The 57,671-nt window shown below is 50.0% G+C and carries 51 protein-coding genes and 2 pseudogenes (2 of these 53 running past the window's edge); 49 read left to right on the top strand and 4 right to left on the bottom strand.

The window, feature by feature from the left end:
- On the bottom strand, positions 1-965 hold the 5' portion of the coding sequence (locus HP435_RS21590) for an SgrR family transcriptional regulator (RefSeq protein ID WP_173599567.1). 892 nt of this gene lie to the left of the window's left edge; the window shows 965 of its 1,857 coding nt (coding positions 1-965); its start codon is at positions 963-965; the stop codon falls past the left edge of the window.
- Between the two features lie 130 nt (positions 966-1,095).
- Between HP435_RS21590 and HP435_RS21585 the strand changes: the two genes are divergently transcribed.
- The 3 genes from HP435_RS21585 to HP435_RS21575 all read left to right on the top strand — a co-directional run bounded on the left by HP435_RS21585 (position 1,096) and on the right by HP435_RS21575 (position 4,134).
- The gene (locus HP435_RS21585) at positions 1,096-2,334 is read left to right on the top strand and encodes an MDR family MFS transporter (RefSeq protein WP_122965927.1); all 1,239 of its coding nucleotides are present in this window, start codon (positions 1,096-1,098) and stop codon (positions 2,332-2,334) included.
- Between the two features lie 14 nt (positions 2,335-2,348).
- Complete coding sequence (locus HP435_RS21580; RefSeq protein WP_173599566.1) at positions 2,349-3,131, top strand: isocitrate lyase/PEP mutase family protein; 783 nt, start codon at positions 2,349-2,351, stop codon at positions 3,129-3,131.
- A gap of 88 nt (positions 3,132-3,219) precedes the next feature.
- Positions 3,220-4,134 (top strand): serine/threonine protein kinase, encoded by a 915-nt coding sequence (locus HP435_RS21575; protein ID WP_173599565.1) that lies wholly within the window; start codon positions 3,220-3,222, stop codon positions 4,132-4,134.
- A 4-nt stretch (positions 4,135-4,138) separates the two neighbouring features.
- On the opposite strand, the gene HP435_RS21570 is transcribed toward HP435_RS21575, so the two are convergent.
- The gene (locus tag HP435_RS21570; RefSeq protein ID WP_122965924.1) at positions 4,139-6,199 is read right to left on the bottom strand and encodes a VWA domain-containing protein; all 2,061 of its coding nucleotides are present in this window, start codon (positions 6,197-6,199) and stop codon (positions 4,139-4,141) included.
- 550 nt (positions 6,200-6,749) lie between these two features.
- On the opposite strand from HP435_RS21570, the gene HP435_RS21565 reads away from it, so the two are divergent.
- From HP435_RS21565 to HP435_RS29140, 32 genes and pseudogenes are all read left to right on the top strand, one after another.
- Positions 6,750-8,918 carry a transcriptional regulator gene (locus HP435_RS21565; protein WP_122965923.1) on the top strand — a complete coding sequence of 723 codons (2,169 nt, stop codon included), beginning with the start codon at positions 6,750-6,752 and terminating at the stop codon, positions 8,916-8,918.
- A 154-nt stretch (positions 8,919-9,072) separates the two neighbouring features.
- On the top strand, positions 9,073-9,498 hold the full coding sequence (locus HP435_RS21560; RefSeq protein ID WP_122965922.1) for a membrane-associated protease 1: 426 nt from the start codon (positions 9,073-9,075) through the stop codon (positions 9,496-9,498).
- 153 nt (positions 9,499-9,651) lie between these two features.
- Positions 9,652-10,116, top strand: coding sequence for a DnaJ domain-containing protein (locus tag HP435_RS21555; protein WP_122965921.1), 465 nt, complete (start codon positions 9,652-9,654; stop codon positions 10,114-10,116).
- 228 nt (positions 10,117-10,344) lie between these two features.
- Positions 10,345-10,902 (top strand): FHA domain-containing protein, encoded by a 558-nt coding sequence (locus HP435_RS21550; RefSeq protein WP_122965920.1) that lies wholly within the window; start codon positions 10,345-10,347, stop codon positions 10,900-10,902.
- Between the two features lie 39 nt (positions 10,903-10,941).
- A complete protein-coding gene (locus HP435_RS21545; protein ID WP_122965919.1) occupies positions 10,942-11,475 on the top strand; it encodes an FHA domain-containing protein in 534 nt (177 codons plus the stop codon).
- Between the two features lie 5 nt (positions 11,476-11,480).
- Positions 11,481-12,320 carry a PP2C family protein-serine/threonine phosphatase gene (locus HP435_RS21540; RefSeq protein ID WP_122965918.1) on the top strand — a complete coding sequence of 280 codons (840 nt, stop codon included), beginning with the start codon at positions 11,481-11,483 and terminating at the stop codon, positions 12,318-12,320.
- A gap of 49 nt (positions 12,321-12,369) precedes the next feature.
- Positions 12,370-14,370: a PP2C family protein-serine/threonine phosphatase gene (locus HP435_RS21535; protein ID WP_173599564.1), complete on the top strand. Its 2,001-nt coding sequence runs from the start codon at positions 12,370-12,372 to the stop codon at positions 14,368-14,370.
- Positions 14,370-15,647: a normocyte-binding protein gene (locus HP435_RS21530; RefSeq protein ID WP_122965996.1), complete on the top strand. Its 1,278-nt coding sequence runs from the start codon at positions 14,370-14,372 to the stop codon at positions 15,645-15,647. Before HP435_RS21535 ends, HP435_RS21530 begins: the two co-directional genes overlap by 1 nt.
- Complete coding sequence (locus HP435_RS21525; RefSeq protein ID WP_122965916.1) at positions 15,638-16,333, top strand: iron-dependent peroxidase; 696 nt, start codon at positions 15,638-15,640, stop codon at positions 16,331-16,333. The genes HP435_RS21530 and HP435_RS21525 overlap by 10 nt, the downstream gene beginning before the upstream one ends.
- Before the next feature lie 51 nt (positions 16,334-16,384).
- Positions 16,385-19,039, top strand: coding sequence for an acetate and sugar kinases/Hsc70/actin family protein (locus tag HP435_RS21520; RefSeq protein ID WP_173598226.1), 2,655 nt, complete (start codon positions 16,385-16,387; stop codon positions 19,037-19,039).
- 42 nt (positions 19,040-19,081) lie between these two features.
- A complete protein-coding gene (locus HP435_RS21515; RefSeq protein WP_173599563.1) occupies positions 19,082-19,858 on the top strand; it encodes a DNA and RNA helicase in 777 nt (258 codons plus the stop codon).
- A gap of 49 nt (positions 19,859-19,907) precedes the next feature.
- On the top strand, positions 19,908-21,389 hold the full coding sequence (locus HP435_RS21510) for a contractile injection system protein, VgrG/Pvc8 family (protein WP_173599562.1): 1,482 nt from the start codon (positions 19,908-19,910) through the stop codon (positions 21,387-21,389).
- Between the two features lie 15 nt (positions 21,390-21,404).
- Positions 21,405-22,505 (top strand): pentapeptide repeat-containing protein, encoded by a 1,101-nt coding sequence (locus HP435_RS21505; protein WP_173599561.1) that lies wholly within the window; start codon positions 21,405-21,407, stop codon positions 22,503-22,505.
- 14 nt (positions 22,506-22,519) lie between these two features.
- Positions 22,520-23,035, top strand: coding sequence for a hypothetical protein (locus HP435_RS21500; RefSeq protein ID WP_173598230.1), 516 nt, complete (start codon positions 22,520-22,522; stop codon positions 23,033-23,035).
- Positions 23,032-23,664: a hypothetical protein gene (locus HP435_RS21495; protein ID WP_122965910.1), complete on the top strand. Its 633-nt coding sequence runs from the start codon at positions 23,032-23,034 to the stop codon at positions 23,662-23,664. Before HP435_RS21500 ends, HP435_RS21495 begins: the two co-directional genes overlap by 4 nt.
- A 35-nt stretch (positions 23,665-23,699) precedes the next feature.
- The gene (locus HP435_RS21490; protein ID WP_122965909.1) at positions 23,700-24,071 is read left to right on the top strand and encodes a DUF4280 domain-containing protein; all 372 of its coding nucleotides are present in this window, start codon (positions 23,700-23,702) and stop codon (positions 24,069-24,071) included.
- 150 nt (positions 24,072-24,221) lie between these two features.
- Complete coding sequence (locus tag HP435_RS21485) at positions 24,222-27,221, top strand: late control protein (RefSeq protein WP_229049733.1); 3,000 nt, start codon at positions 24,222-24,224, stop codon at positions 27,219-27,221.
- Positions 27,222-27,245: 24 nt separating this feature from the next.
- On the top strand, positions 27,246-27,833 hold the full coding sequence (locus HP435_RS21480; RefSeq protein WP_229049732.1) for a hypothetical protein: 588 nt from the start codon (positions 27,246-27,248) through the stop codon (positions 27,831-27,833).
- 206 nt (positions 27,834-28,039) lie between these two features.
- Complete coding sequence (locus tag HP435_RS21475) at positions 28,040-28,417, top strand: hypothetical protein (RefSeq protein ID WP_229049731.1); 378 nt, start codon at positions 28,040-28,042, stop codon at positions 28,415-28,417.
- A gap of 90 nt (positions 28,418-28,507) precedes the next feature.
- Positions 28,508-28,630, top strand: coding sequence for a hypothetical protein (locus tag HP435_RS29145; protein WP_255679142.1), 123 nt, complete (start codon positions 28,508-28,510; stop codon positions 28,628-28,630).
- Positions 28,631-28,634: 4 nt separating this feature from the next.
- Complete coding sequence (locus HP435_RS21470; protein ID WP_173600182.1) at positions 28,635-28,799, top strand: hypothetical protein; 165 nt, start codon at positions 28,635-28,637, stop codon at positions 28,797-28,799.
- A 122-nt stretch (positions 28,800-28,921) separates the two neighbouring features.
- Positions 28,922-29,128, top strand: a complete 207-nt coding sequence (locus HP435_RS21465) for a hypothetical protein (protein ID WP_173600183.1) — start codon at positions 28,922-28,924, stop codon at positions 29,126-29,128.
- Between the two features lie 132 nt (positions 29,129-29,260).
- Positions 29,261-29,770: an HGGxSTG domain-containing protein gene (locus HP435_RS21460; RefSeq protein ID WP_173600184.1), complete on the top strand. Its 510-nt coding sequence runs from the start codon at positions 29,261-29,263 to the stop codon at positions 29,768-29,770.
- A gap of 158 nt (positions 29,771-29,928) precedes the next feature.
- Positions 29,929-30,767 (top strand): annotated as a pseudogene (locus HP435_RS21455) (recombinase family protein).
- 30 nt (positions 30,768-30,797) lie between these two features.
- Complete coding sequence (locus HP435_RS21445) at positions 30,798-30,968, top strand: IDEAL domain-containing protein (protein WP_173600185.1); 171 nt, start codon at positions 30,798-30,800, stop codon at positions 30,966-30,968.
- Positions 30,969-31,347: 379 nt separating this feature from the next.
- Complete coding sequence (locus HP435_RS21440) at positions 31,348-32,379, top strand: replication initiation protein (protein ID WP_173600186.1); 1,032 nt, start codon at positions 31,348-31,350, stop codon at positions 32,377-32,379.
- A 136-nt stretch (positions 32,380-32,515) separates the two neighbouring features.
- Entirely contained in the window at positions 32,516-33,751 is a 1,236-nt protein-coding gene (locus HP435_RS21435) for an IS110 family RNA-guided transposase (RefSeq protein WP_173600187.1), read from the top strand.
- Positions 33,752-33,855: 104 nt separating this feature from the next.
- Positions 33,856-34,344, top strand: coding sequence for a deaminase domain-containing protein (locus tag HP435_RS21430; RefSeq protein ID WP_141254300.1), 489 nt, complete (start codon positions 33,856-33,858; stop codon positions 34,342-34,344).
- A gap of 24 nt (positions 34,345-34,368) precedes the next feature.
- The gene (locus tag HP435_RS21425) at positions 34,369-35,049 is read left to right on the top strand and encodes an Imm3 family immunity protein (protein ID WP_122965907.1); all 681 of its coding nucleotides are present in this window, start codon (positions 34,369-34,371) and stop codon (positions 35,047-35,049) included.
- A gap of 134 nt (positions 35,050-35,183) precedes the next feature.
- Entirely contained in the window at positions 35,184-36,767 is a 1,584-nt protein-coding gene (locus HP435_RS21420; protein ID WP_173600188.1) for a hypothetical protein, read from the top strand.
- A 15-nt stretch (positions 36,768-36,782) separates the two neighbouring features.
- Positions 36,783-37,400, top strand: a complete 618-nt coding sequence (locus tag HP435_RS21415; protein WP_173600189.1) for a pentapeptide repeat-containing protein — start codon at positions 36,783-36,785, stop codon at positions 37,398-37,400.
- 596 nt (positions 37,401-37,996) lie between these two features.
- On the top strand, positions 37,997-38,128 hold the full coding sequence (locus HP435_RS29140; protein WP_255679140.1) for a hypothetical protein: 132 nt from the start codon (positions 37,997-37,999) through the stop codon (positions 38,126-38,128).
- Here the strand turns inward: HP435_RS29140 and HP435_RS21410 are convergent.
- Positions 38,125-39,248, bottom strand: a protein-coding gene (locus HP435_RS21410; protein WP_229049837.1) for an IS3 family transposase whose coding sequence is annotated in 2 segments (ribosomal slippage) — positions 38,125-38,999 and positions 38,999-39,248 — 1,125 coding nt in all. Because the reading frame shifts where the segments join, the coding sequence is not laid out codon by codon here. The two genes, HP435_RS29140 and HP435_RS21410, sit on opposite strands and share 4 nt — an antisense overlap.
- A gap of 1,358 nt (positions 39,249-40,606) precedes the next feature.
- Between HP435_RS21410 and HP435_RS21405 the strand changes: the two genes are divergently transcribed.
- The 10 genes and pseudogenes from HP435_RS21405 to HP435_RS21360 all read left to right on the top strand — a co-directional run bounded on the left by HP435_RS21405 (position 40,607) and on the right by HP435_RS21360 (position 48,531).
- Entirely contained in the window at positions 40,607-40,873 is a 267-nt protein-coding gene (locus HP435_RS21405; RefSeq protein WP_173599895.1) for a hypothetical protein, read from the top strand.
- Positions 40,870-41,655: a recombinase family protein gene (locus HP435_RS21400; protein WP_173599896.1), complete on the top strand. Its 786-nt coding sequence runs from the start codon at positions 40,870-40,872 to the stop codon at positions 41,653-41,655. The genes HP435_RS21405 and HP435_RS21400 overlap by 4 nt, the downstream gene beginning before the upstream one ends.
- Before the next feature lie 195 nt (positions 41,656-41,850).
- Positions 41,851-43,089, top strand: coding sequence for an IS110 family RNA-guided transposase (locus HP435_RS21395; protein ID WP_173599897.1), 1,239 nt, complete (start codon positions 41,851-41,853; stop codon positions 43,087-43,089).
- 152 nt (positions 43,090-43,241) lie between these two features.
- Positions 43,242-43,760 carry a deaminase domain-containing protein gene (locus tag HP435_RS21390; RefSeq protein ID WP_173599914.1) on the top strand — a complete coding sequence of 173 codons (519 nt, stop codon included), beginning with the start codon at positions 43,242-43,244 and terminating at the stop codon, positions 43,758-43,760.
- 22 nt (positions 43,761-43,782) lie between these two features.
- A complete protein-coding gene (locus HP435_RS21385) occupies positions 43,783-44,469 on the top strand; it encodes an Imm3 family immunity protein (RefSeq protein WP_122966788.1) in 687 nt (228 codons plus the stop codon).
- Between the two features lie 691 nt (positions 44,470-45,160).
- A complete protein-coding gene (locus tag HP435_RS21380) occupies positions 45,161-45,601 on the top strand; it encodes a helix-turn-helix domain-containing protein (RefSeq protein WP_141254290.1) in 441 nt (146 codons plus the stop codon).
- Between the two features lie 5 nt (positions 45,602-45,606).
- Positions 45,607-45,855 (top strand): annotated as a pseudogene (gene cdiI / locus HP435_RS21375) (ribonuclease toxin immunity protein CdiI); the annotation flags it as partial.
- A 392-nt stretch (positions 45,856-46,247) separates the two neighbouring features.
- Positions 46,248-46,811: a hypothetical protein gene (locus tag HP435_RS21370; protein ID WP_173599898.1), complete on the top strand. Its 564-nt coding sequence runs from the start codon at positions 46,248-46,250 to the stop codon at positions 46,809-46,811.
- A 205-nt stretch (positions 46,812-47,016) separates the two neighbouring features.
- Positions 47,017-47,601, top strand: coding sequence for a hypothetical protein (locus tag HP435_RS21365; RefSeq protein ID WP_173599899.1), 585 nt, complete (start codon positions 47,017-47,019; stop codon positions 47,599-47,601).
- 27 nt (positions 47,602-47,628) lie between these two features.
- Complete coding sequence (locus HP435_RS21360; protein WP_173599900.1) at positions 47,629-48,531, top strand: nucleotidyl transferase AbiEii/AbiGii toxin family protein; 903 nt, start codon at positions 47,629-47,631, stop codon at positions 48,529-48,531.
- A 70-nt stretch (positions 48,532-48,601) separates the two neighbouring features.
- Here HP435_RS21360 and HP435_RS21355 read toward each other — a convergent pair whose 3' ends face one another.
- Complete coding sequence (locus HP435_RS21355) at positions 48,602-49,204, bottom strand: MptD family putative ECF transporter S component (RefSeq protein WP_063227909.1); 603 nt, start codon at positions 49,202-49,204, stop codon at positions 48,602-48,604.
- 522 nt (positions 49,205-49,726) lie between these two features.
- On the opposite strand from HP435_RS21355, the gene HP435_RS21350 reads away from it, so the two are divergent.
- The 4 genes from HP435_RS21350 to HP435_RS21335 all read left to right on the top strand — a co-directional run.
- On the top strand, positions 49,727-50,515 hold the full coding sequence (locus HP435_RS21350; RefSeq protein WP_173596781.1) for a thioesterase II family protein: 789 nt from the start codon (positions 49,727-49,729) through the stop codon (positions 50,513-50,515).
- Positions 50,512-51,291 (top strand): 4'-phosphopantetheinyl transferase family protein, encoded by a 780-nt coding sequence (locus HP435_RS21345; RefSeq protein WP_173599901.1) that lies wholly within the window; start codon positions 50,512-50,514, stop codon positions 51,289-51,291. Before HP435_RS21350 ends, HP435_RS21345 begins: the two co-directional genes overlap by 4 nt.
- Before the next feature lie 322 nt (positions 51,292-51,613).
- Positions 51,614-54,610 (top strand): salicylate synthase, encoded by a 2,997-nt coding sequence (locus HP435_RS21340; RefSeq protein WP_173596782.1) that lies wholly within the window; start codon positions 51,614-51,616, stop codon positions 54,608-54,610.
- Between the two features lie 31 nt (positions 54,611-54,641).
- Positions 54,642-57,671, top strand: the 5' end (the start) of a protein-coding gene (locus HP435_RS21335) for a non-ribosomal peptide synthetase (RefSeq protein ID WP_173599902.1). Its footprint extends 6,051 nt past the window's final position; only the first 3,030 of its 9,081 coding nucleotides appear in the window; its start codon is at positions 54,642-54,644; its stop codon lies beyond the right edge, outside the window.

Here is a 57,671-nt window from a genome sequence, read left to right as displayed (position 1 = left end):
ATTTCCACACGGTCAAGCTGCGGCCTCCCCTGAAAATGTCCCGAAAAAGCTTCCAAAATGCAAATGCCTTCATCCAGACGGACGAGCTGGAACGGGCCAGTCCCGATCGGATTTTTCCCAAACTCGCCTGCCGTCTCCAGAACGATCTCTGCCGGGACGATGCTGGTGGGCGTAGTGGAAAGCATCCGCAGAAACAAGTAGTTCGGCTCCTGCAACAAAATCCGCACCGTTCTGGCATCAACTGCTTCCAGTTGCGCGATATCGCCAAGCATCCAGCTTGCTTCATACTTTTCCGGATGCGAGCGCAGCCGGTCCAGCGAAAAGACAACATCGTGCGCGGTCAGCTCCCGACCGTGGTGAAACACGACATTTTTCTTCAAATAAAACGTCCACTCCTTGTGATCCGCGCTCATTTCCCACGAGTGGGCAATGCTTGGATGGATCGTCCGGCTGTCCGTGTCGAAGTGAACGAGTGTATTGAAAAGCTGGCGGACCAAATGCGCATCGAAGTGATAGTACACCTGCGCGGGGTCCAGTGTGACAATGCTGCGGTAGACCGGGAAGCGCAGCGTGTCCTGATAATGGTTCGACTCGCTCGGCGTGCAATAGCCAAGTTCTGCCGAGAGCCACTCCATGAACTGCTCTTTGACAGCGGGCTTGCCGAAGCGATTCAAAAGCTCCATAGCTTCTGTGACATCGCCTTGCTCCATGCGCTGCTTTCCTTCCGCAAGCAAGATGGCATCGGCATCCGCCAGAAACGTCAGGACGGAGGCATTGCCCCGGCCAAGCCCAGGCTGCCAGTCGATCCAGCCCATTTCCGCCAGCTTGCGGACGATCAGCTTCGCGTTTCGGGGCGTACAGTGCCAAAGTCCGCTCAATTTTTCAATCGTGACGGGGAACGGTTTGGCCGTTTCTTCCTGCTGAAAGAACAGGCGCAGCTCCAAAAAGTAGAGAACGGTAACCATGAAGGCCCCCCTTTGTTTTTGGGAAAAGGTGACAGAGTTTGCTTACACCTTACCCTTTTTCGCTTTTCTCAGATCAATATACTGAAGATAACACGACAGACGAAAAACAGGAATGGGGAGAGCAAACAAGATGAGCAAAAGGTTTCCGTTACCGCGCTTTCATCCCGTGGCATGGGGCGTCATCATCGGCACCTTTTTATCGCGCACAGGATTTTTCATGACGCTGCCTTTTCTCGGGATTTACTTGGGCAAAGGAAAGGGAATCGACCCGGCCGTAGTTGGCGCGATTTTGGCGATGAGCCTTTTGGTGGGCACGGTCAGCAGCTTCGCTGGGGGAGCGTTGTCAGATCGGTTGGGACGCTATCCGGTCATGATCGCCTCTATGGGGCTTTGGAGCTTTGTCCTGGTCGGCTTCACGCTGGCGAGCGAGACGTGGATGTTCTTCCTTTTGAGTGCGCTGAACGGTTTGTGCCGCAATGTATTTGAACCGACGGCGCGTGCCCTGCTCGCTGATTTTACCCCGGACAGCCAGCGCAGGGGTGCTTTCAACGCCAGGTATTTTGCCATCAATCTGGGGGGAGCGATCGGGCCGCTGATTGGGTTGAAGCTCGGCGCAGGCAGTTCGTCCTCCATGCTGCCGTTTCTGATCAGTGCGGTGATTATGGCGCTGTATGCGGTCATCCTGGTCGTGTTCATGATCTTGTTCAAGCAACAACTGCGGGAGCATTCCGATTCGATTCCGATGGGGCAGATGGCGCGGATCGTGTTCACAGACAAAGTGTTTTTGTATCTGTTGCTCGGCAATTTGTTTGTGGCTGGAGCCTATACGCACCTGGATACGACGCTTGCCCAGTACATCGGTCACGACCGGGTCGAGGCTTACTCCTTCCTGTTCGTGATGAACACGTTGTCTGTCCTCGTCTTTCAATATCCGCTTGCCAGGCTGATGAAACGCTATTCTGCCATGACGGCCCTGAAAGTCGGCTGCCTCCTTTTCGGACTCGGCTTGTTCGGGTTCGGACTCTTCACCAATTTGTTCTGGCTGTCGGTGTCGATGGTGGTCTTTACCATCGGGGAAATTTTATGCTTTGTCATCGGTGATGTGCTGATCGGAGAAATCGCTCCCGAGCATATGCGAGGTGCCTATTACGGCGCGAGCGGCTTCGCTTTTCTGGGGCAGAGCGCCACTGCGTGGATCGGCGGTTTGCTGCTTCAGCAATTGGGCTTTGACCAAGGGCCAGTTATTTTCGCGATCTTGATGCTGCTGACCTTTTTGGCCTTGCCGTTTTTCCAGCGCGGTCAAAGACTGTGGGAACAGCGTCAGCAGAAGACGCAAGATTGTGAACAACCTATACAAATCACGATTTGAAAAGAGGGATTAGAATGAATCACATTCAGCAATTTCAAGCGCTTCATCATGCAGACGAGATGTTGTTTTTGGGAAATGCCTGGGATGTCCTTTCGGCACGCACGTTGGAGCAGAGCGGCTTTCGGGCCATCGGGACGACGAGTTGGGGCGTTGCGGCTTCTCTCGGATACAAAGATGGGGAAAACATTGACTTTGCCTTGCATTTGTCCATCATCAAGCTGATCGTGGATCACGTGAACATTCCGGTTTCCGCCGACATTGAGGCGGGCTATGCAGAGACTCACGGGCAAATTGTCGAGAACGTGCTGCGAACGGCTGACCTGGGGGTTGCCGGGATCAACATCGAGGACTCTTTCAAACGAGGGCCGGGGTTAAAAGAGATCGCCGATCAGGCGAAACTTTTGCAGACGATGAGGGCTGCTCTCGACAACCGTGGCTTCGCTGCTTTTTACATCAATACGCGGATCGACACGTATTTCCGGCGAGAGGACCCGTTCGCGGAAACGATTGAGCGCGGACTGGCTTACGTCGAGAGCGGGGCGAGCGGCATTTTCGTTCCGGGGATCGTCGAGGAGGAGCAAATCAGAGCGATTGCCCAAGCGGTGCGTGCGCCGCTGAATGTCCTGTCGCGCCCCACCCTGACGAATGCCGAGCGCTTGGCAGAGTGGGGAGTCAAGCGGCTGAGCATCGGGAATGACTTTTACGACCATGTTGCTGATTTTGCAAAAGCGAGTGCCTCCAAGCTGGCGGCTGACCGTGACACGGCCCTGCTGTATGCAGCGAATCGCCAAGGATAAATCTCCACATATTGCCACCTGCCCCTGGTATTTGGTATCGTTTCCTGAGAACGAGAAAGATGCCAGGGAGGAGTGAACCGAAAGACGGATGGAGCTGAAAAAAGGCACGATTTTGCGGGGAGCCTACCGGATCAAAAAGACCGTCTCCACGAGCGAGCTGTCCCATGTGTATCTCGTTTACCACATGGAGGCCAAAAAGACGAGAATTGTGAAGGAGTTTTTCCCGAGAGCACTGGCGATGCGCGACCTGGATAACCGCAGCGTCATCTGCCGGAAGCCATCGTCAAAAGCGCGATTTCAGACGCTGCTGGAGAGCTTTTGGCAGGAAGCGGCGATTTTGCAGGAGCTGCGCCATGAGCATATCGCTCCTTATGTCGATCACTTTGCAGAAAATGGGACAGGCTATCTGGTCGTGGAGTATTGCAAAGGCAAGACGCTTGACCAGTTTGTGCAAGAGCAAGGGGAGCTGGATGTCGCTGCTTTCGTGCAGACAACCGTGCTCCCGCTCCTGGCAAGCTTGGACTACATCCACAAGCAAGGGATCATCCATCGGGATATCAAGCCGCAAAACATCGTGATGACCGATGAGGGAAAGCCGATGCTGATTGATTTCGGCTCGGCTATTCGCTTTGCAACCGACGCCCCCCGCCAGATCGTGACGACGGAAGGATACTCTCCGCTCGAATTTTATTCCAGCCAGTCCCGACAAGGTGTTTTTTCCGATGTGTACAGCTTGTCGGCTACTCTCTATTTTTGCCTGACCAGGCACCGTCCGGCCGATGTGGCGACGCGAGTGATCGAGGATCGGCTGCCGTCCGTTCGCGAGCTGAATCCGACTGTGCCGCGGCTGATCGCGAATGTCATTGCGTGGGGCATGGCAGTCGAGGCGAAAAAAAGATGCCCCTCACTTCGGGTGCTGGCAGCAGCCGTCCGTGCGGAGCATCTGTTGAGAGCGGGCAAGTCTCGCTTGCAGACCCCCTTTCTCGCAAGCAAAAGCAAATAGTCCGTTATGCCGTTTCCCAGTTCCCAGCTTGGTGGGGGCTGGGTTTGCTTTCTTTGTAGCGCAGTTCAATCTCGGTGACATGATCCTCAAACGTCACGTAAATTTTGTCGTTGTAGTGGAGCACCACTTTTTTATGGCGAGGCAAAATGTCCTTGCCTTTTTGCAGTGTGCACTGGCTGTGGCTGATCATGACCAAAGTCTGGTTTTTCCCTGGCTGGAAGTAAATTTTGTGTGCTTCCGGCAGGTGCTCGTTGACGTCGAGGCTTGAAAACAGCTCGTGGAGCGTGATGCGTTGCTTTTTGCCAAACGCGGCGAGCGGCCAAAACTTCACGGGAATGTCGTTGCCGCTGGCGGTGTGAAGAAAATACCCTTCCAAACGGCCGCTAAAATTCGGTTTCGGGCGCATGAACCAGTAGGCGCCTGCGCCAATTGCGGCAAGAGCGAGAACAATCAGTCCGATTGTGATGTAGCGATCCCAGACAGAATGAACCGTGATGACAAGCGAGCCAGTCACGCTTGCCCCTTCGGAATCGGTAGCCGTGATAGTGATCGCGGAAGTGCCGCTTTTGCTCGGCACGAGCTTCAACCCGGATTCGTGGATGCTTGCCCCAAAATGATCGGCGGGAGTAGGAGAGACGATCGCATAGGTGAGCTTGTCCTGATTGGCATCGGTGAAATAAGCAGCGAGGTCAATTGTCTGCTCGCCGTTTTCCTTTTCGATGGTCAGCTTGTTTTTGGCTACTGCCACGGGCGCGATGTTGGCGATTTCGAATGTTTTGCTTGCCGTCTCGCGGTAAAAGTCCGGGCCGCTCATGAAAATTTTCCACTGGTACTGCCCGGAGTGCGGGAACACATAGTCGGTTGTGAAGACCGTTCCCCCGTTTTTCAGCGGAATTTTTTCGGTTTGCTTTTTCGCGATGTCGGTGACGATCAATTCGGCCTGCATCAAACCGTAGACGTCCCGATCTTCCAGGCGCTGATTGCCCTCCAGCTGGGTCAAATAAGTCGTGAAGGTCGCCGGATTGCCTTTGGAGACAGGATCAGGTGCAACCTGTACATCGGCTTTCAGACTGTAGTTGCCCAGCAAATTGACTTTGACCAGGTCGCCCGGCCGTCCGCGGAATTTGACCAGATAGCTCCCCTTTGTCGGCTGCTCGATTTTCATCAGAGAGTATTTTTTCGATTGGATAAAATGCACATTTTTCGACTGGTAGTAGACTTGTGACTCCAGCAGCGGATGGTTCGACAACAGCACGATGTTCGCTTCCTGCATGCTGGCGTTCGGGATGTTTACCGTGACCTCTTGCAAGCTTCCCGTCGCCGTCATGGCTGCTACCGACACAAGCTGCGACTGGATGTGCTTCGCAAAAATTTGATTGAAAATCTCCGGCAAATCATCTGTGCTTTGCGTGACAAAAGAAGTCCCGCCTGTCGTCTCCGCGATTTTTTTCAGCTGCTCTTTTTGCACAGAGCCATCGCTGTTCAGCCCGATTGTGTAGATCGGGTAGCCCTCCGCTTTCGCTTTTGCCATAACCGACTCCACATCTTTGTTCGATGCCGCGACGCTTCTGCCATTGGCGTTTTGGCGCAGATCGGTTCCCCCATCCGAGAGCAGGATCAAAAACGGCTTTCGCGATTGATCCTTCGCTCTGGCAATCAGTTCTTCCCCTTTTCGCAAGCCAAGCCCCATATCGGAATATCCCGAATAACGCAACCCTTGAATCTTGCTTTTCAACTGCTCGCGCTGTCTGCTCTCCGCCATGCTGGTGAGCGGCTGCGTCTGGACGATTCGATCATTATAGGCGACAAAGCCGATCCGGGTACGACTAGCTTCGCTCATGTCGATAAACATGCCCATGACCTCGGCAGCTGTTTTCCCAGGGTCTGTCTGGTTCATCGAATTGCTCGTATCAATGACAAAAACCGCATCGATTCCTGCTTCACCCGTCCCGGTTGCCCCGCTTGGAAGGGGAGAGAAAAGGAGGAGGAAAGGCAGGAGGATACCGCTAACCACCCATTTGAACGCCAGGGAGAACGGAGGAGGATGTCCAGTTTTTTTGTACATGTTTTCACTCTTTTCCTTAAAAGTTTGCAAATTGTTCACATTTTGCTGCAACAGGACTATTTGCCCATAAATCAACTTCCGGCTAAACGGCGGACACCATTTTGCCGAGGTATATAAAGTGAAATAATAGCCTTTTTTGTAAAAATAAGGTTTATTCTGTCCTTTCTTGTCAGTATTTCGAGTTATGGGCGCATCCGGCGCTGTGCGGGCAGGGCGGCAGAAGTAGGGACAAAGTAAGGTGTGATGCTGGTTTTGTCGGGAAAAGTAGGCGGGAAGACTCCCTGGATTCAGCATAAAGTGCTCAACCAGAAAAAGGAAGATGAGTGGAATAAAATGGGTCTAAATACCAGAAACGGTAATGGTGCACATAGGAAAATTGTCATAATAGAGGGTTTGTTGACAAAATATGGCGAGCGAGTTTAATTTAGAGGCAAGATTTTTGGTTTTATTGGGATTTATGTAATCAACTGTAATTGATTGTGGAAGTAGGACTCATACACTCCTGAGTTAGGACCACGCATTTACGAGAGACAAAAGGAAGGGGTCATTTATGGACATTATTAACCAGACCAACAGAACCATGCTGTTCGAAGAGATCAACCCGGAGAAACTCGACCTCATCACGATTGTAGGCGACGTCAAGGGCATCGACAGTTTGAGCGACGACAAGATCAAGGAAATCAACGAGCATTTGCTTGTGAAAAGCTTCGATGAGTTTTTGGACAAGTTCTCCCCGACTGTCTATTCGTTCTACAACGCCGTAAACCAAAAGGTTATGTACACCTTGAAAAAGCCTGATGGCATTGCGGAAGATGCGATTTCCGAGATCAAGATCGACCAGAGCAATGACTTTTTGAAAATGCTGTTCACACTGATCGATACTAAGCGCAGCCAGGGAATCACGAACGTCGACTTTAAATTCGAGAATCTGCTGGACATGATCTCCCCGAAAAAAGTGATGGACGATATCCGTCAGGTGCGTAAAGAGATTCACTACTTGTACAGCCACTACGAAAAGCTGGACGATGGCGATCCGAAGAAGCTCGATCTCGGCGACAAGCTGAACATCATGTTTGAAGATGCGAGCAAAAACTACAACAACGTCATGGCCATGCTCCCGCTCGCGATTGAAGATATCAAGACCCGTCTGCTTCTCGGCGGGGCGCAAGAGGAGAACCAGTCGGAAGCGATTCAGATCGGGATGCTGACGATCGGGGAAAACGGTGAGCTGAAAATCATCGAAGCGCCGAAAAGCGACAGCCGCGAGCTGATGGTTCTCGACGAGGGCAACGGCAACGGATTGATGAACGTGTTCGAGGATGATTACGAGTCGATTACCGAAACGCCGTCCTCCTATGTCAAAGATTTGGTAGTGCGCACGTTCTGCCCGCTGCCTGCCGTTCATAGCGAGATCGACATTGAGACAGAGGTGCAAAACTACAACACGTACCTCGAATTTTATAAAAACGCGAAGGATGACTTCGTGAAAACAGTCAAGCCGCTGGTCGAGAAAATTCTCGGCGTGAAAATGTTCTTCGATCAGTACGTGACCAAGAACAAAGGCATGCAGCCTGCGATGCTCATCACCAACACCAAGCTGGACATGCTGGTGAAAAGCAGCAACATCCCGCGCCTGGAGACGTATCTCAACACCGTCAACGCGAAAAACGACTTCACCGATACGATCTGGTTCGGAATCGTGCCTTCCATCGACATGGAAGCTGGCGCCAAAGCGAAAGTCACACGCGAGCGCTTCCGCGGCAACGAAAAGGTCGTCAAACAGGACGGCAATACGATGGAGTCGCTGACGATGCTGCTGCAAGTAGTCAAAGACTTCAAGGTCCAAATTTTCTTCAGCTTCAGCACGGGCGAAGAGACGACCTTCAACAGCATGGCGACTGCCGGCATCGACAAGTACATCGACAAGTGCGGCGTGCTTGTGCGCAAGGAGTACAGCGAGTTTGCGATCCCGTGCGTTCCGAACTTTACGATTATTCCGAAGGACAAATCGGGAGTGGTCATCGACAGCCGCATGCTGCAAACCGAAGACGGCGTGAAGCTGTCGCAGGAAAAAGAAGACATCCTGAAGCTGTGGATCGAAGGCGTTTACGTCGGAGCGAGCTACGTAGCGGCAGGGATTGTGGCGGCGTATCAGTGTCCGGAGTATTTGCGCGAAGCATTCAAGGTGGTCAGCCGCGAGTATCCAGGCGTGCGCTTTGACATCGAAGCGGGCGAAAACGGTCTGCGTGCGATTACGACCATGGCCAAGGAAATCTCCGGCTTTACGAACAACATCAAAGATTCGATCAACCGCAAAAACTTTGGCTTTGTCTTCTCTTCGGAAAATGCGCAAATCCAGGGCAAGGATATCAAGCGAATCACGGTGTACAAGGCGCGCAGCCTGGCGATGGCCGAGGATGGCTTCGATTCCATCTACAAAACGCTGGTCAGCACCTACATCGAGCGGATTCTCCGCTTCCAGACGGGCGATTTCAAGCACGACAACATCGTCAAATTTTTCAGCAACAACCCGAGCAGCCAAAAGAGCAAATGGCTCGGCACACGCGGCTTTGTCAACTCCATCATTCAGGATGGCGACGACATGAGCTATATCATCGACGACAAGAGCAATCTGTGCCACATCGATCTGATCTTCAATGGCAATGTGAAAAATCTGGAAGTCACGATCACGAAGGGTACGACTCCTGTCAAAGCTTAGTACCTGATTTCAGTCGGGAGAGCTTTTTATGAAATGGATTCACACATTACGCAGGTGGCTAGAGGTGTGCTTTCCAAAGCGCACCCTTACACATAAGCCTCGAAGCCCATCCGGTCATTCGAGAGCACACATATACGCCAAGGAGGTTTTTTTCATGGGTTTTCGACTCAAAGTAGAAGGTTCCGAAACAATCGAGCTGGGAATGGACAACATCCAGACAGTCAAGTACGACACGGATACTCCAGATGATTCCAACGCTCGTTCCACTGACGTAGGGGCAACACTGCGTCTGACAGGCAAAATCATTACAGCAACGGACGGCGACAGCGCCGATGACACGATGAAGCTGGCTCTGTGGTCTTTGGTTCCAGCGGAAAAAGCAGACTGCTACCGCAAAGTGACACTGGAAGTGATCGCTGCTGACCAGGTCATTCGCAAAATCTACTTCCCGAACGCTTTCGTCGTCGATTACAACGAGACATTCGGCGATACAGAAGGTGTTGGTACATTCAGCATCTTCATCAAACAAAAGAAAGACAAAACCGAGTTCGCGAAAATCGAAGGCGGCTACGCTGTCTAGTCTTTTGCCGCGAAGGACTGGCCAAACGGTCGCATCCAGCGGATCGACCGCAAGCGGTCACAGCTTCTTTTCTTTCAAAAGAGTAAACGAGCCGTACCTTGAAAGCCGTGTTCAAGGTACGGTTTTCCAAAAAGCCAGACAGAGGGTGCTGTGGTGAAAAATTATTACGAGATTTTGGGGCTTGCGAAGACGGCCTCCCAAAACGACATCAAAAAAGCGTACCGACAGTTGGCGAAGCAGCACCATCCCGATGTGAATGCGGGGAGCAAGGAGTCCGAACAGCTTTTCAAAGATATAACAGAGGCGTACCAGACTTTGCAGGACGAGTCTGCGCGGGAAGCCTACGACGCGCGTTACGAAGCGTTTGTCCAGGGAAGAGGACAAGCCCGTGAAAGAAACGGCGCTGAGCAAGCAAGGGCGCAGGGCCAGGCGAAAGCGAACCAGCAGCGAGCGAATCCGGGCGCTTCGATGGAAGATTTGCACAAGACGTTTGAGCAGTTTTTCGGCTTTCATCCGAAAACAGGAGAGGTCAACGAGAAGAGCATGAACCGCGGCAAAAAAAATCCGCTGGATACCACAGATACGTTCGAGCAGTTTTTTCGCATGAAGAAAAAATAAGACGCTGTCAGCCAAGACAGAGCAGCTAACCAAACAGACGGCATACCTAAAAAGGAAAAATCGGGCGACATCCTGACAGCAGGCGAAGAGACCGAAACGATGACAAGGCGGATGGCCGCTCTTTTATGGACATAGAAGCACCGAACCTGCTCCTTTCTTTGGATGGATGTCAGCAAAAAACCATTCTCCCAAAGCTTGGGGCACTTTTTCGTAAGGGGGGTACTCAAGATGGCAAAGAAAAGCAAGGCTTATCAAAAATCTGTCAGGGTAAAGCTGATCGAGCTGTTGATTGCAATTCTTTTGTTTGGCGAACTCATTTATGTTTTCGGCTACACGGACAGCAACGCTCTGAAGATTTTTACGGGAATTGCCTTTGGGCTTTTTTTATTCGGCATGTTTATTGTCACGGTCGGAAGCCCGGACGAGAAGGAGGACAGGAAGGAAACAGGCATTTCCAAGCTCGTGCTGCTGGACGAGGACGGCGAGAGCGTGAAGGAGTGGTTTATCCAGGGAGCGACCTCGCTTTTGATCGGCAAAAACACGAACCAGAACGAAGTCGACATCGACTTGTCTGACGCCGAGTACGCTGCTCTGATCAGCAAACAGCATGCAGTGCTCAACCATGCTTCGGGCAACTGGTTTATCGAGGATGTTCACTCCCGCAACGGCACTGGAATCAAACAGCCGAACAGCCGCGACAAGAACAAGCTGGAAATCGAGCAGCCGCACAAAGTGAAGGCGGGCGACATCATTTACATAGCCAATACACGCTTGCTGCTGAAGTAGACGAGCAGGTGGAGAGACACGAAACGGGGGAAGACTTGAATGAGTTTGACGAGATGCGCAAATGGACACATGTTTAGCACGAGAAAACACGGCAGCACTTGCCCGTATTGCAGCCTGGTGGTAGAGCCTGCGGCAAAGGCGGAGAACCGAATGCCTGCCAGGGGCGGCGACGAAGATGACAAGACCATGCCTTACTTGGGGGAGACAGAAGGCATCGAGCCTGTCACAGGCTGGCTGGTCTGCATCGATGGGCCACAGCAAGGACAAGACTACCGCATCATGGCAGAAAAAAACTTCATCGGACGCTCCGAGGATATGCATATCCGCATCATCGGGGATAACAAAATTTCTCGCAGAAACCATGCCGTCATCGTCTACGATCCGAAAAAGCGCAATTTCTACCTGCTCCCCGGCGATGCCTCCGGTCTGGCTTACCACAATAACGAAGCGGTGTACACGCCAGTCGAGCTGACTGCCTATGACGTCATCCAGCTTGGCGGCAGTACGTTTATTTTCATCCCGCTGTGCGGGGTTCACTTTGAATGGGACAACGCAAGCAAAGGCAAGGAATGATGAGCATGTTTGCACAGGAGATCATTCCTTATCTGGTTGTGTTTGCCGTCATAGCTGTCATCATTTGGTTGTTTCGCGTTCGTGCCGCTTGGATCAGAGAGGAAAAGCATCCGGTCATTCAGATTGGCAATGGACAGACGATTGGCAGAAGAGCAGAGCAGGATGACTATTTTGCCACGACAACGACCTCGCACGGAACGATTGCTGTGCTGGCAGACGGCATCAGCGGCCTTGCCAACGGCAGACTGGCATCGACTTTGGCCGTCCAGACGTTTATTCGCGAGTTCGCCAAGCTGGACCATCCGCGCCACCTCTCTCTTTTCTTTTCCCGAGCCGCTGCGCTTGCCAACGGGGAGATTTTGCAGGCGCTAAAAGGCAGCCGGGGAGGCACTACGCTGGTTGCGGCAGTCATTCACGACGGCATGCTGCATTGGGGCGCGGTCGGGGATAGTGTCCTGACTGTTTTTCGCGGGGGAGAATTTATTCCGATCAATCAAAAGGACATTTACGAATCGGTGTTGGAAGAGCGTTTTCTCGCCGGGGAAATCAGCAAAGACGAAGCGATCAGCCATCCAAAGAAAAAGCAGCTGATCAATTACCTCGGCTACGAAGGCTTTCATAATATCGAGATTGGCCGCGAACCTTTTCCGCTGGAGAAGGGCGACAAGGTGATTCTGATCAGCGACGGCGTCTACGATACGTTGACAGAAGTGGAGCTGGAGAAAATCTTGTTTCAGAACATTTCCTCCCACGATGCTGCCGAGCAAATCATCGATGCCGTCGAGAGCAAGCAAAAAGCCAACCAGGACAACGCGACCATTCTGATTTTGGAAAAAGGTTGGTGAGGGCGAGGGCAGCAGCATCCGGAAGAGAAGGAGGAGCGGGTAGTTAAGGATGAGAAGGGACAACAGTGAATTTGTAACCGGATTTTTGTCCGAGTCAGGCACGCATGTGCGCAACAAGGATTACTTTGCCTACACCGAACTGGATGATATTGCTTGCTGGGTGATCGCCCGCGGCTTGGATACGGATCAGGAAGTGCAGAGCGCCGAGCTTGCGGTCAAAAGCGTCCTGGGACACTTTATGCAAAAGCCGTCTCTCTCCCGCTATCGCATCAGCCGCTACTTGCAGGAAGCGCATCGCGTGCTCCGGCAGGAGAGCCATCGGGTGCGGCTGAAGGCCAGTCTGACGCTGATCGTCACCGACTATGCCCGCGTCGTTTACGGTGTGGCCGGGAACACGAGACTGTATATGTTTCGCAACGGACGGCTGCATTTGCGGAGCAAGGACCAGAGTCTGTCGCAACAGATGGCGGATGGAGAAGAAATCGCAGAGGACGTGCTTGACTGCCACGAGGAGCGCCACAATCTGTTGAATTACTTGGGAACGCCGGATGAATTTCGCCCGTACATTTCCAAAAAGCTGCCGCTGTACGACGGAGACGTCTTGCTTTTGACCACTCCGGGGGTGTGGGAGGGAGTCGGTCCAGCCGAGATGCAGGACGCGCTTGAGGAAGCAAAAGATCCCGAAGCGCTGATCGATACGGTGGAGGATGTCTTGTTGAGCAAACAGCAGCGTGTGGTGAACAACTATACGGCTGCGGCGATTTTTGCCAACAAGATTTTCAAGACCGATCCGCAGAAAAAGTGGCGGATTATCAAGCGGGTCGCGATTATCGTCCTGTTGCTTGCCTTGACAGGAGGCGGCGCCCTTTTGTTCAAGATGAAGGAAGCCGAGAGAATCGCCGATGCTGCGACAGGCATGTTCGAGCACGAGCAGAACGGGGATGCGTTTATCGAAGAAAGCGACTATCCGAAAGCGCTCAAGGAATACAGCGAAGCGCGCAATGCCGCCAACATCGTCAAGGACAAAATCCACGCGGCGCTTCTGAACAAAAAGCAGCGAATCACCCAGCTCATCGTGGACGGGGATACGGCGATGAAGGACGAGCAGTATCAGAAAGCGCTGGAAAAATACGACAAGGCGCTCAAGGAAATGAAAGACCGGGACGATTTCAACGAGCCGGAGATTGCTGCCAAAAAGGAAAAGACCGAATCGTATTTGCTCGTGATGCAGTGGAAGAAGGAAGGCGACATGCTGTTCGAGGCGCAAGACTACGAAGGGGCTGCCGCCTTTTATCAAAAGGCGAGAAAGCTGGCGCTGGAATCGTCCTACCTCACGGGGGAAAAAGAGATTCGGGCGAAGCTGGACGAGGTGGAAGCGAAGAAAACGGGCATCAGCAAAGAGCAGAAAATGCTGTCCGCAGACAAGCTGGAGAAAAAAGGCGACGACAGCTACGCCGCTGGCGATTTTGCGGCGGCCATCGAATCGTACACGATGGCGCAGGAGATGTATCAGGAAATCGGCGTGCTGGAAAAGGTTTTGGCGATGGAGCGCAAAGTGACCAAGGTGGAGGAAAAGCTGAATCCGCCAGCCGCAGTGCCTGTTGTTGCTGCTGAGCAAAGCACGCCGCAGGTTGTGCCATCGGCTGCGCAGCAGCAAGCGGGCAATGCGGGTCAAGTCAGCAACACGACTCCGGCAACAACCCCAGCTTCGGCGGCGCAGCAGCAAGCGGGCAATGCGGGTCAAGCCAGCCCACCGACTTCGGCAACAACTCCACCCCCGGCGGTACAGCAGCAAGGGGGTAATGCGGGGCATGCGGCCACCCCGAGTCCGGTCGCAACTCCCGCCCCGGCGGTACAGCAGCAAGGGGGCAATGCAGGGCATGTCACCACCCCGAGTCCGGCAGCAACTCCACCCCCGGCAGTGCAGCAACAAGCACCCAAACCGGGTCAATCCGCCAGTCCGGCTCCTTCCGCTCGGCCAGTCGAGGGCAAGTCCGCTGCCGAATCACCAGCCAATCCGGCGCAAAAGGAGGCTGTCAAAGCACCATGATGAAAGAGATCGTACTGGACCGTTTGAACAAAATGGAAGATTTGGAACAGCGCCGGATGCTGAAGCAGATGATGAACAGCGTGTTTTTGCATCTGGTCGAATATCAGGAGGACATGCAAAAGAAGCTGGAGCAGCGGGTCTTCTCCGAATTTGAGGACAAGGAAGAGAAGCACGACATTTACGTCACGCTATGTCAGCGGGATGACTTCGATCCGATTCACGACTATTTGTACCCGATGATTCCGGGCGACGAACAAAAAACATGGTTCGATCGCAAGGAGTTGTTTGAGCAACTCGCCCGACAGGAAGAAGCGGTGCTCATGACGATTTTTCTGGAGTGCGAGTACAGCCGTCTCCAATCGCTTGCGCATGGCAAGCGGCATTTTCAGGGGCGTTTGACGACAGCGGAGCATTCGTACCCGATCGAAGTGCGCTTGCAGCCAAACCCGCTGTACGTAAACGAGCTGGAAAAGCTGTACAACATGTTTCAAAAAAACGGCATGCCGTGGAAAACCGTGAACCATCCGTACGCGAACAAGTTTTTCGACGTCATCCTCGTCTCCTGCGAGGGCGAGCTTGGCGAGGACGAGGAGATCGTGGAGGTGTCCGTCCACCTGGAAGAGTGGGAGCCTTACAAAAAGCTGGACGTCATCCCGCTCTGGAACATCGAACGGCTGGCCTTGAAAAATATCGGCTTCCCCGTGCCTGCTACCGATCGGGTGAACTTCGAGCACGTGCTGTCGCTGCGCAAGACAGGGAGCCAGCACGGGTATTTGGTAGACGGCGACGAAGCGTTGATCCGCTATATCAAGCGCACGCCCGAAGAATTGACCATCGTGTCTCCCCAGGAAAAGTCGGGAATTTGGCACGTCTGCAAAATTACCCAGCCTGTCGAGACGCCTACGTCCCGCCTGCACTATGAACTGGTGTCCAACCGCCGCAAGAGCAGCTTTGTCACCAGCTTCGCGCGCAAGCAAGGAATGCCGGTCCGGGCCAAGGGAGAGATCATTCGCATCGTCCACTCCTTCGAAGCAGCGGAGCAGCTGGAGCTTGTGCATGTGGAAATTCGCGAAAAAAGCAAAGGGACGGCCGCTACGTATGAGATGAATCCGTTTATCAGCGACAATGTCCGCGTGGAGCACGATAAAAAAATCATGCATCTCGGCTTTCGCAAGCGCGGAACCGACAGCTTTATTTTAGAGGATATGATGAGCTTTCTCGTGTCCGAGATTCAGATGTATTTCCCGGAATACAAGTGCGAAGGAGAATGGGCGTGAACTACATCTGGGATCTGGTCATCAAGGCCAGGCGCGCCGGAGTTGCCAAAAGAGACATTACGTTCCAAGCGGCGAAGGTGTACTCGCCTTACATGGAGCTGAGCCAGGAAGCGATCAACGCCAAAACCGTGGAGAAGACGGTAGAAGTGAACCCGTTCTATCGCTTTGACGATATTTTCCGCGAGCTGTTTGATGTCAATTACACGGATGAGCCTGAACTGCGTCACGTCTTGTTTGACATCGTCATTCACCTGTTGGCCGATATCGATCTGGTGCAAGGAATGAACAAGCGAGAATACTACATCCGCTTTGTGTTGCGCGATCTCGAAGCGGGACTGTTCGGCAAAAGGACGGCGGATCACATTCGGTTGTTCACCCAGGAAGAACGTGAAATCATTGCGGGCAATTTGTTGCGACTGTATGAGACGGGAGAAGCAGTTTATTTGCTGCGGGACACGATGCGAAAAATTTTTCCCCGCTCGACCATCTACGCAAACTGCGAGGAGAAGGATGAACTGCTTCTGTATGTCGGGCAGGAGGAGACGGCAGCAGCGCGGGCAAGGCTGGAGCTGATCAAGGACATTTTCCTGCCTGTTCGCTTCCAGACAGAAGTGTATTGGCGCAACCACTTTGGCATTCTCGATGTGGAGGAAACCATGCAAATCGACAGCATGGCAATGTACTAGAAGGCACGTGATTTTGCTAGAAAGTCATGTGGGTGTGGGAGGAGCGTTCTCATGAGTAAAATGTCGTACAAGCTTCATATTCAAAAAGGCAGCATGGACGTCCCGCGAAACGAAACCACGTATACGCGAGATGAGCTGATGGAGATGACGACCTTTCAGCTGCGCAATATTTGTTACAAGGAAAAGCTGGTTGGCTCGGTTGTGAACAATCTCGATCGGGAAGGATTGCTGAACACGATCTTGCGGTTTCGCAGCGCGGAGGAGAGCTTGTTTATCGAAGCAGATACAACAGGCGGCTTTGAACGGATCGAAGCGGCTTTGCATGCCTACTTGAATACGCCGCTGCCTGGGGCGGACTCCATCAAAATCCCGGCAAAGATGAGTTTGTATGCCGGGCTGGCTGTAGACAGGCTGGATGGCTATCGGGTGGAGTCGGCCCAAGGCTTGTCCGAGTCGAATGTCCTGCTCGTCAATGACTACATGGAGCTGTGCGGCATTTTTCAGCTGCGCAAAGAGGCAGACAAGCAGGGACGGTACATGCTGTTTTCCCACAAGGACGTCCCGTGGCGCAAAACCGTGAATCAGAGCTACAGCCTGCTCTTTTTTCGCAAGCAAGACTCGGATTATTTGTACAAAGCATACACCGAGGATAAGCCGCTCCCCCCTGTCAACTTGCACTATTACAAAGTGCCTGTAACGGATCTGGAAATCAGGGAGCTGGAAGAGACGGATGCTGTGCTGGCGATTGATTTCGGCACTTCTTCCACGACCGCTGGCGCTTTTTTGGACCACCAGTATGTCAGCGCCCCTTCCAGCAACGATTTGCTGAATGGCCGGATCAAGCTGAATGCGATCAATTACGTCGCGTTTCCAGACACGACCCAGAAAACAGAAGAGTGGATCGAGGTATTGCCGACCGTTGTCCAGGTAGCAGACTGCTCCGTCGCGCAAGACGTGCGCTACCACATCGGCTACGAAGCGCTGCGCCAGATGAAAAAGAACGGATACAGCTCGCATGCGACCGTATTTTTCGGATTGAAGCGCTGGGTGAACAGCTATCACAAGCTGGAAGAAGTGATGGACAGCCAAGGGAATACGGCCATGGTCAAACGTAGCGACATTTTGCGGCAGTACCTGCTGCATGTCATCCAGACGGCGGAGCATCAGTTCAAGTGTCGGTTTCGGCACTTGCATATCACCAGTCCTGTGAAGCTGAAAACGCAGTTCATCGAGATGTTTACGGACATTTTGCCGGAATACCGCATCGAATCGCAGGATGCGCTGGATGAAGGGATGGCGGTGCTGTTCAACACGATCGCGGACCAGATTGACAAAGACAGCTTCCTCGACGGCGAGACGTACCAAGCGCTGGTCATTGACTGCGGCGGAGGAACGACCGACTTGTCATCGTGCCGCTTTCGCATCGAGGATGGCCACATCTCCTATCGCATCGACATTAGCACGACCTACGAAAACGGCGATACGAACTTTGGCGGCAACAACATCACATACCGGATCATGCAGTTCATGAAAATCGTGTTTGCCGACTACTACAGCAAAGGCCGCCACGTAACCGACATCGACCAACTGATCGACATCCCCGGCTCGGAAATATTCCGGCATGTAGATGAGTTTGGCGTCGATGCTGTCTACGAGCAATTCGAACGGCGCTACCGGGAGGCAGAGGCGCTTTTGCCCACCTGCTACAAAGCTTACGAGAACAAAAGCCGCGACGACTATCAGCGCGTCCGCAACAACTTTCACTTTTTATGGGACCTGGCAGACCATATGAAAAAGGAGTTTTTCCGTCAGACGGGCATTTTGCGCAACCGGTTTACAGCCGAAGGAGAGCAGCGTCAGGAGCAGGATTTGAAGCTGACAGCAGTCGAGCGCTGGGTGCTGTCGATACGCGAGGATGGTCGCTTCCGGGATGTGTACGACTTGCCTGACGTCGTCTTCAACAGCAAAGAGATCAACCATTTGATCAAGGCGGACATTTACGAGATTTTGCGGGTGTTCCTCGACGATTTTTATCAGGAAGGAAAGCTCGCGGACTTTTCCATCATCAAGCTGACCGGACAGTCGTGCCGGATTGACGTGTTTCGCGAAGCGTTGAAGGAGTTCGTGCCGGGACGCAGCATCGAATTTCGCCAAAGGTCCGAGGACGCAGGAAAAGTACCCGACCTGAAGCTGTCCTGCCTGCGCGGCGCACTTCGTTATCAGAGCGCGAAAAAAGCGGGATTCATCGAAGCGCAAATCACCAATCACGCGCCTGTCGTTCCTTACTCGGTGACGGCGTTCACGCACAACAGACAGGAGCGGATACTGATTCGCAGTCAGGAAAAGCTGAGCCAGGTGCATGGGGCCATCTCCCGTCCGTACGGAGTGAGCGAGGTGGAGTTTTTCCTCAAGGAAAGCGACGGACTTTTGCGCAAGCGCTATTTGTACACGGACGACAGAAGCGCGTACAAGCCTGTGCTCTACGAAGAAATCCAGGCCAAGTACGCAAGCCACATTCCCCAGGAAGAAACCGACTCGATTCAAAACGGAGAGGTCAAGTTTTTCGTGTTTTCAGGCGGCAGCGAATGGGGATTCCACGTGGTGCCAGTCGCTCGGCAAAACGAGCAGCTACTTCTGGGGAAAAAAGTGTTCTTCGCCTTTGAAAGCGATTTGTCCGAGCTGGACTTTTTCGACGGCATGAAATAGCGAGTCAACCTAATCCATATGAACAAGAAGGGGGGAACAACCTTGTTTTCCCATCTCTCTCCCCAATTTCACAAGGGGCGGATTCTCAAGCGGGAAATGCTCGAAAGCTTGCGGGACTATCCGAGACATCTCGCCGAGCTGCATTTTCTCGCCTACACGGACGGAATTATTTCCGGCATGGACGTTGCGGTCGAGGACGGACAGCTCGTCGTCGGCCGCGGCATCATCAAGCATCAAGGCCGGATTTATTTGCTGGATCGCGAGGAACGGCTCCCGTACGAAGCGACAGGCAAGGAGACGATGCTGAAAATACGTTTCGACGAGCAGGCGACGTTGACCGACTTTTTGGCGTACGAGACGCACTATGTGCTCGATACGAACATGGACATCGGGACGGATGAGCGCGAGCTGGGCCGTTTCAAGCTCAAGGAAGGCGCGAAGCTGCGCTCGGATTACCCGTATTTTCTCGATTTGACAACAGAGTACAACACGTGGAATTTCACGAATGTGGAATATGCAGGCCAGCAATACCCGACACTCGCTCCGGCGATCTTGCGTTATTTTTCGCACGAGCTGTTGAAGACCAAAACGACAAACGCCTTCGACCTCGCTTTTGCCACACAAGGAATCAACGCCGAGCGAGTGGAGCGCGACCTGATTCTTCATTATATAGGCACCCGGTTGGGCTTCGGCTATCGCGCCAGCTCCAATCCGCAGATCGTCAGCTATTTGGGGCGTATTTTGGAAGAGGCGAAGAGCGGCGACAAGCCCAGACAAGAGTGGCGGGCGTCCGGGCGGCAGCGGGTGATTGTGGATTAGCGGAAGCGGGATGGCAACAATCAGGCAGTAGCCAGACGGGAGGGATTCGATGAGCAGCCAGTTTTTCACCTACAAGAACATCCAAGTGATGCCGTATGAACTGACTCATTTGCAAACGTTGAAAGTCGTGAAAAAAATGAACGAGCACGCGCGGCTTTGGTTTACCGGAATCATTTCCGAGGAGCAGAAGGATAGCTATGTGAATCAAACCAATTCGCAAACACCTGTCAAAATCGTTTTGACGGACGGAAAGGGAAAGCCGACAGCCTGGTTTGAGGGCATCGTGCTGCGGGTCAATGTCAAAGCGAGTCGGGGCGTGTATTACTTGTCGGTAGAGGCGGTTTCGTACACGTATTTGCTTGATGTCAAAACGAAGAAGCGCTCCTTCCAAAACCCGGCGATGACGTATGCCAATCTGGTGAAGACGGTACTGTCAGCGTATGGTAAAGCCGATTTTATCGACTCGGTTACCAAAGGTAAAACGCTTGGCACCTTTATCATGCAATACGAGGAGACTGACTGGCAGTTTCTGAAAAGAATGGCTTCGCGCTTCTATACCGGTCTTGTTCCCGCCACGACTTTTCCGCTGCCTAAATTTTTCTTTGGACTGCCAAGCGGCCAGGACAAGGGCAAATTGACGGCTGGCCACTACACCGTCCACAAGCGGGTGGGCGAGTTCCAAAGCGATTCGGAAAATAAGATTCCCGGAATCAACGAGCAAGACTATACGGTGTACGAGGTAGAGAGTGAGCAAGTTCTTGAGGTAGGCAACGAAGTCCAGTTCAAAAACAGGCCGCTTGTGGTCGGGGAAGCTGTCTCAGAAATCAAGGACGGCATTTTGACGCATACGTACAAGCTGTTTCCGCGCAAAGGCATGTACCGCAAGAAGCTGTACAATCATGCGATCATCGGGGCTTCCATCCAGGGACGCGTGCTCCAGATCCAAAATGACAATGTGCGGGCCAAGCTGGACATGGATGACCAGCAAGACCAGAGCACAGCTTACTGGTTTCCGTACTCGACGATTTACACATCCGAAAACCAGACGGGCTGGTACGTCATGCCGGAGGTCAACGATCAAATCCGGATTTATTTTCCCAGCAAGAAGGAAGAGGACGGGATAGCCATCAGCTCGGTTCTGAAGGATATTCCAGACGCCAAACCGGATGCCAAGAAAAAGTCAGGCGGCTCGGGAGGCGGAGCTGCTGCCGCAGGAGGAAGCGGCGGCGGAAACGATCGGATGAAAGATCCGGCGGTCAAGACGTTTCGTACGAAATACGGAAAAGAAATTGTGCTGGCTCCCGATAAAATCGTCATTTCCGCGGGGGAGATGTCGATTACGATCAGCGACAAGCACGGAATATCGATTGTGAGCAACCAAAACGTGAACATTACAGCCGGACAAGACATCAACATGTCTGGAAGCACGATACACATTAATGCGCAAAAGATCGAGCTGACAGGCAAAGGGAACACGATTACGTTGGAAGACAAAATTGAAATGAAAGGCTCGGAAATCAAGATGAACTAGGAGGCTCGTTCAGCCATGAAAAAAGCGGAAGCGCTCCAGCATCTGTACGAGCAGGTCGCTTTGCCTGCGCTGGAAGAATGTGTTGCGGCTTTGGAATCTTTTTTTCTGGAAAACAGGGAGCGGCTCGTAGCGGATTTTGTGGAAGCGATGCGGCAGTTTGCCATCCAGATTAAAGAAAGGCAGGCACGAGGTGTTATGCCAGCTGTCGGATTTATTCACCTTTCGCTGTTGCGCACGTCCGTGTTGGACGGATCAAACCAATATTTGCTCGAAGCTTATACAGACAAATGGTATTGGGATGAGGCGGCTTGCTTTTCCCGCTATGACGCAGGCTGGGCTTTTCAAGAAATCTCCGGACTTCTGCGACTTTTGGAAGAGCGGCGCAAAAGGTACATGGGCGTGCTGGATGCACCGGATGTAGAACGGATGGTGCTCAAGGAGCTGGACTTTTTTGCCCAATTCGTGACAGCTCTTGCCCGCCTCTCCCTATCAGAAGTGGTCAAGCTGCCAGAGTACAAGCAATTGGAAAAAGCGCAGCGATTTCAAATCCGGGTGGGCGAGTTTAAAGATTTGAGCGAGCCGGTCTATGTGGAAGATATCCAGGCGAGAGAAGAAGAGGAAGCGAGAAAGCTGCTGGAGCAAACAAAAGGAGCGCAGTGTACGCACGAAACATTTGCCAACATGCAGTTGCGCGAGATCAAGGCGGACGGGCTGGATTTGCGATTCAACGACTTTAGCAGCAGTGATCTGGCTAACAGCGAGTTTCGTCAATGCGTGCTGATGGGTACGCACTGGATCGGCAGCAAGCTGACAAACGCTGACTTTCGCCATTCGTTGCTTTGCGATGCCGATTTTCGCCAAAGCGACCTTCGTGGGGCCAATTTCACTTACACGGACGGACAGACAAGCAATGACAAACGGTATAGGCAACCAGGCTTGCTTGGCATCCGGTTTGATCAGGCGAATCTGGAGGGGGCGGATTTTCGCCATTCTCGTCTATACAGGGCAAGCTTCTGCGGAGCAAATTTACGACAGGCGATCTTTTTGGAACGGGATCAGGATCGGTTTGCGTTGACAGACGAACAACGGGAAGTGATTTGCTGGGCAGCGGAATGAAGGAGGTGATCACGGTGCGGGATTACTATTTGCTCACGGAGGACAGGCGTATCTCGCGGAAGGTGCAGCCCACTGGCTTGCCACTGGAAGAGGGGATCGAGGCGCTTTTGCCCGTGACTGTTTTGGAAGTCCGGTCGGAGGGGAGCCTCACTTATCCGGATTGGTTGGACAGGCCGTTGTACATGCTGTCCGACCGGATGAAATCCATTACCGCCAAGTACAATCTGGGCATTCGTTGGAAACGCGTCGATTTGATCGACCGACAACAAAACGATCGGAATGTGTATTGGATCATGCAGGTTCCCCCGGTGGATGCGCTATCCGCGGGCAGCGAGTTTCACCAGAATGGAGCGTTGAAAAGAATGGTGCTGGACTACGAAAAGGTAAAGCGACACCATTTCTTCTCGGTGCAAGGCATTTTGGAGCCGTACATCGTGGTGAGTCTGGATGCGGCGGAAAGTTTTCTGCGTAGAGGCTTGACTGGTTTCGTATTGCAAAAAGTGGAGATCGAGTCGGGGAGACAGACATGACAGAACATTGGGATGAAAAAATTTTGGATGTGTGGAATGAGCTGCAAATGAAGCGGCAGCTGGAGGAGATGAGTCGGCAGCGACCACAGCTGACCTGGGAAGAATGTCTGGCGGCTGCGGAGCTTGGAAGCATGGAGCATGACGGGCGCACGTTCGCGTTTGAGGAGAAAGTGATCTTCGACGGACAGGTAAGCATGATTTTGCCGCGCACGCTCCAGCTTATGCCGAGAGGACTGGTAGGCAAAAGCAGCACGGCACAGCAGCATGAGCAGCTGGCTTTTCAGGACGAAGCAGGCACGATTTTGCTTGGTCTCAACCATATGATCCATGCGCTTTCGGTGAATGAGAGCGAAATTTTTTTGCGTGAGATGACGGCACAGATCAAAAGCAAGACGCCAGGTTTGCAGATCGTAAAAAACGATGTGTGGGAGCAAGCTGGGCGGTTAATGGCGAGTTACGAATATGTCGTTCCGAAGCCAGACGGCAACTTTTATCAGATCATGTTCGCGACGTCGCTAAACGGGAGAGCTTTTTTTGGCAGCCTGGTGTTTTCGGCGAGTGAAGCGTGGGTGTGGCAGCCGCTTGCGACCGCATTGATCCGGACTCTAAAGATAAGCGAGGGCGTATAAGCTTTTGGTGAATGAGTGGGAAAGGAGAGAGGGATATGCTGGAAAACTTGCTCAGGGCGCTGAGTGCAGGAATATTTGGCGAAGAGTATTCGTATGTCGTACGCGGCGCGACAGCAAAATGCTCGCAAGGAACAGACCCCGGGGTGCTAAACTTGCCTACGTGCCACGGAGTGTACAGTCGCGGAAAGCCTGTCATGAACGTCGCAGATCACGCTTCGGGTGCGAATATTGGCTGCTTCGGATTTTGCAAGCTGACGGGAAGCCAGTGCGTGCCGCAGACGCCGGAAAAGTGGACGGACGGAAAAGAGGATGTGCTGGTGGATAACGAACCCGCTTTGCTGAGCAAATCGCGGCTGGTTTGCACTGCCTCAGGCATCATCACCATTGACAAGGACGGACAAGATTGACGTCAACCTGCGACCTGAAAAAGGGAGGGAAATGACATGCAGGCAACAGATGGCGTCATGGCCTATCACGATTTGCAAGTCGTCTGGCCGTATGGGCCGATCCGGCTGGACAGCCTGACATTTTTGCATCAGACGGGCACGCATGCGACTTTGCGCCTGACCGGAATCGTCCCGGAAGACAAAGAAGAGGAAATCATCCATCTGGCCAGCAATCACGACGGCATCGGGCTGTACGGGAAACAGGGCGCGGCGAAAAAGCCGATTTTCATGGGTTGCTTGCAGCATGTGGAGATCAAAGTCGTCCGGGATATTCATTACGTGACGATTCAAGCGATTTCCCATACATACGCGATGGACTTGAGTCCGAAAACACGCTCTTTTCAACAGGTAGACCGCCTGTACCGGGATGTCGTCGAGGAAGCTTTGTCCGTCTATCCGGGCGGGGATTTCATCGACCAAGCTTTTGACGAGAAGAAGCAGGGCAAGTTCATCATGCAGTACGAGGAGACGGACTGGACCTTTGTCAGGCGCATCGCTTCGCATGTGGGAGCCGTCCTCGTCCCGGATGTCAGTGACCACAAGGTGCGTTTCTGGATCGGGATGCCCGAGGGACGCAAGCAAATCAAGCTGGAAGCGGCTCCGTACGAGGTCAACCGGGCGATTGCGCCATATATGAAAAAAGCGGCGAACGGCGCATCCTCGCTGTCCGAATACCAGTACACGACGTACACCTTTGCTCACGACGAGTGGCTGTACATCGGCGATGAAGTGCAGCGTGACGGACGAACGTTTGTCATCACAAAGGTTACCGCAACGCTGGAGCAGGGACTGTTGAAGTGGACTTACGTGTGCGCTGTGCCTGAATCGGTCAAGCAAACGAAGCTGTACAACTCCGCGATTATCGGCGCAGCCATCGACGGCAAAATCATTCAGGTTGGCCGCAACCAGGTCAAAATTCACTTGAATATGGACCAAAAACAAGACGCAAGCAAAGCCCAATGGTTCCCGTACGCCGCAGAAGGCAACCAGATTTTATACCTCATGCCAGAGCTCGGTTCCAAGGTCAAGCTGTACTTCCCTGGTGCCGAAGAGGACGACGGCATGGTCATGAACTCCGTGCGCCACGCCCCGCAAGGCGAAGCCGTCCAGAAGCAAGCGAAAAAAATGCAGGACCCGGGAGTCAAATCGTTCGGCAACCCCCAAGGCAAAGAGTTCACGCTGGGCGACAAAGAGCTGACGATGACGGCGCAGGAGGGCATGCTGTACATCTCCATGAATAAGGATGCGGGCGTCAGTTTCAATAGTGCTTCGCAGGTGCGGATTCAAGGAAAGGGCGCCGTGAGCCTGAGCGGTGCGGCTGTTCATTTGTCCGGCACAGAAGGATTGACGGTCAAAACGGCAGGAGATGCCCTAGAGTTAATCGAAGAAGCAAATGCGAGCAGTGAAAACATTCAGCTGGAGGCGAGTGCCCGGCATTCTTTTCCGCAACTGTTAAGTGCGTTTGAGCAAGATGTATCGGCCAACGGGATTCTTGCGGTCATGGCGAAACGCATCTTGGATAACCAGATCGCAGAGGTGGAAGGGAAGTTTGCGGCCTTCGGCGATACGCTGGCTGGTTTGTGGGGGGCGGCGGTAGACGCGGGCGACCTGGTTGTGACAGGTGTTTTGGGAGGCGATGACGCCCAAAGCTTGTATGAGTTTGTGAGCGGCTCCGAAGTCGGTTCGCTGACCGAGAGGAACAATTTGGCCAAAGGAGCAGTAGAAGTCGCCACGAACACAGCCGAATATGTAGAGAAAGTGGCTTCGGGCCAAAAAACGGCACTGGATGTACTGGGAGATGCAGGGGGAGCCGTCATCTCGACGGTGAAAGAATACACCGAACCCTTCATGAAAGAAGGGGAGTACCGACAGGAGAATTTGCACGGTGGTCTGTGGACTCGTTCGATAGAAGACAGCTATCAAAAAGGGAGAAACGAATATCAGAAAGACCTGATCATGGCGGAAGCACTCATGAACGCTTACAGTTTTGGAGGCGGGTCAGTTGTTCTAAAGGCCGAGAAATTCATAGCCAAGCAGGAGGGGGGGAGAGGTACAAAGAATTCTCATGGCGATGCCGATTCCGACGGTGGAAAAGGCAAAGGCGGCTCCTTGCATGGTTCTGACAAAAATGATGGGCTGGAAGGAGCACCGCTCAAGGACGGGAAGCTCAAGACGAAGGCCGAGTTGCCGGTTGATGTGTTGAAGGACTTGGATTTGATAAAGGAAAAATTTCAGCTTGGCATGTTGACACAAGTCTTGAAGAAGACCGGTATGAAAGTGGAGATGGTCGATCCGGTTACAGGGCAAAGCTTTTGGGCTTGGGACAAAGAGGCGATGGTTTCTCACTTTAGAAAAACAGAAAATGGAAATGGGCGGCAAAATGTGGGCACGTCAAAGGGCCATGTCAATGAGGCTCCTCGTAAGGACATTCCACATGAAACAACGCCGCCAAAAGGAGGAAAGGCAAGCGGAGATTCCGGGCCTTCTCAGCATTCTCATCATGATGAGCCAGTTACTGATAAGAAGGGTAATGATGCTAATAAAAATCAGCCTTATGAGAAGGAAAAGGCAGGGGCTGAGGGGACGGGTAAACCAAATTTATCAAGCGGTGATTTAGGAGAACTATTAGGTAGTGGGGGTAATAAGAATGTGTACGCCTATGGGGAGGATAAAGCTGTAGGGGTTCTAAAAGACGGTAAGCCACAAAAGCTAATTACAGAAGAGTTGGGTTTGTTAAACAAACTTGATGAGCTAGGATTACCGACAGTAAATGGACGCTCAATTTTTGTTGATGGAAAAGATGCCCTTATGTTTGACAGGTTTGCACAAGGTTCCAAAGATATAGTAAAATTACATGATGGTAAGGTGCAAATAGTTGGAGAATCATCATTATTGAATCAACGAAGTATTGAGGATTTAACTGCTATAAGAAAAATAATGGTTGAAAAGAAGATCAAGATTAATGATTTGCAGTTTCTAATTGGAAAAGATGGAAGAGTAGTAGTTGCTGATCCCCTAAACGTAGAAGTAGGTAAAAAAGTAAAACCATCAAAAAATAATCTAAGAATGATTGATTTGCTTATAGAATCTGCCAGGAAAAATTCAAAATAACATATTGAATTTAGGAGAGTGTTTATGGATAACGAGTTGCGAGACGGATCCTCAATTCCATCTGATAGGATTAAGTTGTTACAGATTATTAAAAATGAAAAGCTTAGCAAGTTAATAAGATTTAGCTGGTGGGAAAGCAAAGAATCAATGGAACAATGTGAGATTGCACAAGATGAAGTGTTCTCTCTAACTGCTGGACCTCTACTGCTATATTTTGAATCAGGGTTAGTAATTGGAGCAGCTAGTGACCCTTCAAGAAATTCGGTTATTTTATGGGTTGAAAAAGATGATACCGGGTATATTAAAGACGAATCTATTGAAAATGACACTGATTTATATCCAATTGATGCTGAGGATAAAATATATAGTAGTCCTTATTGGATTCAAATAGTAGGGCAAAATATAAAAGAAATAAATATAATAAAGCGCGATCCCCAAAATGCTCTGTTTGAAGAATTACCAAATGAAGTTGGTCTAGAGATAGTAATGGAAAATGATATGAAATTTATATTGTCCCATGGATTACACGATGATTCAGACGATTTCTCTGTATTAACAACTTCACAATTAGAAGTAGATTTAATAGCGAGCCTAAAGTGGTTCGCCTGCTAATAATTTTTGTTTGTATTACGTGGTTTGGTGAGGCTGTTAATCACTTTGTGTAAACCTATTTACAACTCCAACAACAAGATCGTACAATACAAACCAAACACTAAACAATTCAAACACTTGATAAACTTTCAAAGCTCTTTCCCACTTGAACGATGAGTAGGAATGAGCTTTTTTTGTATGCCCAAATTCAAAGGAGGAAAAGGAAAATGGCGAAACAAGCACAAAAAGTAGATGAAACATTGTGTTTGATTGCACAGGCACAAGCAGAGTATCAGGCAATCGTAAAAGAAGTGAGAGGTTACTGTCAGAAAGCAAGAGCGTTACGGCAACAGGCGGACGAGTTAAGACGATCTGGTAGTACCGACCCTCAAGTAGCAGCAGAAATAAGCAAGCTACTAGAACAAGCTGACTATTATAACCATCTAGCAGACCAGAAGGACGGACATCCTAGACTGGAAATGCTTCGGCGCATAGATAGCTTGGAACGAGAAGCATCTGGATTAAGGGATACTGTACAGCACAACGAAAACGTATTAGCCCGTCAACAGATAGAACTGGATAAACGGAACGAGAAGCTGTGTTAATGGTACAACGAGCAAAGGAACAATTACAGGAAACGGAACAGCTATTGGAATCCCAACGAACAAAACTGGAAGAATTGGAGGGGAACAGAATTGAGTAGGAAGTTGATAAAAGGATTTAAACCACTAGAGGAGATTATTGAGTCGGCAAACGAGGAAGGAATCATTGAAATCGTAGATGACGAGGACATTATTGAATTGGTGAAGGAGGAATAGACGAATGGAACAACTAAGCCCCGAAGCATTGGAAGTACGCCGAGAATACAGAAGACAGTATGAGCGTGAGTATCGGCGCAGATGGAGACAGAAGCCGGAGAATCGTCTGAAAGCGAAGGAGTACGAGCGCAGATACTGGGAACGAAAGGTACAGCAATCCAAGGCATAACACATGCAGCCTGACGCTATTAGGCAGCACACCAATTCAATTGTACAACCAGGGGACAATTTACCGCAGCAGACACGAGACCACGAGAGCAACCAAATACGACAGTCGGAGGAAAGAACACAATGACGAAACATGAAGAATTCTTATGGGAACTGTTACTTCACGAGATTAATACGAAAGCAGAACTAACACGTATGTACTTTGACTGCTTTACGTTTATTGCTAAAACGGAACAGCTTGAGGAGTTTCAGTTGCATAAGAAACAGAGGGAAGATAGTAGGAGGAAAGTATTAGTAGAATCCTGCTTTACGGATGAACAAGAATATTGAACATGTAATGAAACACGGTTAGAGAATATCCTTACGTAGCAGAAAACAGATGGATAAACAGCTTGGAGGCAAGAAGTCCTCCCCCCGGTCGGGGAAACGATACCCCATGAAATGAGGTTAGGGGATATAAAAATGGAACAGAAACAATGCGGAGCCAAGACGAAAAGCGGTGAAGCTTGTAAAAAAGCGGCTCTAAAGAATGGACGTTGCAGGTTGCATGGTGGAAAATCTACTGGCCCGAAGGACAGGGCGAAGCATAGCGAACGTCTAAAAGGCAACAAAAACGCCTTGAAACATGGACTGTATGAAACGATCTGGCTAGATACGCTAACGGAGGAAGAGCAAGAGTTGTACTATCAGGTTCCAACCGACCCGAATGTACAGGTGGATAGCGAGTATCGGCTTTCAGCGTTACGGATACGGCGTATGCTAATGCGTATTCAGCAGGAGGAACAGAAGGACAAGCCTGACCCTGCTGAAATTAGAGAGATGGAAGATGCGATCATTAAAGTTCAGATGAATGTTGCGGCGCTGATTCGGGAGAACGACAAGCTCAGGGATATGCAGAAGCAGAAAAGCGACGGCTCGTTAGAGCAGTTGGTCGAAATACTGCAACAAGCTAGAAGCAAGTTTCAAGGATGAAGACAGGAGCAGACAGAGCACACGCTTTGTTTCGCTCCTTTTTTACTACCGCAGAAGGCGTGGCATCTAAAAATGAATGTAAAAATGTCTTACCACGATCACGGTTAACGAGCGGCAAAAAGGATAAAGAGGGTTGTAAATGCCTTCCGTAAGGTCGTATGGTGTTACAAAAAACAGGAGGCATTTACATGAAGGAAACGAAGGTCAAGAAATGGGTAGGCTATGTGCGTATCTCCTCGGACAGTCAGATGGAGAACACATCTATTAGTGAACAGGTAAGGCAGATTGAAGCGTTTTGCGTGAGTCAGGGCTGGCAACTGGCAGCGATCTTCAAGGACGAAGGGGTTAGCGGCAGCACAATAGAACGAGATGGTTATCAAGAGATGCTGCATTACATTCAGCAGCCCGAACATGAGGTTGGCGGGATTGTCGTGACGAAATCAGACCGTATCCATCGTCAATTGAATCATCTGCTGGACTTGATCGAAGAGGAATTGGAACCACAAGGCATGGCGTTCATTAGTGTGACGGAGCGAATGGATACCTCGACTCCGCAAGGGAAGATTTTCTTGCAAATGTTTGGCGGTTTTGCTGAGTTTGAACGTGCAACCATCAATGAACGTACCCGAAACGGACGAATCGCTACGGCTAGAAAGAATCAATACGCTGGCGGAGGTATTCCTTATGGCTACAGGCTGTGGAACGGAAACATTGAACTGGATAACCAGCAAGCCAGCACCGTAAAATACATCTTTCAGGAATATGTAGAAGGAACAAACCCTTATCGCATCGCCAAGTTGCTGAACAACGCTGGTATCCAAACCAAGACAGGAAAGGCTTGGAAGTCGTACAGGTACAAAACATTTTGAACAATGAGACGTACACAGGGTTCAACATGTACAACGGGCAAAAAGAGAAGAATGGCATTAGGCAGAAAGATGTGTTTCCTCGTATCATTAGCCGCCAGTTGTGGAACAAGGCAAGGCAGGTCAGCTAATTATTACGTAGACATTGGGAGGCTGGACAAATGAGCGAATTCAAAGAGCGAATGATGATGTGTTCAGAAGACTACGACGAAATGATTGATATGGCTCTGGCCATGAAGGACAAGGAATGGTTTGAGGAACTGGTCAAAAAGCAAAGGCGATTGCGGGAAATGGAGATCGAAGCGCGACGAGAGTTAGGCGTACTTGACTAGAGAACGGAAGGGATTTAACAGCAGACCCACGTGAAGCGGGCGATACGACGTTCTCTTGTGGGTGTACCACAAATGACACCGATAACGGGAGAAATAAACGTGAGTGAACCATCTCACAGGGTCATACGTTATTGTTGACTCCAAACAAAGCGTGTGTCATAATCTCCGTACAGTATTCGATTGTGGTTCAGGGGATACTGCTAACTTGGTAAACTTCAACTCTTAGAGCACTTGATTGTCTGTAATAGACGACAAGTGCTTTTTTGCGTTTAACAGTCAGAAACGGACAGCCCGATAATTACTTAATTAGTCGAGTAATTGTTACATTTTACAATCGCATGGAGCAAAAAATCGTATGAGAACGGGAGTGTAGCGTGTGATGAAGGCAAGTGTATCCATAGACAAATTTGTCATGGAGTATAAGGATGTGCCGCTTGGGGCTTATTACGGATTGATGAGAGACGCGGCGATGAACGGGTTTCAAATGAAGCCAACGTCCTATTGGGGCGACTACTGCTACGAGTTACATTTACGGAAAGAAAACGGGGCTTACCTACATGTATTTTACAAGAATTATAGGGAGACGGAGGGACATTTACATACTTTGCGGCTAGAGACTCGCCCCGAACATTACTTACATTTTCATGAGTTGCTGGAACCGATACGCAAGGTGGCAAGCAGGATAACTTTCGTTGGCTGTGATGTTGCTTATGATGTGAGTACTTCATTGGAAAATGTCATCGTCATCCCTACAGATATGCGGCGGGAGATGACTCATGAGGGAACAACGAGGTATTTCGGACTGCCCCACCAGCGCAAGACGAACGGATACTGCCGCATTTACGATAAGCGACTGGAGCGATGGGAGAAACAGAAGATCATGCTCGATCACGAATTAAGCCGCATTGAGATTGTATACAAACCAGACCAGAAATTATTACTGTCGGATGTGGGGAGGTATCCACCAGAGCAGAACGACAAGTATTTTGCGGCAGTGGTAACAGATTGGGATGTACTCCCTAGAAAAAGGGTGGAACAGATTCGCAACATGCGGGACGGAGCAGAGATGTATACGCAACGGATACGTAAAGGGGTAAAAGAAACCCTTGCAAACCCGTATCACGTAGATTTCAACAGGTTAGCAAGGGAACAATGGGTATCGCTAGTTGAAGTACCTTGTGTGGCAGTGCTGGGGGGTAGCGTAAACCGCAGTTTCAACAGCGATTGGTGTAACGATTTCGTATATACAGTATACGACCTTCCCACAGAGGAAAACGACAGGAAACATACAGGGTTGTGCAGATTTTGGAAAACATCGTATACTACGCATCACTGTTTACCTCTTGTGGAGGGAATGTCGAAAAATATTTCGTACGCTCCTTTAAAAACGTTGAAATTTTATTATATGTAGTCATACAGACGTTGAACGAATAGAAAATGGACTGGATAGCGTCCCGTTGCGGGTCACTTGTTGACTAACGCTTGAGCTGAGGTTGCCGATATTTTTTACCTTTCAACGTACTTCATAAACAGAGGTGATGCCTTGCATGCACTACAAACAGAAGCATATTTACATTGGAGTTGACCTGCACAAGAAAACCCATACGGCTGTAGTCATCAACTGCTGGAACGAGAAGCTGGGGGAAGTGACGTTTGAGAACAAGCCGTCCGCTTTTGAAGAACTGACCACGTATGTCAAGCAATTAAAGAAGCGAGGCATGACCCCTGTGTATGGGCTGGAAGATGTGGGCGGGTACGGCAGGGCATTAGCGGTGTACCTGCTGGAAAACAAACAGAAGGTGAAGGAGGTCAATTCTGCTCTGTCGTATGCCGAGCGCCAAAGTTACCCGACCACACAAAAAAGCGATAGCTGGGATGCGGAGTGTGTAGCAAGAATCTTGTTAAACAAGTTGGACATCTTACCCGCCGCAAACCCGCAAGACGTATACTGGACGATTGGTCAACTGGTGACGAGAAGGAATGGCTTGGTGAAGGGATTGATCTCCCTTAAAAACCAATTGCACACCCAACTCAGTTACCATTACCCCAGTTACAAAAAGTTCTTTAGCGACATCGACGGAAAATGTGCGCTGGCTTTTTGGGAGAAGTACCCTGCCCCACACGTACTAAACGGTGTCTCGGTCGAAGAATTTGCGGAGTCTTTACGGAAATCAAGTAACAATGCGTGTTCGACAAGGAAGGCAGAAGAAATACTGGCACTCGTGCATGCAGATGGAGACACAACCAGAAGCTATCAGGAACAACGAGACTTTCTAATCAAGAGCCATGTGCGGGACATACAGTTCAACAAGAAGGAAATCGAATATGTAGAAGGCGAACTGCAAGGTATGATGAAACGGCTAGACTACCAACTAGAAACGATGCCAGGCATAGATTTGGTAACGGCATCTTCTCTAGTGGCAGAAATAGGCGACATTAGCCGTTTTGCCAGCGCAGATAAACTGGCACGTTTTGCAGGGATAGCCCCTGTCAATTTCAGTTCCGGCGGCAAAGGTACGAACCAAAAAAGCAGACAGGGTAATCGGATACTTCATGGTTTGTTTTATAACCTAGCTGTCCAGCAGGTACAAGTTTCAAAAGGTAGCAAGAAACCACGTAATCCACTGTTTTACGAATACTTCAACCGCAAGAAAGAAGAAGGCAAAACACCAACGCAAGCATTGGTATGTGTGATGCGGAGACTAGTCAACATTATTTACGGCATGATGAAGCACAAGACAGCGTTTCGTCTCCCCGAACAAGTAGAAAAACAAGCGAGCTGACAGGTGGTATTGCTAGTATTCTAGCAACCACCGTTACTTTTCAATAGATTAGCTTTACAACATAGGGGACAAGTAAACCTGATTCAAATGTAAGCTATGGGAAAGTGTTTCCAACAAGAAAAATTGATTTAGATACAGAAGGGCACATTATTGAAAGGGTTAGAGAGTTAAGGAGCAAGCTTTCTAATAGACTTAAAGATGAACTTAATTTTGCATATTCAGAAGTAGACATAGAAGGAATGGACAAAAAGGAATTTTATGCACATAGTAGTTTAAATGGAGATAACAAGGCAAAAGACTATGCTGATTATTCGTTAAAGCCAACTAAACCAAAGTATGAGGCTACCCTTGCACCAGACAGGGGTGGGAATATAAGAAAAAGAGATAATGATACGGAGTATAAAATTCTAAATGATTTAGCTGCCAGACTAGATAAATTAAAGGAGCCTTCAAAAACCCGTGGTAAAATAAAATTATTCACTGAAATAGATACGTGTGCAAGTTGTAGCAGGATTATTGAGCGATTTCACAAAGATTATCCAAATATTGTTATTGAAGTAATTCATAACGGCGATGAATTAGTGGATCCTTAACATAACTAAAAAGGAGATAGATATATGAGACGAAATTATGAAGCTTTATTTGGTGCGTTTTATGAGAGATATTTTGATTTTAAAAGCGAGAAGATGAGTGATGCTGAAGCACTTGCCTGCACATCTGATGCATATTTTGGTGTACAAAGTAGAGGTGAAATGGAGAAGGCAGTAGTAAACATAGCAGAAGGAAAGATCTATTTAACACATTCCAAAATATTTGTTAAAGCAAAAGAGAAAATAGTTGAGGCATTAAATTCACTAGATTTACAGAAACTTCAACTTGAAACAACTCCAGATGAGTATAAGGACATATTGGAGCGCAGAGATATGGTACTAGATGAAATTGATAATATCACAGTGGATTATAGCCCATACACAAGATGGCACTACTATGAAATGGAAAAAGAAGTAAAGAATTACTTTTGGATAATTGTTAATGAAGTGAAAGATAAAAATGGAATTATAGAGAAAGTATTGGAGCGATTTGAACGTGAATGTACAAATACGCTGAGTGAAAATATTGTTGTTAAAACTACGCTTGTAGAGTTATTACTTAGATATGATATTAAGGAAAATGAACAATTTGTAGAAATCAGAAAGGAACTGGAACAGTTCGATGTAAATGAAATAGGTGAACAATTAACAGAAGATGAGAAGATAGACTTGTCCATCCGAATTAAAGAAGTGTTGAGTAAGCTTTAGCGAAGACGAATAGTCTAAGGTTATTTACAACTCCAACAACAAGATCGTACAACCAACAAACCAAATACTAAAAAATTTGATAAACATACTTGATTAACTTTCAAAAGCTCTTTCCACCTGAATCATGAGTAGGAATGAGCTTTTTTGTCATACAGGAGCAAATATGGAGTGCGTTTGAGCAAGATGTAGCGGCCAACGGGATTCTTGCGGTCATGGCGAAACGAACCTTGGATAACCAGATCGCCGAGGTGGAAGGGAAGTTTGCGGCCTTTGGGGATACGTTGGCTGGTTTGTGGGGCGCGGCGGTAGACGCGGGCGACCTGGTTGTGACAGGTGTTTTGGGAGGCGATGACGCCCAAAGCTTGTATGAGTTTGTGAGCGGCTCCGAAGTCGGTTCGCTGACCGAGAGGAACAACTTGGCCAAAGGAGCGGTGGAAGTCGCTACCAACACAGCCGAATATGTAGAGAACGTGGCTTCAGGCAAAAAATCATGGCAGGACGTAGCCCAAGATGCAGGCGACGCAGCCGTCTCGATCGGGACAGGATTATACAACGATTACATCGACCCTTTTGTGAAAGACGAGAAGTACAAACAGGATAATTTGCACGGCGGTCTGTGGACCCGCTCGGTCGAAGAAAGCTACGCAAAAGGGCAAAATGAATTTAAGAAAGACATGGTCGTAGCGGAAGCCGTACTGACGGTGTATAGCGGTGGAATGGGCACAGCAGCATTAAAAGGCGGCAAATCGGTGGCGAAGTTGGATGTGGACTCGCCGCATGGTTCCAAAAAGCCGCACGCTAATAGTGATTCGGACGGCGGAAAGGGAAGAGGCGGACCCCTGCACGGCTCCGGCAAAAATGACATGTTGGAAGGCGTGCCCCTCAAGGACGGGAAGCTCAAGACGAAGGCCAAGCTGCTGGATGATGTGTTAAAAGAGCTGAGCGAAACGATTGCGAAGTTCCTCGAAAAGATGAGCGAGCAGTTAAACGGAAGACTGGTCGTGATGGAAGATGCGATGACGGGTCAACGCTTTTTCTTCTGGGAGAAAGGGGAGGGCTATTCCTTTTCGAAAGATCGGACAGGGCAAGGCGGGTCGCATAGTTCGGGGACATCAAAGGGGCATGACGGTAAAGTTACGGATACGGATGTTCCCAGCAAGAATACGTCGCCAAAAGGAGGAAAGGCGAGCGGAGACCTCGGGCATTCTCATCATGATGAGCCAGTTACTGATAAGAAGGGTAATGATGCTAATAAAAATCAGCCTTATGAGAAGGAAAAGGCAGGGGCTGAGGGGACGGGTTATACTGGAGGAAGAACTCAAAAGGAATTGGATGATTTGGCAGGTGATCCTTCACATGGGGGAAGAATTGAGGAACAGGGGATAAAAGAGAGAGAAATAGGGTTGGATTTAGAAAGCCAAGGCAAGTTAGGAAGAATTATAAGGGATCCAAAGGCAGATAAGGGGTCTGAATTTATTGATGAAACCACTGGTCAAAAATGGGATATAAAGAGTTTTGAATCTTACCCCAATGGTCATACTTCACCTAAAAAGGGTGCCTTTACAGTTAATAATGCAATGAAGAAAATATACAAGGAATTTGAACGAGGACATAATGTAATAATTGACAAGCGAAATCTGACTCCAGAGCATGTCGAACAATTAAAAGATGCAATCCAAAAGGAGGGAATATCAGACAGGATAATTTGGTACCCCTAAAAGGAGGAACACACTATGAACGAACATAGAGATGAGAAACTAATTCAGTCTTTAAAATCACATAAAATCTGGATTGAAACAGTTGGTCGAGAGGGGAAAAAGTTAGCGGTCGATGAAGTGGATTTTCGAGATATAGATTTAGCAGATTACCCTCTAGATCAAGCCTATATAACTGCGTGTGTATTTAATGGAATGAACTTGGTAAAAAAGGATATGTATGCCTCAGTGGTTTGTTCCTCTACTTTTGAAGATGCAAATCTAGAAAGTGCTGATTTTTATAAGGCAGACGTCTCTTATGCAAATTTTACGAATGCGAATTTGCAAAACGCACGATTTGCTAGAAGCGATTGTATTGAAACTATATTTAACAAAGCTGATTTGAGAAATGCGAAATTAGTAGGGGCACTTTTTGATCAAGTAGATTTCCGCAATGCGAACCTCCAAAATACTGATGTAAGCACCTCAACATTTGAAGAAGTATTGCTTCAAGCAGCACAACTAGAAGGTATGCGTGGATTAGAAGAGGCTTTCATTAAGAGTATCAATATCGGTACTCCAGAACAACCTATCATTCTTAAAGGCGAAGATGCTAGACAGTGGCTCATAATCAATTCCACAGATAACTCTAAGTAATTGGCCTCAAAAAGCATTAACTCTAACGCGCATCAAGCACCGTCCGTTAAGCTGGAGAGAGATAACGAAACCAAGCAATTCAAGTTCTCATGCTAGTGCGAAGAATAAACCGAATCGGTAAGTCTTCCAGATAGTATGATAAGATGCGGTATTCTAATCGAATGCACTCGGGAGTTACCGTTAAATTCTAGGCTTTCTTTTTATTCATGGGTTATTCAGATGTGACAAATTCAAGATTCAAAAATCGCCCTATGCTTCTGTATGTCTGGTGTGATTCCTGCCTGTAGAGTGTCTAACCTATTAGGGAAAACATCTCGAAGGGAGAAATCATCCATGAATCATCCAGTCAAAGAATGCATTCAGAAGCTAGGGCTAACACATCGAGCGTTTGTTGTCCTGTATGACATCTCATGGGGAGGGTTTCGTAGTTGCTTGTATGGCTACACCGATTCCATCCCCCGCGCCATCCTGAACGTCATGGTACAGCATGGCTACGATGAACAGGACGTACAGCGTCAATATCTCGTATGGCGGAAATGGAGAGTTGAGCAAGAGCTACACGCCCCCGTCGCCGCGATGAAAGGGAGGGCTAACGCATGAAAAGACTGCCGTTAGATACAGTCCTAACCCTGATGCGGCGGGAAAATGTGCTCGGTTATGGCTCTGATATGGACGAACTTGCCCTCATCTTTGCCAAGCATGTTACTGGACTGTCAACACCAAACTAGACAGATTTCTTAAGTGCTTTCTGTTTGTAAACGAGTGGACTCAAATACCCCAATGTCGAGTGAATTCTTGTTTCGTTAAACCATTTCACGTATGCCCCTAGTTCCTGCTTCAACTGTGCGAGTGACCCAAATCTTCGATTCTTGACAAACTCCGTTTTAATCAGCTTAAAAGTTGCTTCTGCGACTGCATTGTCATAGGGGCAGCCTTTCATGCTTAATGAGCGCTTGATGTTGAATGTACGGATGACGTCACCAATCGTACGATTGGTAAACTCACTGCCTCGATCCGTGTGAAAGAGCTGAATTTGACGTAGGTCTCCTTTTACGCTTGCAAAAGCTTGGTAGACGAGCGCAGCATCTTTACTGGTTCCACAACTATACCCAATAATCTCCCGATTGAATAAGTCCACGAGCAGACAGATGTAGTGCCATTTGTTTGCGACTCGGACATACGTCAAATCACTCACAACCGCCTCGAGTGGTTCATCTTTTGTAAACTTGCGGTTCAGTTCATTCTGGATTGGTGAATCGTTACACGGTGACTTATGCGGTTTATACTGGGAAACCGTATACACCGATACAAGACCATTCTTTTTCATCAAGCGTCCAATCCGCCGTCTGGAAACGATCCATCCTTCTTTTTGTAGGGTTGCCTTGATCTTTCTGGTTCCATACACGCGCTGATTCTCATCAAAAATATGGATGATTGCTTGCTCCACCTCATCATCGATAGATGGCTGCTGGCTACTTTCATAATAGTAGGTACTCCGATTCACCTTGAGGATGGTGCACATGGCAGACACGGGGTATTTATGTGCATTGTGCCGGATCACTGTTATTTTCGTCCGAAGATCAGCGCTGCTTGCTTTAAAATATCGTTCTCCATCTTCAACCGTTGATTTTCCTTACGCAACGCCATGAGTTCATTTTGTTCCTCTGTTCGGTTGTCCTTTTCTTTGAAGCAACCTGTGGTTCTACTCTGTTTGACCCAACGGTCAAACGCAGATGCACTCAGATCATATTCTCTCAAAATATCTGCACGTGGTTTGCCATTTTCATAAAGCTGAATCATCTGCTGTTTGAATTGATCTGTAAATGACCGACGCTCACGTTTCCCCACGACATTCTCTCCGTTCCATGTCGATTTGATTTCAATCTACTAGACCCTAAGAGAATTGTCCAATTCAGTGTAGCCGATCCATACAGACACTCTGTCGCAGGAGCAAGCTGAACTAAGCCTAGCTCACTACCTCGCCAAATCAACACATAAGGATGTCGTTCATCGGAATCAAGTCTTAGCAAAAGTTGCTCGGTTCCTTAATCAATATGATTGGCGGCTATCCGACGATCATATTGACTACTATCGTAAATACTTGCCGTTGTTTGGCTAACCTATCCCCCGCCGTTGTGAGGGGTTTCTTTTTGCTGTTTTATTGGGGTTTACAAAAAAATGGGGGCGGGGCGTTAGAGGTTATTTCACGATCACAATCATCTACATATCTATTCATTATTCAATGATTTCTGATTCGTGTTTTCTGATTCCTGCTGTCTATTCTGATGGTAGATGTCCATCCTCTGAGCTTCTTCTATTTCTGTTATTCTATCCTCTAGTTCTATCTTACTCATATCCTTATTCCTATTATCTTATTCTTACGGTGTCAGCGTTCATTTCAGTCTCACCCCCCGCCCGCTCCGCAGGCGGGGAGTTCACCTGTGTGAAGGGAGGACAACAGAGCGTTCCCCCTCTTGCGAGGGAGAACGACTAGGCTGTGTGAAGTTGAGGTATCCCGAGCCTACGAGACATCTGGCGCACCCAGGTGTAGTTTTACTGCGCGGATAGTCGGAACTATCACTCTGTCAAGGTTCCCTGTCCTTTCGGACACTACGACGGAAAATCTGGGGAAGTTGCCTAACAAGAATCATTTGTAGGACTTAGCTAACACAGTCGAAAAAAGACACATGTTAGCCAATCCTCCTTTAACGAGTTGACTAACATCGGCTGATGAATGCCGAGACATTTTTTAACGTGTTCTTCTGCGACCACGGGTAGAGCTTCAATATTCAATTCAATGATCTTAATAGACCTGCTACTTTCTCTATACGACATGGCAAGGAGAGAGTTAAGTGAACCGCATCAATTATTTTTAAAAAACTTCCCGTAGGAATCACGCCGCCCCTGCGCCCGCGAGGGGGGCTTCTTCTTTTCCTAGACACTGGGGGGGTTCTTCGTTGCCCTGTCCTGATTCCCCGTAACGATTAAAAATATATATTCATTCTGCTTCTAACCCCCTTTACATTCCTTCCGTCATATGATTCTGTATTCCCCACAGCAAGTTGATTTCGCCCTTTGACAACCGCATATAGAAGCCTGTGAACTGCCCCGCCGCCCGCCTGCTCGATGTATGCGGAATGCGCGGCTGGGGTTTGCTGATTCCGAAGGCGTTACGAAAACTGGAATTTCCGAAACGGGGTGAACGAATGAAGGATTGGTCACGGACACAAACCCAACTGACAGAGCAGGAAATCACGCTTATGCGGAGAGTGGAAACCTGCGAGGCGTATCTGACTTTCATCTTTGCATACACGGAGCAAGAAGGGCACAACTACCATCTTGTAGCCATCGAAGAGATTGTGAAAGCTGTTTGCGCTCTCCAATGCGAATGGCTGGCGGATTTATGCCATATCAGGCTGGAAAAAGCGTTTATCACCAATCGACTACAGCAGGAAAGGGGGATAGAGGGATGAAAACACGAGTTGTCGGCTATGTCCGTGTATCTACACAGGGACAAGTCAAAGACGGATACTCCCTTGGTTATCAGGTGGAAGAGATTCAGCGTTACTGTGCCCGCCACAACCTTGAATTGCTGGACATCTACAAGGATGAAGGCATATCGGGGGCAAAGGTGGATGAGGAACAGCTAACCATAGAGCGGGAGGGCTTGCAAGAAATGCTGTCTGACCTGAAATGGCGAGACGTGAAATATATCGTTGTCCTGAACACCAGCCGCCTTTGGAGGGCAGACATTGTGAAAGTGCTGATTCAGCGGGAGCTAAAGCGGCATAAAGTCGATGTAAAAGCCATTGAACAGCCCCAATACAGCATTTATGCCCATGACCCGAACGATTTTCTCGTAAACGGCATGATGGAGTTATTAGACCAATACCAACGGTTGGAAATCGCCTTGAAGCTAAGCCGAGGACGGCGCAAGAAGGCACAGGAAGGTGGCTATGCGGGCGGCAGAGTGGCATATGGCTATTCAGCCGTCAAAGGACAAAAGACGCTCTCCATCGACCCTGTACAGGCTGAGACGGTGCGTAGGCTGTTCGAGATCAGGTTGGAGCACCCGTCTTGGTCGCTGTCTCAAATCGCCGCAGAACTGAATCAAGCGGGCTACAGAACGGTTCAAGGCAAGCCCTTCACGAAGGTACAAGTCAAGCGCATCCTAGACCGTGAGGATTTCTATCGGGGGATGTACCGCTATGGGCAGATTGAAGCGAAAGGCTTGCATCAGCCGATCATTTCCTAGTCCCCGCCGCGGCATTTAACGGCGGTGTATCCGTATCGTATAGAGCAAGTAGGAAAGAACGAATCATTTAACAACTCCAGAAAAGAATGGACAGGCTTGCGTCCCAATGCGGGTCATACGAATGACTAACGCTCGAGCTGAGGTTGCCGACATTCTTTTCTATCCTTATAAATTCGTAGATCGAGGTGATGCCTTTTGAGCCAACATTACAAACAAAAGCATATTTATGTGGGGGTTGACCTGCACAAGCATACGCATACCGCCGTGATCGTCAACTGCTGGAACGAGAAGTTAGGCGAAATCCAGTTCGAGAACAAACCCGCCGTCTTCGAGGAACTGCTCACCTATGTAAAGAAGTTCTGCAAAAGAGGCATGACCCCGATCTATGGATTGGAGGACGTGGGCGGCTATGGGCGGGCATTAGCCGTGTTCCTCGTAGAGAACAAGCAGAAGGTGAAGGAAGTCAATTCGGCATTGTCCTATGCGGAACGAAAGAGCTATCCAACTACGCAGAAAAGCGATAGCTGGGATGCGGAATGTGTAGCAAAGATAGTAGTGAACAAGCTGGACATCCTGCCCGATGCCAACCCGCAAGACATCTACTGGACAATCGGGCAACTTGTGGCTAGACGAAATGCGCTGATTAAGGCGCATATCTCCCTCAAGAACCAGCTTCACATGCAACTGTCCCATCACTATCCGAGCTATAAGAAGTTTTTTAGCGATATTGACGGGAAATGTGCCTTGGAGTTTTGGCATACCTACCCCGCCCCGCCCCATCTAAAAGGCGTGAGCTTGGAGGATTTGCGGAAAGTATTACTGAAATTGAGCTATAACACCTGCTCTACTAAGAAGGCGGAGGAAATCTTGGCATTGGTGGCGGTAGATGGGGAGACGAAACGGGAGTACCAAGAAACAAGGGATTTTCTCATCAAGAGCCATGTGAGAGACATCCGTTTCAAGAAAGAGGAAATCCAAGCGGTAGAGGGCGAACTGCACCGCATGATGAAGCAGTTGGGCTACCAGTTGGAGACGATGCCAGGCATTGACCTTGTAACGGCATCGGCTCTAGTTGCTGAGATCGGAGACATTAACCGATTTTCCACCCCTGACAAGCTGGCTCGGTTCGCGGGGGTAGCTCCCGTGAAATTCAGTTCGGGAGGGAAGGGCAAGGAGCAGAAGAGCAAGCAGGGCAACCGCACCCTGCACGGCATCTTCTATAACCTTGCTGTCCAGCAGGTACAAGTCTCCAAAGGAAGCAAGCTCCCCCGTAACCCCGCCTTTCTTGCTTATTACGAACGTAAGCAGGCAGAAGGCAAGACGAAAGGGCAGGCGTTAGTCTGCATCATGCGGCGGCTGGTTAACATCATCTATGGCATGATGAAGAACAAGACTCCATACATCGCCCCGCCTCTCGCTGAACAAGTTGCCTAATGATAGAATGGTGGTAGTTGGAAAATTTGGATACCACCATCCTTTTAGCGGGATTTAGCTTTACAACTTAGGGGACGGGTGAAGCTGTTGTAGAACATGGATCAACACCACTTGAATATAGGTACGCACTTGATCCGAATACGGACCAGTTAATTAATTTTAAGTGGCTAGAAACAAGGAAAGTTGATCCTGTTGCCGATGCTTATATTATTGATAGAGTAAGTGAACTGAAAAGTCGTTTATCTAAAACAGTATTAAAAAAGGGAGGAAACTTTGGATACGCTGAAGTAGACATTCCGACTGTAAATCAAAGAGAGTTTTATGCCTCCAGTCAAGTTGATTTTTCATCAGGGAATCCGAACTTAAATGGTTTTTCTTTCTTACCAGATGATCCTGTGTTTAATGATACAAAAGCACCAGATAATAAGGGAAGTGTTTTTGAAAGACTAGAAGATTCAGAATACAAAATAATGAATGATTTAGCCCAAAAGATTGGATATAATCCTAATGCTACAGGGAAAGTGAAGATATTTACCGAAAGAGATACATGCGCAAGCTGTAACAATATAATCGGTAAATTTAAAGAAAGATATCCGAGAATTGAAATTGAGGTAATTCATAATAGTGGCAATTTAGTGCCTCCTAAAGAACTTCCGAAACCCGAAAAATAAATTAAAAGGTGGTAATTTTGGAATGAGTTTGAAGTGGGAATACGAGGAGTTATTTGAATCTTTTATGGAAGATTATTTTTCATATAAAAACGCAAATATGAGTGATTCTGAATCACTTGCTAGAACATACAATGTGTATGAAGCAATCCAAAATCAAGGAGAGATGGAGAAGGCAATTATCCACATTATATATGGAGAATTGTTACTAAAGCAATCAAAGGTACTAGTTACTGCTAAAGAAACAACAAAAAAAGATTTACTTTCACTAGATTTAAATAAGCTAAAAAACGTAGTAACAGATGAGCAATTTAAGGATTTACTTATCCGTAGAGATAGAATCTTACAAGAAATAGATACAAAGCCATTGGATTATTATCCTGTAGTAAGATGGTATTATTTTGAAATGACAAATAACGTTAGGGAGTATTTTCAAAATCAAAATTTTGAAGCATGTAGTGGAGAAGATATTGTTAATAATGTCTTGGAACGATTTAAGAGGGATAGTAGAAATACGTCAAGTGAAAACATAACTGTCAAAACAACTTTAGCTGAATTATTATTACTAAATAATATACGAGCAAATGAAAATATTAGGATTATAAAAAGTGAATTAGAGAAGTTCGATTTGAATGATATTGGGGAACAATTATCGGAAGATGAGAAGAGAGACCTATCTAGTCGAATTAAGGATGTGTTGAGTAAACTATAGTCAAGATATTTGTATGGAGTTATACAACAACAAAAAGATAATGCAATAGAACCGACTAAGCCACAATGCGAGATAGCCGAACGTATCGTGGTCTTTTATCCTATTGCGGTTTGTTGATGGGTAGACCCCACCCAGTGCCGAATGAGTAGGGCAGATGAATCTAAGTAGACTTAACTCAAGTTGTATTCGAATAAAGATTTTTTCATTTTATTTGTACGCACATCAATGCTTTGGCTTTATACCCTAAAAAGTGCTATTCCGATACATTAAACAGGTGACAGGTCAATTATGGTCAGATACCACCATGATTGATCTGTTTTTTGTTAGCTTCGTTTTCTCGCAGTTTTTTGAATTCAATCGTAACTGTACGGTATGTCGCCCTATTAGAGAGGATGAGAAACTAACCAATCGCACCTTTAAGGATGTGTAGCACGACAATTAATAGTAGTGGGGGCTACATCGAAAATATTTTTGATTTTATCAGCAACTGAATGGCAAGTTATCGCGATTGTTACTGTGAAGAAATGAATCTGGTGACGACCAGTTGACATATAACAGGTAAGGTAACGTGTAGGCTAGCCGCCTTCCTAACTTCATAGCCGCTCCGAGGCGGAACTAAATTGCGAGAAGGAAGGTAAAGGGAATGAAGGATTTTGTTCAAATTCAGAATTGTCAAGCCGCTAATGAGTAAATGGACAAGGTAAGTCAAGAGAGTCAGTTCACATCACAGCATAAAGGGTTTACAAAAGTGCCGCATAAAATCCATCGGTGCTACGGCTTAACACATTATGAGAAGCTGATTCTGATTGACCTAATCGCTTATATGAGCGACAAACGTCAATGCTATCCGACCATCGAAATGATTGCCCGAAATGTCGGATGCAGTTCAAAGTCAGTAGAACGCCATATCAAGGAATTGGCAGACAAGAAGATGATTCTGGTCAGTCAGGGTAAGAACAACACGTATTTCCTGCCAAATTATCTGCATTGCCACCCATATCTGCTTATGTCAGAAAAGACTCATGAGTTTATTAGGAGTATACGGAAGCAGGTAAACGAGCGAGAGTTGACGCTTTGGATTCAGGGAATGGTCAAGCGTGACGAATACAAGTCGTATAAGAAGGTTTTTTAAACGAGTACGTTGAGAGACGAGATTATATGGCGGTTATCTATTCAGATGAATACGATGTAGGGGATGAAGGGTATTTTGGTGAAAATTGCATTTTGTTTTATTATGGTGTAGATGATACTTATGATATTGTCAGTTATAAAGAACTATATGATTACTTGCAGGTAGCATGTAATTTCTATATTGAAAAGAACGAAGACAAAAAAGATGAAGTTAACGAATATTTATTGAGAATTAAAGAGAAATATAGTATTTAAGAATAATGGGTAGAATCCAGATTTTTTTGTAAGCCTATTTACAACCTCAACAACAAGATCATACAATACAACCAATAAACCAAGCATTAAACCATTCAGACACTAATAAACGATCAAAAGCTCATTCCCACTTGAATCATGAGTAGGAATGAGCTTTTTTGTCATCCAAGAGCATATATGGAGCAGGTATGAGTGGGATGTAGCGGCAAACGAGACTCTCGCGGTCATGGCGAAACGAACCTTGGATAACAGATCGCAGAGGTGGAAGGGAAATTTGCTGCTTTTGGGGATACGTTGGCTGGTTTGTGGGGCGCGGCGGTAGACGCGGGCGACCTGGTTGTGACGGGGGTTTTGGGAGGCGATGACGCCCAGCCCAAAGCTTGCATGAGTTTGTGAGCGGCTCCGAAGTCGGTTCGCTGACCGAGAGGAACAATCTGGCCAAAGGAGCGGTGGAAGTCGCCACCAACACAGCCGAATATGTAGAGAAAGTGGCTTCGGGCAAAAAATCATGGCAGGACGTAGCCCAAGATGCAGGCGACGCAGCCGTCTCGATCGGGACAGGATTATACAACGATTACATCGACCCTTTTGTAAAAGACGAGAAGTACAAACAGGATAATTTGCACGGCGGTCTGTGGACCCGCTCGGTCGATGAAAGTTACGTAAAAGGGCAAAACGAGTTCAAAAAAGACATGGTCGTAGCGGAAGCCGTGCTGACGGTGTATAGCGTTGGAATGGGCACAGCAGCATTAAAAGGCGGCAAATCGGTGGCGAAGTTGGATGTGGACGCGCCGCATGGTTCTAAAAAGCCGCACGCTAATAGTGATTCGGACGGCGGAAAGGGAAGAGGCGGACCCCTGCACGGCTCCGGCAAAAATGACCTGCTGGAAGGCACGCCCCTCAAGGACGGGAAGCTCAAGACGAAGGCCAAGCTATTCGCTAGAGCTCCAACTTGACAAAAATCGTGAGCGTTAATGACAAAAGCGAAAAAACAACCGATAAAAAACAGCCAACCCGCCAAGAAACTGGCGTTTTTTTGCGCCCGACTCTCGTAAATTCCTAAAATCTGGAGACAAATTTGCCGTTAACAAGGAGAGAGAAGCAACTTTTTCCAAGTGGAAAAAACAAAGGCAAAAATCAGCAAACAGAGGAAGTGACCCCATGGAGTTCGAATTTCACGTCACACTTGACGACGTCGCTATAGAAGACAAAGCAGCGTTTATCGGCATCTGCCAAGCGCAGCAAGTAAAACCGCTGATGATTGTCCTCGACAAAGGGAATTACATCCACCAGCCGATGATGACGGGGGTGATCCAGCGCCCGGACTTTCAGGCGGCCAAGAGCGAGATGGACAGGATTGCCGCTGTGTTTCAGGAGGGCGGATTTACGGTTGTCCGTAAAAAAGTAGAGATTTCGCCAAAAGAAACGGCCTATTTTCACGCGCCGATTACAGAGCGATTCAAGCCGTATTTTGAATGGCATGGAAAAGTGGAGATCGAGGATGTCGACGGACTGAAACAACTGTGCAAGCCGTCCGGTGGACATCTCTCTCGAAACTCGCTCAATCCGAACGGAAAAGTCAGGTTTGTGACGGTTCGGGAGTACGAGAGCGAAGCGCAGTTTTACGAGCGGGTCAAGCAGATTCATATTGCTTTGCAGGAAAAGCAAATCGCGCTTGTAAAAGAACAATTCGAGTTGTGCATTTACGACAGCAGAGAGGAACTGGACAGCGGCTGGATTTCGTAGGGCGCAGGAAAGGAAGGGGATAGCACTATGAACGGGAATGAAAAGCTGCATCTAAACTTGAGCAGCCTGGATGAGGATACCAGGGAACTTGTCGTGTTGGAAGCGTTGCTAAAAAGAATGGCTTTGGTGAACATGCCGTTTGTCTTGAAGGGCAGCTTGCTGACACGGCAGTATTTGGCGAATCCGGACATGCGGGACGTGGATGACATCGATTTTTTGTACGCGGGGAAAATTCGCGATGCAGAGCATGCGCACGAGACGTTTACAAGCGCATTAATCCGGGCGACAGAGATGGATTTGCAAGATGGCATCGTGTTCAGGAGCTTCCGCGAGAACGCCTTTTGGCGAAGGATCGACTATGCGATGGCGGACGATTTTCCGACTGTGAATACCGATATCGCCTACTATTTTGCGGGAGAAAAGCGCGAAGCCAATCGGTATCACGAGCTGTATCTGGACATTTCCTTTCACCTCGACATGCAGCTTGCGCCTGTCTCACTGGAGTACCAGCCTGTGCTGGGCGACAGCTTCTGCGTACCGTACACGGTGCCGCTGTCGATCCAGGTGGCGTGGAAGCTGCATCAGACGATCGTGCGCCCGCGATTTAAAGACCTCTACGATTTGAACTACTTGCTGGCTCATCCAGCGTACGATGAACAGGCGTTGGCGGAGACGTTGCAGGCTTTAGTGGACGAATGCAGGCTTGAGCCATCGATTGCGAAGCACGATATGCAAAAAGTATTGGTGCATGATCTAGCAGATCTGTATCCTTTGCTGATCAATGATTACGAGCTGAGAAAGTATGCAGGAGGCAACAACCAGAAGCTGTTCTACATGGAGTTTGCCCAAGAGCTGCGCAAAACGATGAATCTGGCGGGCATCAACAAAGCTGCTTTTGCAAATTTGCCAAGCCCGAGCACGCCCACATAATATGTCAAAAGAACCTTGAGCGGCGTTGTCCGCCAAGGTTCTTTTTGTCGCTGCTTTCTCGCTCCGTTGTTTATACGAGCTTCGCTTTTTTTACGTGCTTTCTCAGCATCAGATGGCCAAAGTAAGCGCCGAGCAGTCCGCCGACCAAAGAGATCGAGCACATGAGCAAGATCATTTTAGGCGTATCGAAATAGTAAAGCATGTTTTCAATAGCCGCCGCCGAGTACGTTTTTTTCAAAATCGCCATGTACGAGTCGCGGAAGAAAATAAGCGGAACGACTCCGCACAAGGAATAGCCGACATAAAAAATTCCGTAAGCGATGGCATTGCGAGCGGAATGGACGGAAACATCTTTTTTCCAGAGGATCAGTTCCCCGATCAGCCCGATGACAGCGAGTGTCAGCATGTAGTTGGCATAGCCGAAACCGACGAAGTACAGACCCGTAATGATCGCGGTGAGAAACAGCGCTCCCGGTTTTCTGATTTTGTTGGACATGACCATGTAAAACGGGCCGTTGAGCAAGCCGGTAAGACCGCCGACCAAAAGGGGCGAAATAACCGAGACGGCGGGACAAAAAGTCATGATGATGAGCATGATGACGTTGAAAATAGCCAAGGTAATAAAGTCGCGCATGGTCCATCTATTCGGGACAGCCAGCGTTTGAGCTTGCATGTAGCATCCTTCCTCTTCTTCAAAATGGTGTCCGTCGGCGAGTTGGCCAGACGGATGAGACAAGCGAGTTCAATCTCCTCCTTTTCCCAAAATCCCCATCCAACAAAGCATGGTCACAAGGTATGTCGATGTCACGGAAGTATGAAAAAGTACAAGACACTGATAATGATAATTGTTATCAGATTAAAAAGAAAGCTAAAATTTCTATTTTTTGGGACGTTTTTTCTCAAATATCGCCAATAATCTCCTTTTTTTTCCTTTTTTCTCGTCCGCAGTTAAAATTTCTAGTTCGTTTGGCATGGAAGGGGATGAGTGAATCCTCCCGATTGTAAAAAAATGACTGTGAACGACCTAAGGCGAGAACGAGAGAGGAAGCAAGCCCTGATCTGGCGAAAAAGCAGCCAAATGGACATTGTATAAATTTGTAAAAGGTGATAATCGTTATCATGCTTGTTACGTAAGCAATGGACGAATGGCGCACGACATAGCTGACCGTCTGTAAAACCGAATGGAGGAATGACTATGGACATGGTGAAACCGGCTGAGAGATGGCTGCTTGCCGAGCCTGATCAACACGACCAAATCCGCCTTTTTTGCTTCCCTTTTGCCGGGGGAGGAGCATCGATTTACAGGGGATGGGCGCAAGAGCTGCCCGCAGGAGTAGGGGTGTACCCGATTCAGCTTCCTGGCCGAGAAAACAGGCTGATGGAATCTGCCATCCGCGAGATGGATACGCTGGTTGCGGCGATTAGCCAGGCGATTCAGCCTTACCTGGATCGGCCGTTTCTTTTTTTCGGGCATAGCTTGGGCACAAAAATTGCGTTCGAGCTGGCGCGCTCCGTCCGCAGAAACTGGCAGCTTGCGCCAAGCCGTTTGATTGTGTCAGGGGCTCGTGCTCCGCATATTCCGGAGCCGAATCCGCTGTACCATTTGCCGCAGGAACTGTTCGTCGAGGAGCTGCGGCGGTTTGCCGGGACACCGGAGGCGATTTTGCGCAGCAAAGAGCTGATGGAGCTGTTCATGCCGCTGTTGCGCGCAGATTTCACGCTGGACGACACGTATTTGTTCAAAGAGGAGCCGCCGCTCGAATGTCCGATCTCTGCTTTTTGCGGCACACATGACCGAGAGGCGAGCGAGGAGGAAATGGCGGCTTGGGCGCAACATACGGCTGGCGACTTTACGATGAGCATCATCGAAGGCGAGCATTTTTTCCTGACGACGAACAGAGAGGAACTGTTGCGGCAGCTCTCCCCGATTTTGGCGGGGCATCTGAAAATGGCAGGGAACGAAGCAGCAAGTGAGCGGAGATGAGGTCAACCGCCGATAACGCTCGCCCGAAAGTGATCGTGGCGGAGTGGCAAATGGATCGTCATGCCGATCGGACAGCTCTGCAACTTGCAGAAGCGGAGCTGCACATTTGGCTGGCGCACGTCCCTGCCTTTCGCGGGAAGGAACATGCGCTGCGCGAGGCGCTGACCCAAGAAGAAGTCGAGCGGATGGAGCGGTTTTATTTTGCGGCGGATCGGGAGCGATTCGCCGTCGCCCATGCCCTCGTGCGTTCCTTGTGCGGGCGCTATGAAGACATGCCTGTCGAGCGCGTCCAGATTGCGGCGGATCATCGCGGGAAGCCCGAACTGCGCACAGAGCGCAGAGCAGGGAAGCTCGCGTTCAACCTGTCCCATTCCGAAGAGCTGGTTGCGGCTGTCTTTGCGAGAGGGCGCAGCGTGGGGATTGACGTGGAATGGATTCGGGACATACCCGAATGGCCGCAGTTGGCGCAGCAATTCCATCCCGTCGAGCAGAAGCTGCTGCATGCGGCTGCCGCCGGGAATCAGCAGCAAATGTTTTTCGACTGCTGGGCGCGCAAGGAAGCGTTTGTCAAGGCGACGGGGGAGGGCTTGTCACGCCCCCTCGATTCTTTTTGGATTGCAGAGGATGGCGAGCAGGGGATTTTTCGCGTAAATGGAGAGGGAGCAGCTCGGAATACATGGACGATTTTGGATTTCAGCGCGGCAGCAGGATATTCCGCGGCGATTGCTTTTGATCAGGGAGAACAGCAGATACATCCGGTGTTTTTGCGTGTCTAGCCGCTGAGAAAAACCGTGTGGAAACGAGAAACTTCTATTATACATATCAACTTGCTTGGTTTTTGAAAGTCCTTATTTTTATGTAAGTAAATGTAAAATCATCCCCGAGAAATGAAGGAAACGGGAGAAAGTGGAAGAAAATGCGCCGTTTCCTTCCAAAATGTAGAAAAAATAGACTACATAAGGAATTGACAATGAGAATCAGTATCAATATTTTGGTTGGTAGACAAACCAGCATGACCGACAGCGAATTTGGCAATGACCTGCATCATTCGGCTTGGGGTACGGACATACACCCGCGGCTATCTTGGAGGAGGAACGAATGAGAGCAAGCACCGATTGGTTTGAGCAAGCAGCAGAAACGTATGTACAACGCGGGTTTTGGGAGCCGTTGACTCTGGGGGAGCAACTGCGCCGCTGGGCGGAAAAGTATCAGGACAAGGTGGCGTTGGTCGAGGATGAAGCGAGACTGACTTATCAGGAGCTGGATGCGAAGGCAGATGCGCTTGCCTCTGGCCTGTACCGCATGGGCATCCGCAAAGGCGACAAAGTCGCGGTCCAGCTTCCGAACCGGACTGCTTTTGTCCTGACATGCTTTGCCCTGTTTCGCATCGGGGCAGTGCCGATTCTCGTATTGCCTGCCCACAGGGAGGCGGAACTGGACGGGATTTTTTCGCTCGCTAAGCCCGTTGCCTATATTATTCCCACCACGTTTCTGGGCTTTGACTATACAAAGCTGGCGGAACATTTGGTCAAAAAACACGCGTGCGTGCAGTTCGTTTTGACCGATGGAGAAAGCGGCATCGGCACGAATCTGGCGACGATCAGCGGCCCGCCGATGTTGTTCGACGGCCCGGCTTATACAGATACGGCATTGTTGCTGTTGTCGGGCGGTACGACAGGCACGCCAAAACTGATTCCGCGCACACACACCGACTACGCCTACAATGCGCGAGCAATGGCAGCTCGCTGCGAGCTGACGGACGAGAGCGTCTATCTCGCTGTTCTGCCGATCGCGCACAATTTTCCGCTGTGTTGCCCTGGCATTCTCGGCGCGTTTTCGGTCGGCGGCAAGGTTGTGTTGTGTCAAACGACCAGCTGCGATGAAGCTTTTCCGCTGATTGAAAAAGAAAAAGTGACGATTACGGCATTGGTGCCTGCGCTTGTCAACGTCTGGCTGGAAGTTCTGGAATGGGATACGGAGAGCGATTTGTCCAGCCTGAAAGTGTTGCAGGTGGGCGGCTCGATGCTCGATGACAAGGTGGCTGGCCGCATCATGCGGGAGTGGACGTGCAAGCTCCAGCAAGTGTTCGGAATGGCGGAAGGCTTGATTTGCGGCACGTCGCTGGGCGATTCCGACGAAGTCATCATGACGACCCAGGGGCGTCCGATTTCCGAAGCAGACGAGGTACGGATCGTCGATGAGAACGGAGACGATGTGGCACCAGGTGAATACGGAGAGCTGATCGTCCGCGGGCCGTACACGATTCGCGGGTACTACCTGGCACCGGAACAAAATCGCGAAAGCTTCACGGAAGACGGCTTTTACCGCTCGGGAGACAAAGCGCGGTTCACGCCGGAAGGCAATATCCAGGTAGGCGGACGGATCAAGGAAATGATCAACCGCGCGGGCGAAAAAATCATGCCAGCCGAAGTCGAGTCGTACTTGCGTCTCCACCCGGACATCAGGGATGCCGCTCTGATTACACTGCCTGATTCCACGCTGGGGGAGAGAAGCTGCGCATTCGTCATCACGGACAATCCGGAGTTGACGCTGGCGGATATTCACGCCTTTTTCCAGGAGAAGGGCGTTGCGCGCTACAAAATGCCTGACCAGTTGGAATTTGCGCACAGCTGGCCGCTGACCAGTGTGGGGAAGGTCAATAAAAACAAGCTCAAGGAGATGGCTATGGCGAAACAAGTGGAGGCAACTGCGCCGATCAACACTTATCGGGAAGAAACGTTTGCTTTTGCAGGAGATGTTCATTTGGCGGCGGCAGAAATCGTCGAGCGTGGACTTTTTGAAGATTATGTACTCTACGAAAACGGGGATGAGCTGTCGATCGGAATGGGCATCCACGCTCTGGCTACCGTAGATGCGCAGCAGACGAAAATGGTTTGCGGCGGAGAGACGGCAACCTACGAAAACGCAGAGCTCGGCGAGACGATCGAACGAGCCTTCGCCGCTGTGCCGCTGGCCGACTGGCGCGCATACGGCACCGTGAACTTCGGCATGGCCCGTTACTACAACGGACTGCCGCTTGCTACCGAAGACCCGAATCTGCTCAAGCTGTTCATTCCGCAAGCAGAGGTGCGATTCCACAAGGGCGAGGTGCTTTTGCGGACGCTTGCAAAAGAGCACAGCGAGCAACTGGGGCAGCTTTTGCGTGAAGTGTTCGCGGAGTTGGCTGGCAAAGCACCGCAGAGCAGTCTGGCAGAGCGCGCAGGAAAAGAAAAGCTGGCTGTTCCGCAGGCAGATACGCACGGGGCAGAGACGTACATGCAGGGAGTTGCGGAAGCGGTTCGGGAAATTTCCGAGCGCAAATACCACAAGGTCATTTTGTCCAGAAAAATTCCGGTGTCCGAAGAGCTGGACATGGTTGCGAGCTACGTCGCCGGGCGCAGAGTCAACACTCCGGCACGTTCGTTCCTGGTTCGTCTGGAAGGGATGAATGCGGCGGGCTTCAGTCCGGAAACGGTTGTCGAGGTGGACAGCGAAGGCTGGGTCAGCACTTATCCGCTGGCGGGCACGCGTTCCAAAGGGGGCAGCGAAGCGGAGAGCGACAAGCTGAAAGCAGAGCTGCTCAACGATCCGAAAGAAATTGCCGAGCACGCCGTTTCGGTCAAGCTGGCTTTTGAAGAGATGAGGAGCGTCTGCGACGCTTCGACGATCTTGTTGACTGATTTCATGACCGTGGCGAGCAGAGGAACGGTGCAGCATATCGCTTCCAGGCTGAAAGGAAAACTCATGGAAGGCCGCAATTCTTGGCATGCGTTCCGGGCGCTGTTCCCGGCTGTGACGGCGTCAGGGATTCCGAAACGGGAGTCGATCGAAGCGATCGGCAGACTGGAGAGCGTACCGCGCAATTTGTACAGCGGATGCGTCATGACGTATGACGAGAGCGGAGCGATGGACGCGGCGCTCGTGCTGCGGACGATCTACCAAAAAGACGGCCAAGCGTGGCTACATGCCGGGGCTGGCGTAGTCGAAATGTCGCTGCCTGAGCGCGAACTGGAAGAGACGCGCGAGAAGCTGAGCAGTTTTTCCCGTCAGCTCGTCATGGCGAGCCGCGAGCTGGAGGCCGTGAAGCAACAATAGGGGCACTTTTGACAGAAAGGAGGAAACCGTGATGAAGCAAGTGCTTGATGACAGCAATTCCGCGGGAGTGGCGGCTTCTCTGGGCTATGACGCGGTGCGCCGCCAGATTCAATCGATGCTGCCCGGGGCGGTCGAGTTTGCTGACGAACAAAACCTGATTGAGCTTGGACTGAACTCCTTGCAGATGATGAGGATGGTCAACAAATGGCGCAAGGAAGGGGCGAAGGTGACGTTTGCCGAACTGATCGCCTCCCCGCGCCTGGGAGATTGGTGGGCGCTTTTGCAAAAAAGCAGCCAGAGAGCGACGGAGCCAGCGAATGCCAAAGCGAGTCAGGCAAAGCCGCAGACCGCAGAAGCAGGGAAGGCGCCGTTTGCCTTGACAGACGTGCAGTACGCGTACTGGATTGGCCGCCAGGATGATCAGCCGCTTGGCGGAGTGGGCTGCCACGCCTATCTGGAGATCGACGGAACTGGCGTAGAGCATGGGCGACTTTTGGCAGCGTGGCAAAAAGTGCTGCGCGGCCATCCGATGCTGCGCGCCAGGTTTCTGGCAGATGGGCGGCAAGAGGTGCTGGATGCGCCTTACGCAAAGGCAATCCCTGTCCACGATTTGCGTGCCCTTGCAGAGCACGAGCAAGAACAGGAGCTTATGCGCATTCGCGAGCGGATTTCCCACCGCAAGCTGGCGGTCGAGCTTGGCGAAGTGGCCGGATTGGAGCTGAGCCTGCTCACGGGTGACCGGACTCGTCTGCACTTTGACCTCGATCTGCTCGTCGCTGACGTCCAAAGCTTGCACATCATCCTGCGCGATTTGGCAGCTGCCTACGGGCGCGAGCTTGATCCTGCGGCGCCTGCCGAGTGGAGCTTTGCCCGCTATTTGCAGCAAGAGTCAGAGCGAAGAGCGGCTGATGTGGAACAGGCTGCCCGTTACTGGCACGACAGGCTGCTGACGTTGCCGGGAGCGCCTGGCCTGCCGCTTGCCGTGAAGCCGGAAATGGTCAAGTCGCCTGTTTTCGTGCGAAGAACGCATCGACTGGATGAAACGGACTGGATGCGCCTGCAAAAGCGGGCGCAATCGCACAAAGTCACGCCTGCGATGGTTTTGCTGACAGCCTATGCGGAAGTGCTCGATCGCTGGAGCACGCACTCGGAATTTTTGATCAACATTCCGCTGTTTGATCGCCAAGCCAGTGAGCCGGGGATTGAGGAAGTCGTCGCTGACTTCACCAATTTGCTGCTGCTTGCGGTCGACATGAAGCAGCCGGAGTCGTTTTTGCAGCGGGTGCATGCCATCCAGTCGCGCTTCCACGAGGATGTGGCCCACGCAGCTTATTCAGGCGTGCAGTTGCAGCGTGAGCTTGCCCGCGTTCGCCAGGGAGAGCGCGATTTCGCTCCGGTAGTGTTCGCGTGCAATTTGGGGACGCCGCTGATCAACGAGGAATGCCGCGATACGTTGGGCGAGCTTTCCTACATGATCTCGCAGACGCCGCAAGTATGGCTCGATTTCCAGTCGTACGAAATGAACGGGGGATTGCTGCTGGCGTGGGACGCGGTCGAAGAGTTGTTCCCTGCTGGCATGATCGACCAGATGTTTGCCGCTTTTGGCAAGCTGATGGATTGGCTGGTTGCCCCGGAAAACGACTGGCAGGCAGCGCCGCAATGTTTGCCTGATCTCGCCAAGCAGAGACAGGAGCCAGCGGACGAGCACGCTGCGCCGTTTGCGCCGCAATGTTTGCACGAAGCCTTTTTCCGCAATGCCGGACAAAATCCGCAAAGCACGGCGCTTATTGACGGGAACGGCGCAACGCCCCTGACGTATGGCGAACTGGCAAAAAGAGCCTTGCAGGTCGCGGCTTTTCTGAGCGGGCAGGGCATTGCGAACGGCGAGCCAGTGGCGGTCAGCTTGCCGCGCGGGTTTGAGCAAATCGTGGCCGTGCTCGGCATTATGGCGACTGGCGCATGCTACGTTCCGGTGGGGATCGGGCAGCCAGCGAGCAGACGCGAGCGGATTTTTGCCAAAGCAGGCATTCGCTTCGCCCTGACCGATGCCGAACACGCTGCCAAGCTGGAGTGGCCGACCGGGTCGCAAGTCTTGACGGTGGCGGATGCGCAAAAAGCCGAAGCGCTGGCTGAGCCTGTAACGGCAGCGGTCGACAGTCTGGCGTACATCATCTTCACGTCCGGTTCCACAGGCGAGCCAAAGGGAGTGGAGATCAGTCACGCCGGGGCGTGGAATACGATTTGCGAGATTAACAGGCGCTATCAGGTCACGTCTTCTGACCGTGTACTGGCCGTGTCTTCGCTCGATTTCGATTTGTCTGTTTACGATGTGTTCGGACTTTTGGCGGCAGGCGGTTCCATCGTCTTGATCGACGAGGAATCCAGACGGGATGCGAGCAAGTGGGCGCAGCTTGTCCAAGAGCACCAGATTACGCTCTGGAACTCGGTGCCTGTGCTACTCGATATGCTGCTGATTGCAGCGAAAAGTGCGGGACATGGGCCGTTGCCGATTCGACTGGCGATGCTGTCAGGCGATTGGATCGGACTCGATTTGCCAGGGCGGCTGAAAGAAGCAGCGCCAGCGAGCGAGCTGGTGGCGATGGGCGGTGCGACAGAAGCGTCGATCTGGTCGAATGCGCACGACGTCAAGCTGCCGCTCCCTGCTCAGTGGACTTCGATTCCGTATGGACGTCCATTGGCGCGCCAGTCTTATCGCGTGGTGGACACAAAAGGCCGGGATTGCCCGGACTGGGTGGCTGGCGAGTTGTGGATTGGCGGAGCGGGCGTGGCGCTCGGCTATCGCGGCGATGCCGAGCTGACAGCAGAGCGCTTCGTAAATGGGCAGGGCGGCCGCTGGTACCGCACAGGCGACTTGGGACGGTACTGGCCGGACGGAACGATTGAGTTTCTCGGACGCAAAGACTTCCAGGTGAAAATCAGGGGTCACCGGATCGAGTTGGGCGAAATCGAGACAGCGTTGAAGCAGCATCCGGGCGTGCGGGATGCGGTCGTTTCCGCTGTAGGCGATCCGCGTGGCAATCGTCATCTGGTAGGCTATCTC

This window comes from Brevibacillus sp. HD3.3A (assembly GCF_013284375.2).
Classification (GTDB): Bacteria; Bacillota; Bacilli; order Brevibacillales; family Brevibacillaceae; genus Brevibacillus; species Brevibacillus parabrevis.
The sequence above is the reverse complement of the archived record's forward strand: the minus strand, read 5'-3'. Positions and strand labels throughout refer to the sequence as shown.

What these genes read in the sequence shown, in the direction of transcription:
- HP435_RS21490 (WP_122965909.1), top strand. Translation starts at nt 23,700, where the DNA reads ATGCTGGAAAACTTGCTCAGGGCGCTGAGTGCAGGAATATTTGGCGAA.
- HP435_RS21545 (WP_122965919.1), top strand. Translation starts at nt 10,942, where the DNA reads ATGAGTTTGACGAGATGCGCAAATGGACACATGTTTAGCACGAGAAAA.
- HP435_RS21560 (WP_122965922.1), top strand. Translation starts at nt 9,073, where the DNA reads ATGGGTTTTCGACTCAAAGTAGAAGGTTCCGAAACAATCGAGCTGGGA.
- HP435_RS21575 (WP_173599565.1), top strand. Translation starts at nt 3,220, where the DNA reads ATGGAGCTGAAAAAAGGCACGATTTTGCGGGGAGCCTACCGGATCAAA.
- HP435_RS21585 (WP_122965927.1), top strand. Translation starts at nt 1,096, where the DNA reads ATGAGCAAAAGGTTTCCGTTACCGCGCTTTCATCCCGTGGCATGGGGC.
- HP435_RS21510 (WP_173599562.1), top strand. Translation starts at nt 19,908, where the DNA reads ATGAGCAGCCAGTTTTTCACCTACAAGAACATCCAAGTGATGCCGTAT.
- HP435_RS21480 (WP_229049732.1), top strand. Translation starts at nt 27,246, where the DNA reads ATGGATAACGAGTTGCGAGACGGATCCTCAATTCCATCTGATAGGATT.
- HP435_RS21470 (WP_173600182.1), top strand. Translation starts at nt 28,635, where the DNA reads ATGGAACAACTAAGCCCCGAAGCATTGGAAGTACGCCGAGAATACAGA.
- HP435_RS21380 (WP_141254290.1), top strand. Translation starts at nt 45,161, where the DNA reads ATGGACAAGGTAAGTCAAGAGAGTCAGTTCACATCACAGCATAAAGGG.
- HP435_RS21525 (WP_122965916.1), top strand. Translation starts at nt 15,638, where the DNA reads ATGGGCGTGAACTACATCTGGGATCTGGTCATCAAGGCCAGGCGCGCC.
- HP435_RS21345 (WP_173599901.1), top strand. Translation starts at nt 50,512, where the DNA reads ATGAGGTCAACCGCCGATAACGCTCGCCCGAAAGTGATCGTGGCGGAG.
- HP435_RS21445 (WP_173600185.1), top strand. Translation starts at nt 30,798, where the DNA reads ATGAGCGAATTCAAAGAGCGAATGATGATGTGTTCAGAAGACTACGAC.
- HP435_RS21420 (WP_173600188.1), top strand. Translation starts at nt 35,184, where the DNA reads ATGAGCTTTTTTGTCATACAGGAGCAAATATGGAGTGCGTTTGAGCAA.
- HP435_RS21350 (WP_173596781.1), top strand. Translation starts at nt 49,727, where the DNA reads ATGGACATGGTGAAACCGGCTGAGAGATGGCTGCTTGCCGAGCCTGAT.
- HP435_RS29140 (WP_255679140.1), top strand. Translation starts at nt 37,997, where the DNA reads ATGAAAAGACTGCCGTTAGATACAGTCCTAACCCTGATGCGGCGGGAA.
- HP435_RS21475 (WP_229049731.1), top strand. Translation starts at nt 28,040, where the DNA reads ATGGCGAAACAAGCACAAAAAGTAGATGAAACATTGTGTTTGATTGCA.
- HP435_RS21440 (WP_173600186.1), top strand. Translation starts at nt 31,348, where the DNA reads ATGAAGGCAAGTGTATCCATAGACAAATTTGTCATGGAGTATAAGGAT.
- HP435_RS21385 (WP_122966788.1), top strand. Translation starts at nt 43,783, where the DNA reads ATGAGTTTGAAGTGGGAATACGAGGAGTTATTTGAATCTTTTATGGAA.
- HP435_RS21565 (WP_122965923.1), top strand. Translation starts at nt 6,750, where the DNA reads ATGGACATTATTAACCAGACCAACAGAACCATGCTGTTCGAAGAGATC.
- HP435_RS21495 (WP_122965910.1), top strand. Translation starts at nt 23,032, where the DNA reads ATGACAGAACATTGGGATGAAAAAATTTTGGATGTGTGGAATGAGCTG.
- HP435_RS21550 (WP_122965920.1), top strand. Translation starts at nt 10,345, where the DNA reads ATGGCAAAGAAAAGCAAGGCTTATCAAAAATCTGTCAGGGTAAAGCTG.
- HP435_RS21400 (WP_173599896.1), top strand. Translation starts at nt 40,870, where the DNA reads ATGAAAACACGAGTTGTCGGCTATGTCCGTGTATCTACACAGGGACAA.
- HP435_RS21340 (WP_173596782.1), top strand. Translation starts at nt 51,614, where the DNA reads ATGAGAGCAAGCACCGATTGGTTTGAGCAAGCAGCAGAAACGTATGTA.
- HP435_RS21535 (WP_173599564.1), top strand. Translation starts at nt 12,370, where the DNA reads ATGAGAAGGGACAACAGTGAATTTGTAACCGGATTTTTGTCCGAGTCA.
- HP435_RS21580 (WP_173599566.1), top strand. Translation starts at nt 2,349, where the DNA reads ATGAATCACATTCAGCAATTTCAAGCGCTTCATCATGCAGACGAGATG.
- HP435_RS21530 (WP_122965996.1), top strand. Translation starts at nt 14,370, where the DNA reads ATGAAAGAGATCGTACTGGACCGTTTGAACAAAATGGAAGATTTGGAA.
- HP435_RS21365 (WP_173599899.1), top strand. Translation starts at nt 47,017, where the DNA reads ATGGAGTTCGAATTTCACGTCACACTTGACGACGTCGCTATAGAAGAC.
- HP435_RS21520 (WP_173598226.1), top strand. Translation starts at nt 16,385, where the DNA reads ATGAGTAAAATGTCGTACAAGCTTCATATTCAAAAAGGCAGCATGGAC.
- HP435_RS21505 (WP_173599561.1), top strand. Translation starts at nt 21,405, where the DNA reads ATGAAAAAAGCGGAAGCGCTCCAGCATCTGTACGAGCAGGTCGCTTTG.
- HP435_RS21415 (WP_173600189.1), top strand. Translation starts at nt 36,783, where the DNA reads ATGAACGAACATAGAGATGAGAAACTAATTCAGTCTTTAAAATCACAT.
- HP435_RS21435 (WP_173600187.1), top strand. Translation starts at nt 32,516, where the DNA reads ATGCACTACAAACAGAAGCATATTTACATTGGAGTTGACCTGCACAAG.
- HP435_RS21540 (WP_122965918.1), top strand. Translation starts at nt 11,481, where the DNA reads ATGTTTGCACAGGAGATCATTCCTTATCTGGTTGTGTTTGCCGTCATA.
- HP435_RS21360 (WP_173599900.1), top strand. Translation starts at nt 47,629, where the DNA reads ATGAACGGGAATGAAAAGCTGCATCTAAACTTGAGCAGCCTGGATGAG.
- HP435_RS21570 (WP_122965924.1), bottom strand. Translation starts at nt 6,199, where the DNA reads ATGTACAAAAAAACTGGACATCCTCCTCCGTTCTCCCTGGCGTTCAAA.
- HP435_RS21425 (WP_122965907.1), top strand. Translation starts at nt 34,369, where the DNA reads ATGAGACGAAATTATGAAGCTTTATTTGGTGCGTTTTATGAGAGATAT.
- HP435_RS21355 (WP_063227909.1), bottom strand. Translation starts at nt 49,204, where the DNA reads ATGCAAGCTCAAACGCTGGCTGTCCCGAATAGATGGACCATGCGCGAC.
- HP435_RS21460 (WP_173600184.1), top strand. Translation starts at nt 29,261, where the DNA reads ATGGAACAGAAACAATGCGGAGCCAAGACGAAAAGCGGTGAAGCTTGT.
- HP435_RS21465 (WP_173600183.1), top strand. Translation starts at nt 28,922, where the DNA reads ATGACGAAACATGAAGAATTCTTATGGGAACTGTTACTTCACGAGATT.
- HP435_RS21405 (WP_173599895.1), top strand. Translation starts at nt 40,607, where the DNA reads ATGAAGGATTGGTCACGGACACAAACCCAACTGACAGAGCAGGAAATC.